This window comes from Alteromonas sp. 14N.309.X.WAT.G.H12 (genome assembly GCF_036697315.1).
GTDB lineage: Bacteria > Pseudomonadota > Gammaproteobacteria > Enterobacterales > Alteromonadaceae > Alteromonas.
Genome location: NZ_JBAHZB010000022.1, coordinates 1,081 through 46,403, shown reverse-complemented (window position 1 = coordinate 46,403; position 45,323 = coordinate 1,081). Strand labels below are relative to the sequence as shown.

Below are 45,323 nucleotides of genomic sequence, written 5' to 3'. Positions count from 1 at the left end.
AAGTTAGCAGCAATATCCAAATCTTTTACTGGTAACGTAACTTGGTTAAGTTCCATTTAAACTCCTAGCGTATAACGTTCCGTTAACGAGCGAGCGTAGTTTGCGAGTCCGAGCCAGTGCAGTTTACTGGCGTTTTCGTTAAACGGCTTGTTATGTGTCATTATTCTATCAAAACCATAGCCAGCCAAATTAAGAGTATAGCCATTTGAAAAAGCGAGAACTAAAGAAATTGAATACCGTAAAAATGCACCCGAAAAGTAGTGCCTGAAGAAGAAACAAGCCTGTATCCTCGGATAGATTTAATAAGTCTAGAAATTCCATTGTCACACAAGTCAATCCAGTCGCGCAGGCTGCTGCCACAGCTCTCGCCAGAGTGCTTTCATTTTTATTTTCTTCCCTGGTCATTCGTTTCCCGTTGACACATAACAATTTAATGTACGGAAATAATCCTTTATGCAACACGGAATATTTCCATATATCCGTTTAATCATACTCTAACTTTGGCACGTAACTTCACATATATCAACATCCTACACTTTGTATCTGAATATCCTGTATCTAAGTACGGAATGTTTCCTTTTTATTTTACTGCGTTAAAAATCTGCGTAAGACTGAATGTATTTACAGTAAGAGATGTAAGCAATATGAGGTCTATGTTTATGCAGATGGTGGTCCAGCATATGCGAAATCGTCGGTATGCTAAGCGCACTATCGAGCTTTATTGTCGCTGGATCGTCAGCTATATACGCTTTAATAAAAATACCCATCCAGCAGAGATGGGAGACAAAGAAGTCGAGTTGTTCCTCTCTTATTTAGTGAACACAAAGGATGTGGCACCGGCAACCCAAGCCAGCGCACTAAACGCATTGGCGTTTCTCTATCGCGACGTGTTAGAAAGCCCTCTATCTTTAGATTTGAATTTCGTTGCAAGTCGACGTCAGGCCAAACTCCCCGTTGTCTTAACGCAAGACGAGGTTGCGTCACTTTTGACACAGATCCCCGCTCATTTGAAACTCCCTGTTTCTTTGTTGTATGGAAGTGGTTTGCGGCTGATGGAAGCGGTCCGTTTACGTGTTAAGGATATCGATTTTGATTATAACGCCATTCGTATTTGGGACGGCAAAGGGGGTAAGCATCGAGTGGTTACTTTGGCTTGTGAGCTTAAACCTGGGCTAACACGGCAAATAAGCCTAGTTGAAAGTTATCTGGCTGCTGATTTAAACAACCCTAAGTACAGTGGCGTCTATTTACCGCACCGTTTACGCGTGAAATACCCCAATGCGCCCAAAGAACTTGGGTGGCAATACCTTTTTCCTTCTGCGCGTTTATCCGTAGATCCTGAAAATAAACAAATACGTCGGCATCACATCGATGAGTCGAGTATTCAAAAAGCTATAAGAAATACAGCAAAAGCGTGTCATATCAAAAAGAAGGTAACACCCCATACATTACGTCATTCATTTGCCACGCATCTATTACAAGCGGGGGCTGATATTCGAACGGTGCAAACACAGTTAGGTCATGCTGATGTAAAAACCACTCAAATTTATACCCATGTGCTGCAACAAGGAGCCCAAGGCGTTGTAAGTCCACTTTCCCGGGTACTAAAATGAGTAAACAAAAAAGGGCCAAAGGCCCTTTTAAAATTAACACCAAATGAAGCTAGCTAAACCCGTTCAAACACCGTAGCTATGCCTTGGCCAAGACCAATACACATGGTTGCTAAACCAAGGGTCTTGTCTTTGCTTTCCATAAGGTTTAGTAAGGTCGTACTGATACGAGAGCCAGAGCATCCTAAAGGATGGCCAAGTGCAATAGCCCCACCGTTCAGATTTACTTTCTCATCGTATTTATCCAGCCAACCCAATTGCTTAATACAGCTTAATGCTTGTGCGGCAAAAGCTTCGTTGAATTCGGCGATTTCAATGTCATCCATAGTGAGGCCAGCCCGTTTTAGTGCTTTTTGTGTTGCAGGCACTGGGCCATAACCCATAATGGCCGCATCACAACCCGCTACCGCCATACTGCGGATCTTAGCGCGAGGGGTGAGCCCTAACGCCTTGGCTTTGTCGGCAGACATTACCAGCATGGCCGATGCCCCATCAGAAATAGCGGAGGCCGTACCCGCAGTCACCGTGCCGTTAACCGGGTCAAACACGGGGCGCAATCCCGCAAGGGTCTCCACGGTGGTTTCTGGGCGAATTACTTCATCGGCATCAATGCGTTTTAACACACCGTCTGCATCGTGACCCTCCACAGGAACAATTTCATTATTCCAGCGTCCTTCAAGGTGGGCTTTATGTGCCAGTTGGTGTGAACGCGCACCGAAGGCATCCTGCATTTCTCGAGTGATACCATTTTGACGACCCAGCAATTCCGCTGTCATCCCCATATTTCCCGATGCTTTTGCGGTATATTTTGCTAGTTCTGGATGGAAATCCACATTAAAGGTCATGGGAACGTGGCCCATGTGCTCCACACCACCAATCAGGTAAACGTCTCCGCGTCCTGTCATGATGCCGCTAGTTGCATCGTGCAGGGCTTGCATTGACGAGCCGCACAAGCGGTTTACGGTTACCGCTCCCGTAGAGCGGGGAATGTTCGTCAACAATTGGGCATTACGGGCAATATTAAAGCCCTGTTCCTTCGTTTGTTGCACACAGCCCCAGATAATGTCTTCAATTTCTGTAGGATCTAGGTTCGGGTTTCGTTCTAACAACGCATTCATCAAATGTGCGGTAAGGCTTTCAGCACGCACATTGCGAAATATCCCGCCCTTGGAGCGACCCATGGGCGTACGAATTGCGTCAACAATGACTACTTCTTTCATTTTCTTCTCCTTGGGTCGTTATGCGAAATAAGATTTGCCTTCGGCGGCCATTTGGCGAACACCATCGGAAATCTGATAAATGGGGCCTAAATGCGCGTATTTGTCGGCCAGTTCAACAAATGCTGCGAGTCCCATTGTTTCGATATAACGGAAAATTCCACCGCGGAAAGCCGGGAATCCTAGCCCATACAATAAAGCCATATCCGCTTCGGCGGCGCTGGCAACAATCCCTTCTTCTAAGCAACGAATCGCCTCATTGGCCATGGGGATCATCAGCCTTGCAATAACTTCATCTTTGCTAAATGTTTGGCTTTCTGCGCTATGAGGGGTAATTAAGGCGTAAGCTTCTTCGGCAGCGTTTTTGGTGGGGCGACCACGCTTGTCAGTACCAAAATTATAAAAACCTTTGCCGTTTTTCTGTCCTAGTCGAGACGCTTCATATAGCAAGGTTACCGGATCATTACTTACCTTCTGCATACGCTCGGGAATGCCTTCTGCCATAACGCCTGCAGCGTGATCAGCGGTGTCCATGCCTACCACATCAAGCAAATAAGCCGGGCCCATCGGCCAGCCGAAATCTTTTTCCATTACTTTATCAACGTTGACAAAATCGGCACCATCTAGCACCAACTTACTAAAGCCAGCAAAGTAGGGGAACAGCACACGATTTACCAAAAATCCAGGGCAATCGTTTACCACAATGGGGGTTTTCCCCATGGTAAGGGCGGTGGCAACAACGGTATTAATGGTTTCTTCAGAGGTATTTTCGCCTCGAATAATTTCAACCAAGGGCATACGATGCACAGGGTTAAAAAAGTGCATGCCACAGAAGCGCTCAGGTTTGTCGAGGCTCTTAGCCAGTTGATTAATTGAAATGGTCGAAGTATTCGAGCAAATAATCGTGTCATCGCTGACTACTTCCTCGGTTTCCTTAATAACAATTCCCTTCACTTTAGGGTTTTCAACCACCGCTTCAATGACCACATCACAGTCTTTCATGGCGCTGTATTCAAGTGTTGGGGTAATGGCATTTAATGTTGCTGCCATTTTTTTGCCGTCCACCTTGCCTCGTTGCATGCCTTTGTTCAGTATTTTCGCGGCCTCATTCAGGCCTAACTGTAAGGCTTCTTCATTGATGTCTTTCATGACCACGGGAAGGCCTTTCGATGCACTTTGATAGGCGATACCACCGCCCATGATCCCGGCACCCAAAACCGCATTTAATTTCACCGATTTGGTGGCAGCTTTTGCCAGTTTTTTGGCTTTGCTTTTTACCTGTTGGTCGGCTAGGAATATGCCTACTTGCGCTTTTGCAGCATCGCTTTTAGCGAGTTTTACAAAGCCTTCATTTTCTAATTTTAACGCGCCGTCACGATCAAGACGTGACGCATTTTTTACTGTTTCCACCATCATGTGTGGTGCAGGGTAGTGCTTGCCCGCTTTGGCGGCAACCATGGCTTGGGCGGTAGAAAAGCTCATGGTCGCTTCGTTTTTATTCAGCTTCAGAGGCCCTTTTTTACTTTCTCTGCGGCTTTGCCAGTTTAGGTTGCCCGCGATGGCATCTTTCACCATGCTTCTTGCTGCTTCCAACAGTTTTTCAGGGGCAACCACCGCATCAACGGCACCGACACTGAGTGCTTGTGGGCCGGTGTTGTTCTTGCCGGTAGTCATCCATTCCAACGCGTTATCTGCACCAATAAGCCTTGGCAATCGAACTGTGCCACCAAAACCAGGCATAAGACCTAATTTTATTTCAGGCAAACCAATAGAGGCGGTGGTGTCTGCCACCCTAAAATCACAGGCTAGCGCCATTTCGCAACCGCCGCCTAGTGCAAAACCGTTGACTGCGGCAATGGTAGGGAAGGGTAAATCTTCAAATCGGTCAAATACCTTAGAGGTGTTACGTGTCCATTCCAGTATTTGTTCTTCAGGTTCTGCAAACAGGGCTGTGAACTCAGTAATGTCTGCACCCACAATGAATGTCGATTTGCCACTACTTACTATGACAGCAGTGACATCGCCGTGAGCAGATAGGGCGGCCGTGGCTTCATCAAGTTCATTGACGGTTTCACGATCAAATTTGTTAACTGAACCTTTCGCATTAAAAATCAGTTCAGCAACACCATCATCTGACAACGTAACGGTCAGATTTTTGCCTTCGTATATCATTTTCGTCTCCTTCGGCAATGGCGGGGAAGTCAGAAAAAAGTAGCAAAAATTGCACTACGGTATCTTCATCTGACATGTTAGTGTGGCATTGATTCTGACAATGCTACGAAAAATTTCAATAAAAATTCAAACAACCGTTTACATTTTTTTAGTAAATGGCGATGCAATCACGTAATTCAAGGTCGAATTACCACAGTTAGTTTGTATAATGGTAAGAGAAGCAGGTGTTCGCCAGCACAAATCGTTTAGTGGGTTTTACGTTTCCCCCTGTTGGCTTCACCTCTGTCCTTTTTTTTTGGCTGGATGGTTCATATGCATATTTTTGCGGTAACCCGCCTTAAGTGTCTTTTGTTGTTCTTGTGTTCCGGTGCGTTTTTCTGGGGTGTACTGGTTGCGTCTGCAATAGCGCAAAATGAGGAAGACAGCGCGCCGCTACTGGAGTCTCAGCGTGCCCAATTTCTTGAGCTTGAAAAGCAGCTTGGCCGTGCCAGTAGAGAAACGGTGGATAGTCTGGAAGATGATGTTGCCGCCCTGTCTGATTATCCCTTGCATCCCTATCTTGTCCGTCAGCAACTCGACCAGCGGATGGATTTAGCCCATCGCAATGCCATCGAAGAATTTTTGCTTACCTATAACAATCAGCCTTTTACTTATGGTTTACGAGGTCGATGGCTACGCTATTTAGCTAAGCATGATCAGAAAAAAGCATTTTTAGCTAATTATCGCGATGGCATGGGAGCCACCATAACCTGCCAGTATCTTGAATATCAATTGCAAGATGCTAAACGACCTCAATACTGGCTGGAAAAAGTGACGCCAATTTGGTTAAGCGGTCATTCGCAACCGGATGAGTGTGATCCTGTTTTTAAACAGTGGCAAAAGGCCGGTTTAATGACCTCAGATCATATACTGCAACGTATTGAAAAAGCCGCGCTGGCAGGCAATTCTATGCTGGTGTCTTACCTTAAAACCAAATTACCCGAGGCACAGCAATACTTGCCTGCTCTTTGGTTAGGTATCAAGGGCGCGCCACAGTGGGCACTTAAAAAATCCAAATTTCCCTTAACACAGCCGGATATAGAAGCAAAAATTCTGGCTTATGGTGTTGAAAAATTAGCTTGGAAAGATCCAGAATCGGCGATCCGCGCATACCATCTGTGGCAACCTAAGAATATATTTAATCAAGTACAAAGACTCACTATTCACAGAGCCATTGCGCTGAGTCTCGCCATTGATGATAAACCACAGGCCAACGAATGGTTACAGCGTGCTGATGTGGCTGGGGCGAAAAGCGACGTTAAACGCTGGCACATGGCGTATTTGTTAAAACATAGGCAGTGGAAAGCGGTATTGGCATTGATTGCTGATGCACCAGCTTCGGTACAACAACAGGATAGCTTCCGTTACTGGCGGGCCCGTAGTTTAGCGGCGTTAGGGATGGAAGATGAGGCCCAGGCTTTGTACCAAAGCTTATCGCAAGAACGGCATTTTTATGGTTTTATGGCCAGTGCAAAACTGGCGCAGCCTCCCACCATTAAACATCAATCTGCGCCAAGAGATGAGAAGGCGTTAACCATGATAAGTCAACGTCCAGCGGCGCAGCGCGCCAAGGAGTTTCTGGCACTCAATCGATTAGTTGACGCGCGACGGGAGTGGCGTTATTTACTCCGCTCATTGGCACCAACACAAATAAAAGATGCGGCGTTGTTGGCCAGCGAGTGGGGATGGTTTGATCAGGCCATTATCAGCTTTACCCAAAGTGGCTTCATGGACGATATCGAGAAGCGTTTTCCATTAGCCTATGCCGAACAATTTTCTACATTGGGCAGTGTTTATGATATTCAGCCTGCTTTTGCCATGGCCATAGCACGGCGTGAGAGTTCGTTTATGGTTGATGCCGTGTCGCCAAGTGGTGCACGAGGGTTGATGCAACTAATGCCGGGTACGGCCCGTTATATTGCGAAAAAGAAAGTATCAACCAGTGAGTTGTACGATGCCAATCAAAATGTGACTTATGGCGTCCAGTACTTACGCTATTTAATGGATAAGATGGGGGATGATCCTGTGCTTGTGTCTGCGTCGTACAACGCAGGTTGGCAAAGGGTAATGCAATGGTTACCGGAAAATCGTACCATCGATACGGATATCTGGATTGAAACCATCCCTTACAAAGAAACACGAAATTATGTAAAAGCGGTGATGGCCTATCGCTATATTTATGAATATCAGCTGGGTGAATCTCCTTCACTTTTTCAACAGTTAGCGAAATCTGCTATTCCTTCCGTGCCAGGCTTATTACCTGCAAGTGGAGGAAATACGACGACGTACGCACCCAAATAATCACTGCCAGCCGGGTTCTGACTGTGGCCCGCATTTTCGCTTTGTTTTTACCGGCTATCTCTCATGATAAGCTTGATGTATTTGGCACACTGGCGGTGTTCAAAACGACAGTATAAGAGGCTTTATGACAATAATAACAGACAACTATGCATCCCATATTGAAACGATGCAGACGCGTACAAAAGAAGCGCTGCAACGAGAAGGACTTGATGGTTTTGTAATCCATGCAGGTCAAAGTAAGCGTCTATTTTTAGACGATAATGACTACCCCTTTAAGGTTAATCCTCATTTTAAAGCCTGGTTACCGGTTATTGATAACCCCAACTGCTGGTTAGTGGTTAACGGCACCGATAAACCCAAACTCATTTTTTATCGCCCTAAAGATTTTTGGCACAAAGTTCCCCCAGAGCCCAAGGATTTTTGGGTTGAACACTTTGAGATTGTGTTGTTAGCACAAGCTGATGCGGTAGAAAAATACCTTCCCTATGACAAAAAAGGGTTCGCGTATATTGGCGAATATATCGAGGTGGCCAGAGCATTAGGGTTTGATAATGTGAACCCAGATAGAGCACTCCACTACCTTCATTACCAGCGCGCTTACAAAACCGATTATGAGCTTCAATGTATGCGACAGGCCAACATACTAGCGGTTAAGGGGCATAAGGCCGCTCAGGCCGCTTTTAACGCTCAGGCCAGTGAATTTGAGATAAAGCAGGCATACAATAGTGCGGCACTACAGGGTGATAACGACTTACCCTACACCAGTATTATCGCGTTGAACGAGCATGCCTCTATTTTGCATTATATGCATTACGATCTTACCCCGCCGAGTGCGCACCGTTCGTTTCTCATAGATGCAGGGGCTTCTTTCAACGGTTATGCCGCCGATATTACCCGTACTTACAGCCATCAAGATGCGCGTTTTGCAGAGCTTATTGCACGGGTCGATAAGGTAACAACAACGCTGGGAGATGCCCTTAAACCGAATGTGTCTTACTCCGATCTTCATGTATTGGCCCACGATGGTATTGCCCAAATTCTACATGATGCCGGCATCATTAATCTGCAACCTCAGGATATCGTTGAACAGGGTATTTCCCGTACCTTCTTTCCTCATGGCATCGGTCATTTTCTTGGCTTACAGGTACACGATGTGGGCGGGCTGATTAATGATGATCGCGGCACGCCTAAACCACCACCAGAGGAGCATCCGTTCCTGCGTTGTACCAGACTAGTGGAAGCGCGACAGGTATTCACCATAGAGCCAGGGTTGTATTTTATCGATAGCTTATTGCACGAACTTAAATCCAGTCCGGCATCAAAATATGTTAATTGGGATACCATTGCCCAGTATCGTCCGTTCGGAGGAATTCGCATTGAAGATAATATAATCGTTCATCGCGACCGCAATGAAAATATGACCCGGGAACTGGGGTTAGACTAAGGAGTGGGGGATGCCTGATCAGCACGTCTTTGTGGTTGTGGGCGTTGCACTGCTAGCCGGTTTAGCAATGCCCAGCGGTGCCATTTTAGCCTTTAATGACAGAATTCAGCCTCAATGGCTAGAGCAGGAAATTCGCCATAGTGTGATGGCCTTGGGGGCGGGGGCACTTATTTCTGCAGTGGCATTGGTGCTGATCCCCGATGGCATCAGACACCATACAACGGTCTCGGCTTCCCTGTGTTTTGTCGGCGGAGCCTTGGCGTTTATGGCCTTGGATATCTACCTAGCAAAGCATAAAACACCAGCCAGTCAGTTAGCGGCCATGCTTAGTGATTTTATTCCTGAGTCTTTAGCGTTAGGTACCACTGCGGCAATGGGCGGCGGTACCTTACTGCTAGGGGTACTTATTGCAATCCAAAATTTGCCCGAAGGGTTTAATGCATACCGAGAAATGGCGGATGCGTCTAACGTGAAGCCAAAACGCCTGATCATGAAGTTTGCCACCATGTCACTGTTGGGCCCAATAATGGCGGCCGTCGGGTACTACTGGTTGGCGGCCTATCCGATGATCATCGGTGGCATTATGCTGTTTGCTGCCGGAGGCATTTTGTATTCGGTGTTTCAGGATATGGCACCGCAAATCCACATGAAAAACAGATGGATGCCGCCAATGGGGGCGATTTTGGGTTTTCTTATCGGGTTAGTGGGATTTATGTTGGAATCAGCTCCCACCTAAACAGGGCCACCCCGTCCGTGGAGTGTTAATTAGCGCTATAGGGGGCTTAACTGGTACGAGCTACGGCAAGATGGGCCAGACCTTCTAGCGCATCTTTGTATGGCGAGTCTTCAATGGCGGTAAGGGCAGCAATTGCCTTCGCTTTTTCGTCTTCCGCACAACGACGGGTATACGCCAATGCGCCGGTTTGATGCATGATCTGCTGAATTCGGGCTAAATGAGGCAGCCCATTGGCTTTCTCTATGGCTTCTCGAATTAGTGCTTTATCATCGGCATCTTCAGCATGCCACATGGCATACAGCAAGGGCAGAGTCGGCTTACCTTCCGCCAAATCATCACCGGTATTTTTACCCATATCTTTGGCTTCTGACGCATAGTCGAGAATGTCATCGGCTAACTGAAAGGCCGTGCCTAAATGCTTACCGTAATTTTGCATGGCCAATTCAACCGCGTCAGATTGATTTGTTAATACCGCTGAAAGCTGGGTTGCGGCTTCAAACAGGCGAGCAGTTTTGCCGTAAATCACATCAAAGTAGCGTTGCTCGGTGGTATCAGGATCGTTGCAATTCATCAATTGCAGTACTTCTCCTTCAGCAATACGGTTGGTCGCGTCTGACAGGATTTCCATCACCCGCATACTGTTTAAACTCACCATCATTTGAAATGATCGTGAATACAAAAAGTCACCGACTAACACACTGGCTTGATTCCCAAAAATTGCATTGGCGGTTTCTTGTCCACGCCGTAGGGTTGATTCATCCACCACATCATCATGAAGAAGTGTGGAAGTATGAATAAATTCAATAATGGCAGCAAGTGTATGATGTTGCTCGTTTTCAATACCCATGGCGCGCGCAGAAAGTACTGCAAGCAGCGGGCGTAGTCGTTTTCCGCCGCTATTGACGATATAAAAGCCCAGTTGATTAATAAGCGAAACTTCAGAATCTACCTGTCGTTGAATGAGGGCATTCACGGCTTTCATATCCGCAGCAGCAAGCTCGCGAATCTTATCTATATCCATTAACATTACGTGCGTGTTGATTCATTATGATTAATCTGGAGCGGTGATTGTACCTGAAACTCTATAGGTATCCACCCAGATAACTGAAAAACTCGAGCTTCAAGGGAAATATTCGTCAAAAATACGGTATATGGGGGTAATTAATCCTTTAAATGCGGATAACATCGGAATGAGTCGGCTGAAAAAAGGCCTTTTGGTTGAGCAACACAATTGTTTAGTATTAAACCGAATGAGTTTAAAAAACGGCTTGTTTATTAGTGCACTAGAAAAATAATTTCGGTGGTTTTTGGGCGATAAAACCGGAAGGAATGGTATGTTAAGCCCGTGTTTCCTGCGAAGCGCGAAAAATAATCAAATTTTGTGATTTTCGGGGTTGTGATTTAAGGATGTTTCACGTACAATTCGCGCCCTGTTTTTTGAATTGAAGCGTCAAGTGACGCAGAGCGGAGTAGAATATGTACGCGGTTTTCCAAAGTGGCGGTAAACAGCACCGTGTGGCTGAAGGCCAGACCGTTCGTCTAGAGAAGATCGAAGTCGCGCCAGGCGAGACTGTTGAATTCGATAACGTATTAATGGTTAGCAACGGTGACGATGTTAAGATCGGCACACCTTTAGTGGCAGGTAGCAAGATTACTGCTGAAGTTGTACAACACGGTCGAGGCGATAAAGTAACTATCGTTAAGTTCCGTCGTCGTAAGCATTCTCGCAAACAAGCGGGTCACCGTCAGTGGTTCACAGAAGTGAAAATCACTGGTATTAACGCATAATAGGAGCACGAACACATGGCACACAAAAAAGCTGGTGGTAGTACCAAAAACGGTCGTGATTCAGAAAGTAAACGTCTTGGTGTTAAACGCTTTGGCGGTGAATCTGTTCTTGCTGGTAACATCATCGTAAGACAACGTGGTACGCGTTTCCACGCTGGCGACAACGTCGGTATCGGTAAAGATCACACGTTATTTGCTTTGAAAGACGGTAAAGTTCAGTTCGATGTTAAGGGCAAGAACAACCGTAAATTCGTAAGCATCGTTGGCGAATAATCGCAAACAGGCTTAGCGCCGAACAGGCTTAATAAACCCCGCTTAGGCGGGGTTTTTTGTTTCTTAATAGTGTTGCTGGCGGCGTCGCCGGCAAAGATGAAGCAAGAACCCAAATGGATTTGACACTGTAGTGATTGCCACTATGGTGTAAACTTAGCGTTCAGATAGAGCAGTCGAAAACGACTCGGAGTGATAAATGAAATTTGTTGATGAAGCTGAAATTCGTGTTGAAGCCGGCGACGGTGGGAACGGCGTAGTTGGCTTTAGACGAGAAAAATACATCCCGAAAGGTGGCCCTGACGGCGGTGATGGTGGTGATGGTGGTTCTGTTTACTTGCAGGCCGATGAAAACCTCAACACCCTCATTGATTATCGCTTTGAGCGCTTCCATCGTGCTGAACGTGGTAAAAATGGCCAAGGAAGCAACTGTACGGGGCGTGGAGGCGAAGATCTCACTTTGCATGTCCCTGTGGGTACCCGAGCTACCGATGTGGAAACAGGTGAGGTTCTCGGCGATCTCACTAAACACGGTCAACGGATGAAAGTGGCACAAGGTGGCTTTCACGGCTTGGGGAATGCTCGATTTAAAAGTAGTACAAACCGCGCTCCACGGCAAAAAACCAATGGTACGCCGGGAGAAATCCGCAACCTTAAACTCGAATTGATGCTGTTGGCTGATGTCGGCTTATTGGGTATGCCCAATGCCGGTAAATCCACCTTCATTCGTTCTGTTTCTGCGGCTAAGCCAAAAGTGGCGGATTATCCTTTCACTACGTTGGTACCTAACCTAGGGGTCGTGAGACAAGATGCCCAGCGCAGCTTTGTTATTGCGGATATTCCGGGTCTTATCGAAGGAGCGGCAGAAGGCGCAGGCTTGGGGATCCGATTCTTAAAGCATCTGGAACGTTGTCGCATATTGCTTCATCTTGTGGATCTTCTGCCTGCGGATCAAAGTGATCCTGCTGAAAACGCGCAAAAAATTATTTCCGAGCTAGAAAAATATAGCCCGAAACTGGCGGCCAAACCCCGTTGGTTGGTGTTCAACAAGGTAGATTTACTACTTGAAGATGAAGTGGATGCCCTGTGTAAGGAAATCACTGAAAAGTTAAACTGGGAAGGCCCCGTTTATCAGATCTCCGCATTCCAGCGGTTGAATACCAATCCACTATGTCATGACATCATGAACTTTATTGAAACCCTGCCTGCGGTAGAAGAGGTAGATGACGATGAAGGGGAAGAAGTCGAATTCAAGTGGGATACGTACCATAAAGAAGCATTGGAAGCCGACGTTATTTACGAAGATGACGATGACGACGATGATGACGACGAATGGGATGATCATCCAAACGTGGTTTATACCAAAGAGTAAACAGCCCTTTTTTGTTTCACCTGTCGTTTTACCAAACGGCAGGTGAGCCTTCAACATCCATCCTTTCCCCTTTTTATCACCTCCCGCTTATCCAACCCCTTATTTTACTTACCTAAAACTGGTCCGTTTGTTCAGTAGTCGGCTGTCGATATCGCTGTCAATATAGTGCTGTAGCTCATGATATTGATAAATAAGATTAAGGAATCATGCCATGACAATAAGGGAATACTTCAATCATTATTATCACATTATTTGCCACGGTGATTTGGCCCAGCTCGATACACTGTTTCACGCCGATTCCCCGTTTTTAACCGGTATAAAAAGCCAGTACGAAATGCTTCGTCAGCAACTACAAATGCATGTCGATATCGAGTTGCTTGAACTGGTGGCAAAGCAAGATGATCTCATCGTGATCCGAGACAAAATCTTGTTTGAAGGCTGTAATGGGGGCAATTGCCATCGTAATCGTTCGGGTAATCTTCATGTATTGACAAAGCGCGAAGACGGTGAGTGGAAGTTTCTTTCTACCTTGTGTATTGGTGTGGCTGCGGCGTAAGCGATCAGGTGGCAACATGTCTTCATTTTTTCGAAAGGAAGTCCTCGCGCATCAGCGTCACAAATTAGACGGCGACGTCATCATCGCTACCCCGATGTCCTTTAACGTCATACTTGTCATAATCGTGGTTATCGTCGTTACCGGTTTGCTCTATCTTTTTTGGGGAGAATATCACCGCAAAGAAGTCGTTGCCGGGTATTTACGTCCCGCTAGTGGATTAAGCAAGGTGTACGCAGCGGCCACGGGGATCGTCGATGAGGTATATGTACAACAAGGGGAAACGGTGAAAAAAGGCGAGCCGTTGGCGCGCATCCGTTTAGATAGACAATTGCGATCGGGTAGTGGGCTCAATGAAGCGATTGTTGACGAATTACTCGTTCAAAAGCGCCTGATTGAAGCCAATTTGCATAATCAACAAGCGCTATATGAAGTGAATAAAAGTAACTTAGCGGCGCAGATCCTCAATACCAGCGCCCAACTTAAACAGGCAGAAGAACAGCAACGGCTGTTGCAGGAGCGTTTAGTCCTCAGTGAGAAAAAACGGGACGATATCCAGCAACTTATTCAGCGGGGGTTTGCAAGCAAACACGACCTTGATAGCCAGCAAGATTCAGTATTAACCCTGCGTCAACAATTGCAGGACATCCATACTCAAATATTGACGGTGAGGGATGCGCTGAGTCAATTGGATTACCAGCATCGTCAGTTACCCATAGAATACCAACAATCTGTTTCCGATCTTCGCTCTCAATTAGCCGGCATCAAACAACAAATCTCACAGGCTGACGCCAAGCGCAGTTTCGAGGTGGTGAGTAATCGCAACGGCGCGGTAACCAATCTCTTGGTTAAAACTGGCATGATGACCCAGGCGAATCAACCCTTGATGACAATATTGCCTGTGGATGCGCCCTTAGAAGCGGTGTTATTTGTTCCTACCCGAGCCTACGGGTTTATCGAAAAAGGTCAGCATACCCGCATTCGCTATCAAGCATTTCCCTATCAGCGTTTTGGTATTTATAACGGTACCATCACTGCAATATCCAAATCGGTGCTGTTGCCAAGTGAAAGCACGATGCCCGTCACCTTTGATGAACCCGTGTATTTAGTGGTGGTGACACTGACCCAACAACATGCCATGGCTTATGGTGTCTCCGTTCCCCTTCAGTCAGGTATGTTGTTAGAAGCCGATATTATGGTTGATAACCGTACTCTGTTCCAATGGCTGTTTGAACCTTTTTACAGTATCAAAGGAGCCGTGTGAGATGGAAAATCCCCGTCATTTGCTCGCCTTTAACGGCGCGAAAGGGTTACCGCTCATCATGCAAACCGAAGGGGCTGAATGTGGTTTGGCCTGCTTGGCTATGGTGGCGGGCTATTACGGATATAAAACAGACTTAACTTACCTCCGACAGCGCTATGGGATCTCGCTAAAAGGTGCCAACCTGGAGCAACTGATGGAAATTGCGGATTGCATGCAGCTTAGCACTCGGGCGTTACGGTTAGAGTTAGAGCACCTCAATCAACTGAAACTCCCTTGTATTGTGCATTGGGATTTGAACCATTTTGTGGTACTTAAAAGTGTTAAAAAAGGTAATGTGGACGTTCACGATCCCAGTTTAGGAGAGCGTAAATACACCCTTGCTGCATTTTCCAAGCATTTTACTGGTGTGGCCTTAGAGTTAACGCCAACCAAGGAATTTAAGGCTGAAGATACCCGCACGTCCATGGTCTTAAGCGACTTTTGGCACACCATCAGCGGGCTGAAATCGACACTTATCAACCTGTTTATTTTGTCACTGTTGTTGCAATTATTTGCCATAGCGTCTCCCTACTATATGCAGCTTGTCATTGATGAGGTGATCATCAGTTACGACAAACACCTTTTGGTTGTGCTGGCCTTTGGTTTCGGTGCGCTCATGCTTATTGACGCCATAACAAATGCCGTGCGTAGCGTATTGTTATTGCATTTTGGTAACCTGATGAGTATTCAGCTTGGGGCCAATTTGTTTCATCATTTAGTCCGCTTACCCCTCGCATATTTTGAAAAACGGCATATAGGGGATGTGGTTTCCAGGTTCGGCTCCCTGCAACAAATCAAGGAATTGCTGACCCAAGGGCTTATCGAGGCTGTGGTAGATGGCTTGATGGCGCTTATCACACTGGTAATGATTTTTATCTATAGCCCACTATTGAGTCTCTTTGTATTAATTGCTATAGGTGTTTATGGCCTATTTCGGCTTGTGATGTATCGCCCTTTACGACGCATGTCTGAAGAACTGATTATCAACCAGGCTAAAGAGCAATCTAATTTTATGGAGACTGTCAGAGGGATCCAAGCCATTAAGCTATTTGGCCGAGAGGTTCAGCGTCAAGGTCTTTGGCACAATCGTTACGCCGATAGTTTAAATGCCGGTATACGTGTCGGGCGTTTAACCATTACTTATGACACCTTTAACAAGCTTATTTTCGGCATAGAAAATGTGTTGGTGGTGTACTTCTGTGCATTGTTGATCATCGATGGTGAACTGACCGTGGGCATGGTGATTGCGTTTATGTCGTACAAGGGGCAATTCTCAGAGAAAATGGCGGGCTTAATTGAAAAGTGGATTGAATTTAGAATGATCAGTTTGCATTTTAACCGCCTGGCAGATATTGCGCTGACAGAAAAAGAAAGCCACTTGCAGGGCGTACGGCCTTTAGATTCCTTGTCCGGTGAACTGTCTTTACGTAACGTAAGTTATCGCTACAGTGAGAAAGGACCTGAGGTATTATCATCGATAAACCTCACCATACATTCTGGTGAGTCCGTTGCCATTGTGGGGCCATCAGGTTGTGGTAAAACCACCTTAGTGAAAATCATGTTGGGACTCTTTGCGCCACAAAGCGGGAATGTTGTTGTTGATGGTGTGGATATTTGTCAAGTAGGGCTAGGGGAATATCGAAATCAGATTGGGGCGGTTATGCAGGATGATCACTTGTTGTCCGGCTCTATTGCTGAAAACATCAGTTTTTTCGATCCGTCCTGTGATATGAAAAGGGTGGAATGGGCGGCGTCAATTGCCGCCATTCATCAAGATATTTTGGCCATGACCATGAGTTACAATACCTTGGTTGGCGATATGGGGGCAGCGTTTTCTGGCGGACAAATTCAGCGTCTTTTGTTGGCAAGGGCACTGTATAAAAAACCGAAAATTCTGTTTATGGATGAGGCAACCAGTCATCTTGATACCCTGCTGGAGTCGGCGGTGAATCAAAGCATAAAAGCGCTGAAGATAACCCGTATTATCATTGCGCACCGACCACAAACGATTGCCAGCGCCGATCGTGTTATTGAAATTAAACAGGGCAGGGCCATAGAACGAGCGTCACCGCTACCATTTCAGCAATCGCCGTCCACTAAAAAGATCTTTTTGGATGTGACCAATATTACGCCATTAACTCCGTGTGAACCAAAGGGGTGTGATTTGGATTTAAGCCAGTGCTAATCAGCGTGTAAAAAAGCATGGCAAGCCATCGCTAGGCTTCCTGGGCAAGTTCTATTACACTCTGGGTCCACATTTATATAAATATTGCAACGGTAGTAAGCGAAGATGAAAATAGCAATGATCGCGGCCATGGCCGAAAACAGGGTAATTGGCGCAGATAATGACATGCCATGGCATTTACCCGCCGATCTTAAGCATTTTAAATCGGTCACCTTGGGTAAACCTGTGATCATGGGGAGAAAGACCTATACATCTATTGGTAAGCCCCTGCCTGGTCGACCTAACATTGTTATTACTTCACAGCCGTCCACCGAGTTTCCGGCAAGTGTGACTGTGGTTAGTACGCCTCAAGAAGCCCTTAGTCACGCCGTAATGCTGGTGGACGAAGATGAGGAAGTTATGATTATTGGCGGTGGCAGTATTTACAACACCTTCCTACCGTTGGCTGAGGTCTTATACCTTACCCACATTAAACTGCAAACCGAAGGTGATACGGTATTTCCTGATTATGCGAAGGAAAGTTCGTGGCAAGTTTTGTCCCGTGAATCCCATGGCGCGGACGACAAAAACCCTTATGATTACGAATTTGTGAAATTACAGCGAAGTGAATAATAAGATCAGGCAGAGCCTGATCTTATTTTGTCTTATAGGTTTTCGCTAAACAGAGAGAAAGGTTATTCACCCATTTGGTCGAACATGCTTTCTAACGTTAAGCCCTGATGACCCAACGTATCTCGTAGTCGGCGTAAAGCTTCTACCTGAATTTGTCTAACCCGTTCTCGGGTTAATCCGATTTCAGTGCCGACATCTTCCAGTGTAGATGGTTCATAACCGAGCAGACCGAAGCGACGGGCAAGTACTTCTCGTTGTTTCGGATTAAGATCTTCAAGCCATTTTACAATGTTCGCTCGCATATCGTTATCCTGAAGGTTCTCTTCAGGACCACATTCGTTATTATCGGCGAGAATGTCTAGCAACGCTTTGTCATTCTCACCGCCGATAGGAATGTCTACCGAGGTAATACGTTCATTAAGTCGAAGCATTCGACTGACTTCTTCTACCGGCTTGTCTAATGCTTTGGCGATTTCATCGGCAGTGGGTTCATGATCGAACTTTTGTGACAATTCCCGTGCGCAACGCAGATAGACATTTAATTCTTTAACTACGTGAATAGGTAAGCGAATAGTACGGGTTTGATTCATGATGGCCCGTTCGATGGTTTGTCGAATCCACCATGTTGCATAAGTTGAAAAACGAAATCCCCGTTCGGGATCAAATTTTTCTACGGCACGGATTAATCCAAGATTGCCTTCTTCAATTAAATCGAGCAATGCCAGCCCACGGTTGTTGTAGCGACGAGCAATTTTTACGACCAGACGAAGATTAGAAACGATCATTCGTTTACGAGAAGCGTCACATCCCTTTAAGGCACGGCGAGCAAAATAAACCTCTTCCTCAGCGGTAAGCAACGGTGAAAAACCAATTTCACCTAAATATAACTGAGTAGCATCTAGGTTTTTGGGTGGTTCCTCCTGAGAAAACGCATTGTCATCAACGGCGTTGCCTCTGTTAGATTTTAGTTTAGTGCCAGTTTTAGTTTCTGGCGTATTTTGCTCAAACTCTTCCTGAGCCTTTGGTGCGATTACAGCGGTTTTTTGTTGACCCACGACAGCATCTCCTGCGTTGTTGGTTACCCTGCGATGTTCTCCTTTACTTTCTTATTATTTTTTATTTTATTTTTTTACTTTTGGCAGGTAGCGAAGAGGATCTAATGATTTTCCCCGATACCTCACTTCAAAATGAAGTTTTACCGAATCTGTACCCGTGTTACCCATGGTAGCAATTTGCTGCCCTGCGGCGACCCATTGCTGTTCTTTCACGACGATTTTGTCATTGTGTGCATAGGCACTTAGCATGGCATCGGTATGTTTTATAATAACCAGATTGCCATACCCTCGTAATGCGTTGCCGGCATAAACCACTTTTCCCATGGCGGCAGCGACAATAGGGGTGCCTTTTTTAGCCTGGATATTAATACCCTTATTGCCCGGTGCTTGCGGGTCAAATGCACTACTAACGTTTCCATTCGTCGGCCAAACCCATTTTTCTACTGTTGTGGGAAAGTCCCGTCGAAACGTTTCTTTTTGCTTTTCCGTCAAAGGTTTGACAGTAATAACGTCTTGCTTGTTAACACGAATTTCACTTTCACTGTACGCTTGCGATTTAGGGGGGTCAACACTCCTTTTGTCGTAATTTTTGCTGGTCGTACCAGATTTGACTTGAACTTTTTTATGGGAACTGGTTTGTGTCACCGCTGTCATTTTTTTCGGTTGTAAGCGCAGAGTTTGACCGGGGTAAATTGGATAAGGTGCTGAAAGATTGTTGTATTTTGCGAGATCCCGATAGTCATTTCCGGTGTACCAAGCGATGGCAAACAAGGTATCGCCCTTTTGTACTACATAAGTGTTACTTTTAAACCCCTGGTCATCTTCTTGGGGTTGACTATCGAGTAAAGTGACCGGCGCGGGTGTCGTTCTGTTGGAACAGGCCGTCAAAAATATGACGCAAAGAAGAGAGAGAAACGATAACTTAGCCCACTTTTTATCCATTCTCACTCCTTTAATGCAACAACAAGTAGGCAATCACGGCAATGCCTACCGTAGCCCAGCCTAAATACTCAATATATTCCCTTAATTTTGTTTCCATGGCCGCGCCACCCCAGCGCATAAGACCGGCGACAAGAAAAAAACGTGCGCCTCTACCGATGGCTGAAGCAATGAGAAACGGAGCAAATGCCATACTCAGGATGCCGGCACTAATGGTGAATATTTTATAGGGTATGGGAGAAAACCCAGCTAAAAACACCACCCAAATACCGTATGCTTCAAACCACTGAATGGTTGTTTCTAATTTTTCCTGATACCCCGCTGAAAGAATGAGAGGCTCTAGCCAGGCATCGAAGGCAAAATAGCCTAAGGCATAGCCACCAATTCCACCTAATACCGAGGCGAGGGTGGTAAGGGCGGCATATCGCCACGCCCGATGGGGCTGAGACAAGGACATGGGGGCCAACATCACATCAGGAGGAATGGGAAAAAACATGGATTCAGCAAAGCTTAGACCTGCCAGGTATTTACCCGCATGGCGGTGCTTGGCCCAGCGTATCGCTAGGTCATAACACGATTGAAATAGCTTCACTGCAAGTCTCCTGCAATCAGCGGTACGAAACGCACGGATTCAATGGTGTTGGTTTGTAATTCGCCATCGATTCGATCGACGCATAATAGGTTTTGTTGTGCACTTCCCACAGGGATAATCAGCCGTCCGCCTTCTTTTAACTGGTCACAAAGATCCTTGGGCAACTGACTGGCAGCGGCCGTAACTAATATGGCATCGTATGGGCCTTTACTTAGCCATCCTTTCCAACCATCGCCATGTTTCATGGAAATATTATGCAAATTTAGCTGATTCATGCGGCGTTTAGCCTGAAACTGCAAGGTTTTGATCCTTTCTACGCTGTACACATGATCAAATAGCTTGGCTAAAACGGCGGTCTGATAGCCAGAGCCGGTGCCAATCTCTAAGATTTTTTGTGGTTTATTGTCTGCTTTTAGTAGCAGTTCGGTCATTTTAGCCACAATATATGGTTGTGATATCGTCTGTCCCTGACCAATAGGAAGGGCTGTGTTTTGATAAGCTTTATGCTTAAGTGCATCAGGGAGAAACAAATCCCGGGGAGTGGCGGCAATTGCCATCAATACTTTTTGATCCCTAATCCCTTCACTGAAAAGCAGTTCGGCGAGCTTTTCGCCCTTTCTTGTTGTTTTCATCGCAGTGAGTCTGTTCCTATCTAATAATTATGAAATACTTTTATTTAACCAGTCTTCCATACCGGCAAGGCTTTCCTGCGCGGTCATATCCACGCTAAGTGGTGTCACAGAGCAGTAACCATGAGCAATAGCGTGAAAGTCGGTGCCTGGTCCCGCTTCCTGTTCTGCGCCCGATGGGCCGTACCAGTATATTTCCCGGCCAAAAGCGTCGGTATCCTTTACCATGCCTTCAGCCCGGTGTCGTTTTCCTTGCCGTGTTACTTTTATTCCCGTTAATTGTTCGTAGGGAACATCGGGAACATTAATATTTAATATTTGATTAGACGGTAATGGGTGAACCTGAAGTTTACGAATAATCTCCAGTACCACTTTGGCGGCGGTCTCAAAATGCTTGCCTTCATGACTGGTTAGAGACACCGCTATGGCGGGCAACCCCATGTAGCGCCCTTCTGTTGCGGCGGCCACCGTACCGGAGTAAATCACATCATCACCAAGATTGGCGCCATGATTGATGCCTGAAACCACCAGTTCGGGATCTTCATCTAAAAAACAATTGACCCCTAGGTGCACGCAGTCAGAGGGGGTACCGTTTACCGAGTAGAATCCGTTGTCAAGTTGTTGGATCCGTAATGGGTTGTGCAAAGACAGGGCATTACTGGCGCCACTGCAATTTCTGTCTGGGGCAATAACGGTCACATCGTGGGCTTGCGCCAGCGTTTTGTACAGGACGGTAATGCCTTTGGCGAATACGCTGTCGTCGTTACTCAACAAAATTCGCATGTCAGGTTCCTTATTGGCTAAGTAGTCGGTTGCGTTTGGGCGGGACCCGCTGGCGATATCAGCGTCACACACTCACGTAATACGGTGGTGGCGTAGCAGCCAGCCGGTAAACTGAATGAAAGGATCACTGTATCACCCTTATGTTGCCATTCAAGTTGTTGTGGCCAGATTTTTATCGGCCGTCTTTCCTGCTTCATCCCAGTTTGTTCAAGAAAGCCTGCCAGTGGCCCGTGATTGCTCGCCACCGCTTGCTCAAGTGCAAGGGCTTCCTGATCCGTAGGCGGTGCGCCGGCACCCCAAAGTGGTGCTGTGGGCGACAGATCGCGCTCGGCGTATCTGTCACTAAAAGCGGGATCGTTATCGGTATTAATAAAAAAGCTATGAGAGCCCGACAGCATCAAGGCATCGCCGGGGATCACGCTATCTAACAAGCCCTGCTCGATGCGTTGACTTAACACTTCATTGAATAACCAGCTGCGCAAAGCCGATAGCGCCATATTGCGTTTGTTTCGGTTACGAATGACTTCGTTGGCAATCATGCGCGCGCCAAGTTGAAGGTTGCCCCCTTCCATTCGTTGGCCTTGTTCGTCTATGCGCACCTGTCCAAAACGTTGCTCGCCAAAATAATTGGGTGCACCGTGTTTGTTGACGTAATTTAGCGCTTTGATAAACCCATCGCTTTCGGTTAAGTTGCGCAAGGTAATACTAAAGCGATTACCTTTAAGCTGGCCGGTTCTTAATTTTTTATTGTGACGGTGTGCCGACAACACCTTTACCCCAGGTACCGCAAAAGAGGTGAAATCGAAATCGGCTTTACCCGGTGCATGCAGCCCAAACCACTGACGGGTAACGGCGTATTTATCCTTTCTCCCGGCGTAGGAAACATTCCGTAACGGCAGGCCGGTAAACTTAGCCAATTGTTCGGCTACCCACGCCGTATTTGCCTGGGTCTTTTCCACCCAAATAAACTGATGTTCACCTTCTTCGGTAAGGGCGTAGCCTAAATCCTCGGTTACTACGAAGTCTTCAGGATCCCGTTTAAATACGGCGGTAGAGGTAGGCGGTGTCGTGGCAAAACGCCAGTGTTCCGTACTTAGCATGACGAGCTCGCCTGTTGCAGTAGCACCACAGCGTGGGCAGCAATACCTTCTTTTCTGCCGGTATAGCCCAGCTTTTCCGTGGTGGTGGCCTTTACATTAACCGCGCTGATATCACAATCACAATCTTCGGCAATGATGGTGCGCATCTTTTGAATATGAGGCGCCATCTTTGGGGCTTGGGCGACGATGGTAACGTCGGCATTGCCTAATGTATAACCTTGTTGATTAATTAACTTCATAACATGACGTAATAATTGGCGACTGTCAGCGCCGGAAAAGGCCGCGTCGGTATCCGGGAAATGTTGTCCGATATCACCCAGTGCAGCCGCGCCGAGAAGGGCGTCACATAGGGCGTGTAAAAGCACATCGCCGTCAGAGTGGGCAAGCAGCCCTTGAGGGTAAGGGATGTGTACGCCACCTACAATGATAGGTCCGTCACCACCAAATTTATGTACATCAAAACCATGTCCTATTCGCATGCAGCGCCTCTCAGGAAGTGGGGAAAGTGAGTTGTCTAAGATAAAATTCAGCCAGTGAGAGATCCATTGGCTGGGTAATTTTGATATTACCCGGGTGGCTGTCGATGAGTGCCACTGTGTACCCTTGGGCTTCCATTGCCGATGCTTCATCAGTAATGGTTAAGCCATTGTTTAAGCCACTTATCAGGGCTTGTTTTAGTAACACCGCTGGGAATAATTGCGGCGTTAATGCATGCCAAAGGTGTTCCCTACTTTCGGTATGGGCAATACATGGACGATTACCCTTTGCCCGTTTCATGGTATCTCTTACTGGCGTTGCGAGTATGCCGCCAGTCACGTCATCACGACTGCGTACCGCGAGCAGCTGGTCAAGATCGGTATGATGCAAGCACGGCCGCGCGGCATCATGTACCAACGCCCAATCGCCAGGGTTCAATACGGATAAACCGGCAAGCACAGAATCGGCCCGTTCTTTTCCGCCGTCTACCACGGTAAGCCAGGGGGCATTGGCCACAGGCAATGTGGGAAACCAACCATCGTCTTTGTTTATTGCCACCACAATGTGGTCAATGGCGGGGTGGCTGTGTAAGTTTTCTAAAGTGTGTTCGAGAATCGTTTTACCCGCTAGAGTAAGGTACTGTTTGGGTTTGTCGGCCCGCATTCGACTGCCAACACCCGCCGCCGGTACCACGGCCACTACTGAAGGTTCTGTCATGACTTTAATCGTTGTTCGCAGGAATAATACGGTAAAAGGTTTCGCCCCGTTTTATCAGTCCCAATTCGTGTCGCGCCCGCTCTTCAATTGACTCAAGACCTATTTTGAGATCGTTGATATCGGCTTTTAGCAGGCTATTTCGTTGCGCAAGGTTCTGATTTTGCGCCGATTGTGCTTTTACTTCCTCTTTTAATTTGAGGTAGTCGGGGATCGCATTTTTACCAAACCACAGACGGTATTGCAGCATGCACAGTAGTGCAATCAATATGATGGTTATCCATTTATCCTGCCGCACAATCGGTACCTTGTCGTTAATCATCAACCTATTATGCCCACTCCGTTGCGGCGGGTCTACTGGCTGCAAGGTTTTTGCGCCATTGTCAGGCAATTTTAATCATTTTATTGTGTTTAATAACAGGGTTTCCACCCACCACGCTTTGTGTTGTTATGGGATAAGGGAACACAAAAAGATCCATCATGTTTAATTGTACACAAAACGATACAGGGCAAGTGAATAATGCAGCAGGCAAAACGGTGTGCTATCTCGCTTGCTCGACTAAATTTCGGTAGCATCCGGCGAAAATAAGGTTGTGCGCTGATCTTTACTGCGCCTAACCGTTATAAAAACCATTACTGGGGCGAAAAAGCACGCCATCTGTATCGACAGTTGGTATTGCCCATAAACTTTTAACGATAGAAGGATTTCAATGCTCAGTCACGACGATCTCAATACACTATCTTCCATTCGTCAGCGGATTCGTGATCACTACCGTATCGATGAATCCACCGCTATTGATCAGATCTTACCTATTGCGGAAGTCAACCCGCGGGCACGCAGTCGGGCGTGGGAAAGGGCGCGCAAAATGGTTTTGCAAATACGCCGCGAGCAAGAAGGTCATGGCGGTGTGGATGCGCTGCTCAATGAATATTCACTGTCTACCGCCGAAGGCGTAGTATTGATGTGTTTGGCGGAAGCCTTGTTGCGTGTGCCAGATAAAGCCACGCAGGACGAATTAATTCGGGATAAATTATCCAAAGGGCAATGGACACCCCATTTGGGTAATTCCGACTCCTTGTTCGTCAATGCCTCGGCCTGGGGATTGCTTCTCACCGGTAATATGGTGAACTATGCTGACAAACGTCGACAAGAACAGTTTGGCTTGTTGAAGAAAACCTTGGGACGGATGGGAGAGCCGGTTATCCGTCGTGCCATGAATATTGCCATGCGAGTGATGGGCAGACAGTTTGTTATGGGTGAAACCATTAGCGATGCGGTGGAACGGGCCAAGGAAAAAGAAACCAAAGGTTATGTGTACTCCTATGACATGCTTGGCGAAGGTGCGCGCACCATGGCGGATGCTGAGCGTTACTATGAGGCTTACGTCGAGGCGATAAAGGTTATCGGTAAAGCCGCAGCGAACCGTGGGCCAAAGCGCTCGCCGGGTATTTCCGTCAAGTTATCAGCCATCCATCCCCGTTATGAATTTTTGCAATATGAACGTGTGCTGGCTGAAATTCCACCCAAACTCAAAGCCCTTTGTTTGATGGCGAAAGAATATGATATCGGGCTGACGGTGGATGCTGAAGAAGCGGACCGATTGGATATTTCTTTAGATATTATTGAGCGGGTATTTCGGGATCCGGATCTCAATGGTTGGACCGGTTTTGGGTTAGCCGTTCAGGCCTACCAGAAACGGGCATTGGATGTGATTGAATGGTTGCGTACCCTTACCCTTGAAGTGGGTCGCAGTCTGATGGTGAGATTGGTAAAAGGGGCTTATTGGGATACGGAAATTAAGCTTACCCAACAATTGGGCGTGGATGGCTTCCCGGTGTTCACCCGAAAATCATCCACCGATGTGTCCTATCATGCTTGTGCCAACCGGTTATTGGATTACCGTGACACGATTTACCCCCAATTTGCTACCCATAACGCCTACTCGGCGTCGGTGATAATCGAGTTGGCCGGTGACGATAAAGAGGGCTTTGAGTTTCAATGTCTGCACGGCATGGGCGATACCTTATATGATCAGGTGGTCACCGAAGAGAAAATTCAATGCCGGGTGTATGCGCCCGTTGGCGAACACGAAGATCTCCTGGCATATCTGGTAAGACGGTTACTGGAAAACGGGGCCAATTCTTCGTTTGTTAATGCCATTGTCGATGATGAGCAGCCGGTAGAAGCCTTGCTAGAAGATCCGGTGGAAAAAACACAACGCCTTAAAGTGCGCTATAACAAGCAAATTCGTACGCCACGGGATTTGTATGCCCCAGAGCGGGAGAATTCACGGGGCTTGGATCTCACCGACGTGAACGCCGCAAATGCGTTACAGCACGAATTATCTCGCTGGAAAAATTACTACACCAAAGACAAACAACAAATACCCGACAATGCCACAATGGTGGTGAACCCTGCCCATCATCAGGATATCGTTGGCTATCATCATTATGCCGAGCAAGACGGGATGCGTCAGGCGTTGGATATCGCCCATACGGGGTTTGCATCCTGGTCAAAACGATCCGTGGAAGAACGGGTCAGCATTTTAGAGCGTACCGCCCATGCCCTTGAGCGCCACATGGGCGAACTCATTGCGATCTGTATTCGTGAAGCCGGTAAAGTGACCCAAGATAGCATCGATGAAGTGCGCGAAGCGGTGGATTTTTGTCGTTATTATGCGGTCCGTGCCCGCGAGCTCGATGAAGATCAGCGCTTCGTTCCCCGGGGGGTGGTGTTGTGTATCAGTCCGTGGAATTTTCCCTTGGCAATTTTCTTAGGACAAGTGGCCGCCGCACTGGCCACCGGAAACACGGTGGTAGCCAAACCGGCAGAGCAAACAAGCTTAATAGCCAAACGTGCTGTTGAGATCATGCATACCGTGGGATTACCCGAAGATGCGTTACAACTCATCATTGCGCCGGGTAAGTATGTGGGCAGCACCTTGCTGCCGGATGAGCGAATCAAAGCGGTTATGTTTACCGGCTCAACCCAAACCGGTACGTTAATTTCCCAGTTGTTAGCTGAGCGGGGCGGCGAGCAAGTCCCCCTTATCGCCGAAACCGGCGGACAAAACTGTATGATCGTCGATTCCACCGCCTTACCGGAACAAGTGGTGGATGATGTGATCCATTCGGGTTTTCAAAGTGCGGGGCAACGTTGTTCGGCGTTGCGTGTTTTGTATGTGCAAGAAGACATTGCCGACGATTTAATCACCATGCTCATTGGCGCTATGAAAGAGTTGGCCATTGGCGATCCGGCTTCTCTTCGCACCGATGTGGGCCCCGTAATCGATGAAAAAGCCTTAAACAGCTTAAAAGAACACCAAGATTTCATGAAGGACAATGGCACCTTGTTGTATCAGTGTGAGGTGCCGACGGGCCATGACGATGGTTATTTCTTCCCGCCTACCTTATATGAAATTAGTGAAATCAATGTGTTACAACGTGAAGTCTTCGGTCCTGTGGTGCATGTTGTGCGCTTTAAAGGAAGCGAAATCAGTGAAGTGGTGGATCGGATCAACAGTACCGGTTTCGGCTTAACCATGGGTGTACATTCGCGCATTGAAGAGCGGGCCAATGAACTTGCGGCCAGAAGTCGCGCCGGTAATGTGTATATTAACCGTGACATGATTGGCGCCATTGTTGGTGTTCAACCCTTTGGTGGTCGCGGTTTGTCGGGTACGGGCCCGAAAGCCGGCGGGCCAAATTACCTTCGTCGTTTGATGCAGGAGCGGGCAACGCCTAAGCCTTCCTATGTTGAAGATGTGGAAAACCCGGATGCGGCGTTGGTGGGTGAGCAGCAAGATGCAGAAGCCGCAAATCGTCTTATGAACAAAGGCGTAGCGGTAGAAAGCCTATGGCGTCATACGCCACTTAACGACCGTATTTCCATGGTAAGGCAGTTGCTCGCCAAACTGGCAAAAGTGGATATTGTGGATGAATTGGCCGATGATCTGAATAGAACATTGGCTACCGCGCGCCAACAGTTAACCAGCATTGAACGCAAACTGGCAAAGCCCAAGCAGTTGCCCGGGCCAACCGGGGAGTCCAACAAACTGTATCTTGAACCTCGAGGGGTGATGGTGTGCTTTGCGGATAAAGGGGTGACGTTTGAATATTGGACGCTGTCTATCGTAACGGCATTGGCCACCGGAAACGTAGTCGTATCGGTGGTTTCCGATCTGTTTTACGAAGAAGCGTTGGCGTTCCAGAAAAACTTCAATAAAACCGGTGCCAAAGAAGGGGTGTTTCAGGTCGCCAGACTCAGTCACTTGAATGATTTGTTGATGCACGAGCACCTTGCTGGGGTGGTAGTGGATTCGAATACTGAGCGTACGGCGCAGATCACCGCCATGCTATCTTCTCGGGAAGGGGCTATATTGCCGGTGATCACCGCAGAATATAACGATAACCTGATTCAGCGAATGGTGACGGAAAAAACCATCAGCATCGATACCACCGCATCGGGGGGAAATACCTCACTGATGACGTTAGTCGAGGATGATGAGTAGTGTCTAATCCCTAACGGGGTTATGAAAATAAAAAGCGTGTCTTTAGACACGCTTTTTTGTTTTTACTATACCCATTCACTGGAACGACGACGTTTTCTCGGTAAGAAAGTCAAAATCACACCAAGTAAAACCCCGCTTCCTGCGACAATGCCGCCCCAGGTAAACCACTTGATCATTTCGTCCTTGCTTTGAGCTTCAAGTTGCAAGGTCAGCTTTTGTATCTGCCGAGTTTGGCTGTCGGTTTCCTTTGACAGGCGAGTGACATCCTGCTGTGCTGTGTTCAACTGCTGTTTAAGGCGGCTGTTTTCAGATTTCAGTCCTTGCAGGCTGGCTTGATTGTCTGCCAAGCGCTTGGTCAAAATAGGCAGTTGCTCTGCCCGAGACATGGTGTTGCTGACAAATTTAGACTCGACCCAGCCGGTTCTGTCCTGATTGTCTTTAACCTGTGTAAATTCAGTCTCGCTGTTTCTGTCTAACACCGTTATTGGTGTTCCCGCTTCAATAGAACCGAGAATACGATAATTTCTGCTTGGCCCCGTATGGAGAAAGACAAACAGATCATCACGAATGTAATGTGAAGAAGATGCCTCCATTTGCAGAGACTCATCGATGGGCTCCTGTTGCCCGAAAACTTGAAAAGAGAGACCGATCATGGTGATCGTAAGCCACTTTCGTAACATAATGCGTCCGTCGTTATATTGAAAAACTCTGTGATGGTATTGGCTGTAACTCCGAAAGGCAAGCTTACAACCAAGGTTAGGACAGATAACTTTCCGTTCCGTTCATCCTAAAGAGGAAATTTCATTTTTCAAAAACGAACTAACATTGCGAAAAAACAAAGACAAAGGTATGGTGTTAGCCATATTAGCCCACCGCCCTTTTCGCATCATGTCGGAAATTGAAATAAAATTTGTTTCACGGGAAAGCACGCTTTCGCCTTTTTTGGAAAACGTGGTGCCCGCACTGGAAAGTGTGGGTTTTACTGTGCAAAGCGAACCTGAAATCAGGTTACAGAACGACTACTTTGATACACCAGAACACCATTTCCAACAACGCAAAATGGGGTTTCGGGTTCGAGGATGTAATGAACAATACGAACAGACGGTAAAAACCCGCGGTAAAGTCAGTGGCGGTTTACATCAGCGCGCAGAATACAATGTGGATCTACAAAGTGCAGAACCGGATTTACGTTTGTTTCCCTCGGATATCTGGCCGGATAACTGGCAGGTAGAGCAAGTTAATACGGCATTGCAGCGTCAGTTTAGTACCCATTTCTCCCGCGTGGCATTCAATGTGACACGAGGCGAAGCACAGGTGGAAGTGGTGCTTGATGAAGGCGAGGCCACCACGGGGAAAAACAGCTCACCCATTCGGGAAATTGAACTGGAGTTAAAGCAGGGCGATATCACCGAACTGTTTGCCATTGCCAACGTGCTTATCGAACATATGACGGTGCGCTTGAGCGATGTATCAAAGGCGGCCCAAGGCTACCAACTGATAAATGGTTTATCGCCCGTGGTTGTTCCCATGGAGGCGTATCTTCCATTAACCGAAGACATGACCACGGAACAGGCCTTTTGCAGTGCGGTACAATATGCCCTTAGCCACTGGCAAAAGCATGAGCACCAGTTTTATGAAACCGGCTCTATCAAGGTGTTGCCAGAAATCGTAAACAGTGCCCGTCTGTTGATGCAAACGGTTTCTTTGTATCTGCCGGTGTTACAGTGTCCGCAAATGCTCAAGGTGCATCAGGTGTTGATGCAATATATGCAGCGTTGGCTGTGGCAGGACGACTTACAATGTTTACGTTACCTGTTATCGAAAAAGAGCGTATTTTATAAATGCTTAAGCCGTTACCCTGCGTTAGCCAGTTATCTTCAGGGGCGAAAAGCCGGGCTTATTCATGCCCATGCTCCCGATGACCTGCTCTGTAGTGCACAAACCAACAAGCTGAAGATCCTGTTAACCGAGGTAGTGACCACAAAGCCTTGGCGGGAACACTCTAAGGCTTATGATATTCCTGTGATGGAGCATGCTAAAGGCTGGCTGTCCCAAGGGTGGCAAACGGTTCAACAGACTATGCCGTCCGCCCGTGGGATGGCACCTGAAAATTACATTGCGATTGAAGTCTTATTGCGTCAAACCTTGTGGAATGGTTTCTTATTGGCAAAGTTGTTTGATGATGAGCGTCTCCATTTTAGAGCACCGTGGTTAGATCTTTTAACCGGCATCGAAGAATTAAAAGCACTTATGATGCTACGGGGTGTCGCGCAAGAAGCTGAACTTGACGATATTAGTGATATTTTTGCCTGGATAGATGAAAAAATATCACGGTTAATGCGAGTAATGGAACTTACTCGTAATGCCGGTATGCAGGGCGATGTGTACTGGTAATGTCACACTACTATCGACAAGAAGGATAAGGTAGGTACACGTATGTTGCATCATTATGCGCTGGGTATTCTGTGTCTTTGTTATGGTGTTTTGGTTATCCAGTTTTTTCGTGAGCGACCGCATATTATCGCTGCAAACTGGGTTCTCGCTGCGTTGTTGTGTTGGCCTTTCATTCTAACCGATGAATTTATTCGCATGTCTGGCGAAACCTCAAGTCTTATGGGGCTAACGGCCTTTGTGCCGGTGTTAATCATAAGCTGTTTGTACCGTGCGGTGAAATCACTGGTGATTGATAACCCGCCACCTTCTAAACCCATGTTATGGTTACCGCTGGGCCTGACCTTGATAGGACAGCTTGCTGTCGCCTTTGAGCCGGTTTCTGAACGCATTTTTTGGATCACGGCTTCTCCTGTTGGCCAACCATTGACTCATGGCCCCGTCTATCTTACCTACATGTTATCCGGGTTCAGTGTGCTGATTTTAGGCATATTGATATCTGAAATGGTGCAAAACTATCATCGTCACTTATCTTCTCAGGTTGCCGAGCTTGCGCACTTTAAAGTGCGTTGGGTAGGAGGTGCCTCGGGAATTTGTGTGGGCTGTGCATTTTGTTGCATCTTGTTGGTGACCGCAGCCACATTTGGCTTTTTTAACGTGGATTTTTGGCAGTCGTTGATCAATCTTTTATTGGCCATTGCCATGTTGTTGGTGTTATTGGCGCTGATCCGACCCCAACATACTTCACCTTCGCCGTTAGATTATTACCGTCTTGACGAGCTAAACGCGGAACACTGCGTCATGCGAGAGGCGCTAACGCGGGCTGAAGCGTCTATGGTAGATTCAGAAGCATTTAAAACGCCACGACTGACCCTTAAAGCGTTTGCGAAAGAGTGTAAGGTGGAACCAACCACGTTAATCATTGCCTTGCGCTTGCTGGAAAAACGGGATTTTCGCCGTTTTGTTCATCAGTATCGGTTGGAATATGCGCAAACAGTGCTGTTGCCCAATAACGAACATCTTGCGCATGAGGCGAAGCGCTTTGGCGTGCAGTCGGACAAGTTCTTAGACGATGTCTTATCGCGCTATTTTAGCAAGACGCGGTAGTTTTCGTTTACATCAGTAGTGCATTTGCGCGTACTTATCAGCCAGTTCAGCAAGGCTTTCACGGTGAGCTGGATCTGGTGAGATACAATCCACCGGACAGACCTGTACACAGCTTGGTTCATCATAATGGCCAACACACTCGGTGCAGCGTTTATGATTTATCTGATAAATCTCTTTCCCTTGGGAAATGGCCTCGTTGGGGCATTCCGCAACACACATATCGCAATTAATACATTCATCGGTAATAAGTAATGCCATTGGGACAACCTATTTGTAGGCGAATTTTACACCGAGTATAACCAAAGGGCGCTGAACGGCTCTTGACGCAAGTCAATACATCATGGCGAGAGTAGATGATTAGTTAAATTGTCGATGGAGGATTTGTTCGGTAAAGCTTTTACGCAGGTAAAAGCCCCGGGGGCGCGTGCGGATCTTTTCACCATCATCACCGATGGCATCGGTTAGGATCTGCCCACTGGCGGCTTTAGGCCGAATGTGCAGGGCTTGGCCTAAACGTGCGGTGATTTGCGCTACCTTTCCTAGAGCGATCATTTCTGTCAATTCTTCCCAATCACCTTGTAACACGGCGTCTTCTTCGTTGTTGGGTTGCCAGAAAAAGGCCGTTGCCACACGGCGTTCTGCTAGCGGAATTTCCCGATCCCCTTCCACCGGTACCCACAATACGCGCTGTAATTTATTTTTCACATTGGATGTTTGCCAGGTAACACCGGATTGATTGGTGAGCGGTGCATAACACACATAGGTCGTTTCCAGTGGTCGGTAAAACCCGTTAATAGGGATGGTTTTTAGCTCAATCCCCAGTTCTGGAAAATCCTGTTGGGGTTTGGAGCCTGCGGTGGCGCCGAGCCATTTTTCAATGAGCATACCGGGCCAGCCCTTGTGGCGCTGGAGATTCGCCGGAATGGCAAGCTGCGCCATCTGGGCCAAATCACCCAAACTCAGACCGGCAATGCGTTGACTACGGGCTAATAATTCAGCCTGATTTTTCGGAGCCGTTTGGGGTGGTTGCAAGATGATCTCCATACAATATGCGTTGAATTCGTATTAATGCTTTGAAAGGGATATAGTTTATGGAAGAATGCATCAATAGAAAAGTTTATCGTGCCCGGGAGTCTATGTGATAGATGCCGACGGATTCCGTGCGAATGTGGGCATAGTGATTTGCAACAAAATGGGTCAAGTATTTTGGGCAAGACGTTATGGCCAACATTCATGGCAGTTTCCACAAGGCGGAATTGATGAAGGGGAAACTGCAGAAGAAGCTATGTACAGGGAGTTACACGAAGAAGTAGGGTTAACACGAAAGGATGTCACCATTCTCGGTGTTACCCGCAACTGGATGCGATATAAATTACCTAAGCGACTTATACGTCAGGGTAGTTCACCCGTGTGCATAGGTCAGAAGCAAAAATGGTTTTTACTCCAGCTGGATTGCCAGGATAAAGACGTGGATGTGTTAAAAAGCGGACATCCGGAGTTTGATGACTGGCGGTGGGTGAGCTATTGGTATCCCATTCGTAACGTCGTGTCTTTTAAACGTGATGTTTACCGTAAGGTGATGAAAGAGTTTGCTGGCGTCGCCATGCCGGTGGGTCAACGTGTGCACAATACGTCGTCCAACAAGCGTTATCGTAAACGCCGTCGAAATGGATAAATAGGAGAGCATCCAGGTGGCCGAGATTGGGAATATTCTCACCACATTAAAACGTATCGTTCAAGAGATGATCCAAATTCCTGAATTGGATCAAGCTCTTTTTCGGCTTGCCTCCAGGGTCAAGCAAACCATGCGCGTGGATTCTTGTTCTATTTATCTTGCTGATGAGGACAATCAAGTCTTTGTTCTCAAAGCCACCGACGGGTTACATCCCGATGCGGTGGAACTGGTCCGTATTGGTTTTTCTGAAGGCCTCATTGGCCTTGTGGGGCAACGGGAAGAACCATTAAACATAGTCAATGCCCACCATCACCCCCGATTCAAACACTATCCTGAAGTGAAAGAAGAAAACTACAACGCCTTTTTAGGCACACCTATCATTCATCAACGTCGCGTGCTTGGTGTGATCACCATGCAGCAACGGGCGATGCGCAGATTCAGCGAAAATGAAGAAGCGTTTTTGGTCACGCTGGCTGCGCAACTCGCCTCGGAAATCACTAATGCGGATATCCGGGGGGCGTTAAGTCACGAATCTGCGGTTGGGGTGTTGCCGCCACAAAAAAATGTCAGAGGCATCGCGGGATCTCAAGGGCTCGCAGTGGGAATTGGCTGTTCCACAGACAGCTCCATTTCATTACGAAATTACGTTGCCAAGCGATGTGTCGATAAAGATATGGAAATCCATCGTTATCGACGTGGTGTGGAGCTTACCCGTAAGCATGTGGATCATTTATCAAGCCGTTTAGATAGCGCCATTCCCGATGATGTGAAATCCATTTTTCAGCTTTATCACCAATTGCTCGATGCCAATAGTTTAGGGCGAGAGGTGGAAGCAAAAATTCGTGAAGGTTGGGATGCCGGTTCCTCATTAAAAATGGTGGTGGAAGATTACGCCACCCGTTTCCAAAATATGGAAGATCCTTATATGCAGGAGCGGGCCATTGATATTGTGGATCTCTCAAACCGTATCCTGATAAATATACTGTCTGATGAAGACGGCAAGGTTCCCGCTGCCAAAGAAGTTAAACAACCCAGTATTTTAGTGGCCGAAGAAGTCAGCGCCTCCATGTTAGCGGAGTTTCCCCGGGAATATTTGATGGGGATTATTTCTATTCGTGGGTCGAATAACTCCCATGCGGCCATTTTAGCCAGAGCCATGGGGATACCGGCGGTCATGGGGTGTCAGAATATCTCTCCGGCACTGGTGGATGGAAAAGAGCTTTTGCTTGATGGTTATTCCGGCGAAGTGATTATTTCCCCTGATAGCTCTATTCGTGCTGAGTTCATTCAGCTTATTGAAGAAGAAGAAACCCTGGCCGAGCGCATTGACGCAGAAGCGAGTCTGGCCTGTGAAACTCAAGATGGGTGTGGGATTTCCTTATATGTAAATGCCGGCCTGTCGGCGGATATTGAAACGACCCAATATGCCAATGCTCAGGGGATTGGTCTTTATCGAACAGAAATTCCCTTTATGTTACGGGAACGGTTTCCGTCGGAACAAGAGCAGGTGGAATTATACCGAGAAATCCTGATGGCCTCGCCGGAACAAAGCATTACCATGCGAACGTTAGATGTGGGCGGGGATAAACCACTACCGTATTTTCCAATTAACGAAGAAAATCCTTTTCTCGGGTGGCGTGGTATACGTTTGACTTTAGATCACCCTGATATTTTTCTTGTTCAAATCCGGGCCATGTTGCGAGCCAGTATTGGTTTAACGAACCTGAAAATTATGCTGCCGATGATTTCATCTGTGGGTGAAGTGGAAGATGCAGTGCGTCTATTGGAACAGGCATACCTTGAAATCAGTGATGAAATTGCGGATTCTGACGTGATTTTGCAAAAACCCAAACTGGGGATCATGTTGGAAGTACCCTCGGTACTTTATCAGTTACCCCAACTGGCGAAGCTGGTGGATTTTTTCTCTGTAGGCAGCAACGATTTAACCCAGTATCTGCTGGCGGTGGATCGAAACAACGCCCGGGTGGCCAGTTTATATAACAGTTATCATCCTGCGGTACTCAGTGCCTTATATGATATTGTGCGCCAGTCAAATGCGAACCAGATCCCCGTTACCGTATGTGGCGAAATTGCCGGTGAACCCGGTGGTGCTGTTTTGCTAATGGGCATGGGATATCGAAAGCTGAGTATGAATGCCCACAATTTACGTAAAATAAACTGGGTAATACGTAATGTCAGTCTGGATGAATCGAAAACATTGCTGGCAAAAACACTCACGGCGTCAAGTCATGAGGAAGTCTTTAATCATATCAATCATTATTTGGAACATCGCGGACTAGGTGGGCTGGTGCGCGCCGGCTCCTAGTCTCTTTCGTCATTCGTTGCACGGCTTCTTCGATTTGTCGGTTATCCCTGCCTCGGCTCTTTATGCCTGTTCATTCTGTGGTAGGCTACGTCCTCATTTTCGAGAGATAGAATACATGGAACCATATTCTCTGATTTTTTTATGGTGTCTGGGTATCGGCTTAGTGGTTGGGCTATTGGCCGGTATGCTAGGTATAGGTGGTGGACTGATTATCGTTCCGGCTTTGTCCTATTTAATGGTTCATTTTCTCGGTATGAATACCGATACCGTTATGCCCATGGCCGTAGCAACGTCGTTATCTACCATTATCTTTACCGGTTTTTCTTCTGCTTTGGCGCATCATCGTTTGGGCAATTTAAGCCGATTCGTTGTTACATGGAGTGGATTAGGTATTGCGGCGGGGTCTGTTGCCGGTGCGTATACGGCCAGCGCCATTTCTGGGCATACCTTAAAAAACATTTTTGCCGTTTTGGTGATCCTGGTGGCAACACAAATGGTGTTTCAGAAAAGCCGTCCGTCAGGCCATAAGGCTAATAAACCCATTTTGCTGTCTGTGGGAGGCGGTACCGGGTTCATCAGCGCGTTGATGGGCATAGGCGGTGGTGCATTGTTGGTGCCGGCGTTAATCTGGTTTCAGGTGAATGTTCGTCAGGCTATCGGCTGTGCCGCATTTAGTGGGCTGGTTGTGGCCTTATTTGGTACGGCTAGTTTTATTAGTGCAGGTTTTTCCGCAACGGGGTTGCCAGATAATTCCATCGGTTATGTTTATTATCCGGCCACACTTGGTATTGTAACTACATCGGTGTTTACTGCGAACCTAGGGGCGAAACTAGGACAGAAAATGAATACCGATATATTAAAAAAATTATTGGCCGGCCTGTTAGTGCTGGTCAGTATACGAATGATAGTAGGAATTGAATAAATCATGGCAGAAAGCAGTTTCCTGGTTTTTCCAAATATAGATCCCGTCATCTTTAGTGTCGGGCCGTTAAGTGTACGATGGTACGGCATGATGTATCTGGTGGGATTCATTGCCGCTTACATGCTGGCACAGAAACGTCTATCACAAACCAACTGGACACGAGAACAGCTCAGTGACTTATTATTTTGGAGCTTTGTGGGGGTCATTTTAGGCGGACGTATTGGTTATGTCTTGTTCTATCAGTTCGGTATGTTCTTGGACGATCCTTTGTATTTATTCCGTATCTGGACTGGCGGCATGTCTTTCCACGGCGGATTATTAGGCGTCATTGTGGCGTTGATTTGGCAAGCCAAAAGAATGCAGACCACCTTTTTGCAGATCGGTGATTTTGTTGCCCCCCTGGTGCCTATTGGTTTAGGTGCAGGGCGTATTGGTAACTTTCTCAATGCTGAGCTGTGGGGCAGAACCACCGATGTACCATGGGCGATTATTTTCCCCAACGCGGGCAGTGAGCCTCGCCACCCTTCTCAATTGTACGAGTTTACCTTGGAAGGCGTGTTACTCTTTGCTATTTTGTGGTTGTACTCTGCACGTCCTCGTCCTGTTGGCGCGGTGGGTGGACTGTTTTTACTCGGCTACGGTTGCTTTAGGTTTACGGTGGAATATTTCCGTGAGCCCGATAGGCAAATTGGCCTGTATCCCATGGGACTAAGTCAGGGCCAGCTTTTATGTATACCTATGGTACTGGCAGGTGCCGGTCTTATGATTTGGGCTTATAAACATCATTCTTCGGCAAAAAATAAGAACGACCAAAAGAAATAAATCATGAAAGAATATTTACAGTTAATGCAACATGTCAAAGAGCAGGGTGTACGCAAGGATGACCGCACAGGCACAGGTACATTGAGTGTCTTTGGCTATCAAATGCGCTTTGATTTGGCCGAAGGCTTTCCCCTTGTGACCACGAAAAAGTGTCATTTAAAGTCCATTATTCATGAACTGCTGTGGTTTCTCAAAGGGGAGACCAATATTCGGTACCTGAAGGACAAGGGCGTGTCTATTTGGGATGAATGGGCAACCGAAGAAGGAGAGCTTGGCCCGGTCTATGGTAAGCAGTGGCGCAGTTGGGATGCCGGTGATGGCACCACCATTGATCAGATCCAACAAGTGGTTGAACAGATAAAGAACAATCCCGATTCCCGTCGTCTTATTGTCAGTGCGTGGAATCCCGCGGTATTGCCCGATGCGTCCTTAAGTCCTAGAGAAAATGCCGCGGCGGGCAAACAGGCTTTGCCGCCCTGTCATACCATGTTCCAGTTTTATGTGCTTAACAATAAACTGTCGTGTCAGTTGTATCAGCGCAGTGGCGATATTTTTTTGGGCGTGCCATTCAATATTGCCAGTTATGCACTTTTAACACTCATGATGGCGCAGGTGTGCAACCTGGAGCCCGGCGAGTTTATCCATACTCTTGGCGATGCCCATTTATATACCAATCATTTGGAACAAGCCGAATTACAACTTTCTCGGCAACCATTTCCTCGCCCTACCATGAATATAAACCCCGATATTAAAGATTTATTGGCTTTTTCGTTTGCAGACTTTGAACTTAGCGGTTATCAGTGTCATCCTCATATTAAGGCACCTGTGGCAATCTAATTAGGGAATAAATCAAGATGACAACGCCGGTACTTATTTGTGACGATTCGTCTTTTGCCAGAAAACAAATGGCACGATCAATACCGGATGGTTGGGATGTTACCCTGTCTTATGCAGGGAATGGTCAGGAAGCGTTAGACGCCATTCGGGCCGGAAAGGGTGACGTCATGTTTCTGGATCTGAATATGCCGGTGATGGATGGTTATCAAACCATGGAGGCTATTCGAGAACAGGATTTGCCTTGCTTGGTTATTGTTGTCTCCGGTGATGTACAGCCTGAAGCCCGTAGTCGGATGTTGTCCTTAGGGGCGCTGGATTTTATTCGTAAACCGGTAGACAACATCTCCTTGTCGGAGTTGCTCAATCAATATGGTATTTATCGCGGCGAGGCGACGGCGAGCAAGCGGGTTGTTGATACTCTCCAAGATGGCGGCGAGCAAACCGATGATCGCTTAGACGCTTACCGTGAATTGGTGAATGTTGCCATGGGGCGCGCCGGTGAAAGCTTGGCACGTCTGTTGGGGGCGTTTATCGATTTACCTATCCCCAATGTAAACGTTATCGAAACCACCGAAATTCACATGGCAATTGCCGAAATCAATAAAAATGAACGGGTATCTGCAGTATCTAAAGGGTTTACCAGTGCCGGTATTCATGGTGAAGCCCTGGTTATTTTTAACGATATGAAGTTTGATAATGTTATCAAGCTGTTGAATTACGGTACCTCTTCAGACAGTGAACAATATCAGTTAGAAGCTTTGATGGATGTGTCTAACATTCTCATTGGTGCTTGTTTAAATGCCTTATCGGCCCAACTGAATGTGAATTTTAGTCATAGCCACCCCATTTTATTAGGGCAACACAGTGGCTTAGGCACTATGCTCAGTAGCAATGGTATGCGCTGGGGAAAAATCATGGCTGTGGAAATTGGCTACGCTGTCAAGGAGCGTGATATCTCTTTTGATTTATTGCTTTTGTTTCCTGAACACGCAATGAAAAAAATATATTCCCGTTTAGTGGATGAGGATAATGTGGCGTGAGTAATGATGAAATAGGGCGAATGCACTGGCAAAACGATTTACTGAGCTCCATTGAAGTGGGTATTGTGGTGCTCGACAGGGAATTTCGTATTGAAGTATGGAACCAGTTTATGGAAAATCATGCTGACAAATTGCCCAGTGAAGTGATAGGGAAGTCTTTATTCTCCCTATTTCCTGAAATAGAAGAACAGTGGCTGAAAAGTAAGGCAGAACCTGTATTTAACTTAAATACCCCAGTTTTTATTATTTGGGAACAACGGCCTTATTTGTTTAAATTTGCCTCTTCACGTCCTATTACTTCGGACGCTTCACACATGTTTCAAAATGTGACCATGTTTCCCCTGTTGTCTCCCGACGGTACAATACAGCGCTTATGTTTACTGGTGTACGATGTTACCGATGAAGCCCTGCGTAAACTGCGGATAGAGCGACTCAATGACGAACTGAAACACATGAGTCGTATCGATGGGTTAACGGGTTTATATAATCGTCGATACTGGCAGGAACAATTTGATCGTGAATACAAACTGGCGTGCCGCAAACAGGGGCGCAAGTCTGTCATGATGTTAGATATCGATCATTTTAAGAAAGTGAATGATACCTATGGCCACCAAGCTGGTGATGAAGTGATTCGCGTACTGGCCAGAGTCATACAAAAAAGCATCCGGGAAACCGATTTAGCAGGGCGCTATGGGGGCGAGGAATTTTCCATTGTCCTGGAAGACTCCGATGTGGACAATGCGCAAAAGGTGGGCGAACGAATTCGGCGTCTTGCCGAGGCCATGAGTGTTGAACATGAAGGCCATCAAATCAAATTTACAGTAAGTATTGGTGTGTGTGAATATACACCGGAAATCGCGTCATCAATAGCCTGGCTGGACTATGCTGATAAAGCCTTGTACTTATCGAAGAAGAGCGGCCGCAATCGGGTCACCACCTTTGAGCCCGAGACGGCTTAATCGGGCAACGTCTGGAGTAATTTTAGCGTGTTTTTTAACTCTTGATAGGCCACTGGTTTAACAAGGTGGTACCGAATACCAATATCAAACGAACGTTTTTTGTCGCTTTCATACGCACTGGCGGTGACGGCTATGATGTGGGCTTGACACTTTTGTTCTTTGAGGATGGTGGCCACTTCAAAGCCAGACATATCCGGTAAATGCAAATCAAGTAGTATAACGTCGTAGTCGGTGGTATTTACCTTTAACAGTGCGGTTTCTCCGTCAGGAACCACCGTGGCTTCATAGCCTAAGTTTTCCACCATATCCTGCATAATTTCTGCGTTAATGGGCTCATCTTCAATGATCAATACGGAAAACTCTTTTTGTTCACTTACCGGTTCTTTCTTCGTCACAGTCAAGTGATGGATGGCATCAATAAAACGGTTTTTATCTAAAGGTTTGACAAAAATTTGCCAAGCGGGAATATTTTCACTGCTAATAAGATTGGCAATTTGGGGCGCTGCCGACACCAATATGATAGGTGGAACATGCTCTGCGAGCATTGCATGTAAATAGCTCACTAATTCGGCACCATTAAGTCCGGGCATGTAATAGTCGGTGATAATGCCATTGTAGTCTTTTATTTTCTCCTGATTTGCCAGTAGTTCGGTGCCAGATTTGTAGGTATCGACATGAAAACCTTCATGTTCGATGAGATAGGATAAATGAATACGGGTAATTTCCTGATCTTCCACCACGGCGAAACGGATCGCCGGATTCACTTCAGGACGTGTATTTTCTAGCTCTGAAGCCATCAGTGGTACGCTAAGTACAAATTCCGAGCCACTGCTAAGCACACTGGTAACCGTAATGTCACCACCTATCTCTCTGAGTTGACGGCGGGCGGCATACAGTCCCACTCCGGCCCCCGTGTATTGCCGCGGGTTGTGGTGCGCTTTATAAAATCGTTCGAAAATGAGCTCACAATCTTGAGGGCTAATGCCAATACCTGTGTCCACCACCCGAATTGTCAGTAGCAGTTTTCCTTTTTCCATCGTTACGGCATTGTGTATGGATATGACGCCTTCATGGGTAAATTTAACGGCATTGTCGAGGACGTTTTTCAACGCCTTGATAATAGGCGTAGGCGTGCCTTTGACATGATGCGGTAGCACGGTTTCATTGACGACCTGATAATTTAGTTTTTTTTGGTGACAATTAAAGAAAAAATGGCTTAAGCCATCATCAAGTAGTCGGATAAGATCAAAGTCTTCCGGTTCTAAGGCCTCATCAATTTGTTTGCTTTGCATGCTATCCACAAGGTTGCTGGACAGCATAAGCAACCGATAACAGGATTCTTCCGCCCGTTGGATGAGTGGCTCTTGCTGGTTTTTCATATTGGGAAGCAGTTCTAGCGCGCCTATGATAGAGGCGATGGGCGAACGGAATTCGTAGCTCATACTGGCGAGAAACTCTTCTTTTGTCGCCATTAATAGATGGGCTTGTTCCCGTTCATGTTGGGCATCTTTGCGGGCATCTTGAACCAGATTGAATTGATCGAGTACCAGAGCGCGTATGGGTTTAAATAAGTAGTAAACAATGGTGAGGGAAAGCAACAATGTGAGTGTCCAAATTGCCAAGAGCCACCTTTGATTTAACGCGATTTGTTGTGATAGTTGCTCTTCAAATAACGTTACAGCGAAATTAAGTTGCTTGAGCATGGCAGATGCATCATTCAAGGTTGTGGGTTTTATCGCCACATAGTTTTCAGGTTGTGAGCTAACAAGACGTAAGGCACTTTCGGTGTATTCCGCCACATGCTTGTCTAAGGCAGCAGGCTCTTTAAAGTAGAGCGCTTCAAGTTCATCGGTAAGTAGATTGAAGGTGCCATCCAGTGATTGGCGGCCTACCAATACTTCATGATTTTTTGTAAACGCCCGCACCAGTACAATTAATTCCCTTTCAAGGGCAATGCGCTGTGCAATACTTTTTTCTTGCACCAGAAGGTTTTCAAGAAACGCAATACGTTGGGAAAGCATGCGCTGGTAACCCGCGATATTAATGATTTGGGGTTGGATTACTGTGGCGTTTAAATAGTGCTGGGTCCAGCCATAAAAGAGAGTGAGTAACAATGTCAATGTGACTAAGGCAATGCTATAGGTGTGCCTTATTTTTTGTTTCAAACTGTTGAGGCTGGTGTTTGGCATTCACGAATTTCCATTGCTTTTGTTGATTTGCGTCCGTGTCAAATAGCCTAGTCTCACATGCACCATGTAGTGAGGATCTGAAAAATGACAAACGGCGTACAGAGACTATAGCTGCAGAATGAGTAGTACGCACAGTTTTATTTGCGGGCAATGATGCCGTGATCTTAGGGGGTTAAGGGCGTATGCCAACACAATCTGAGGGGTAGACGCCACCGCCTTCTAGAAACGTCAGACAAGTGGTCAATTCTGTAATCAGGGATGGGTCGTGTTTAAGTTTCCCTTCAGACCAGTAATGCAGCTGATGTAAAACATGCCAGAAAACCCGTTCTTTCGAGGTATAGGGCTGGTCAAAGGTATAATTGATTTGGCTCCACTCTTCCAACGTGTCCCAAAAGAAAATATCCAGTTCCGAATAAGGTACACTTTCCTGCCAAAAACCGCGCAGGAAAAAACACAGCTGTGCAGCTTTGGTATCGACAAAGGATATAAGCATAATAAGGGCTGCCAGAATCTTGAAATGATTACTAGTATAGCTAGTGGGAAAATTTTTTCTGTCAATTGTATTTAAAAGTAACTATGTCTTTGATTTCACATCGAATATATTTAAATGCATAAAAATGAGTTTTACCAACCTAAATATCGTGTCCAGCCGTAAATTTCCTTATCTAAGTTGGACGCCAGCGCCGATGTACTGTTGGATAAGGTGATGGGGTTCACACCGGATAGGGTTTTTTGGCGGTAATATAATTTAAGGGTCTTATTTACCGCTCGTTGGCGTGATGACAGCAAAGATATGGCCTGGTAGACATGGGCAGTATGTAAATCAATGATGGGAATATCAATCTGTGCAATCTTCTCGGTCAGTTGTGCGTTTATGTCCTTGTCCGGCCAGAAGGCATCGAGCAAAACTAAACTGTCTGCATTGGGTATGCTGCCTTTGGCTGTGAGTGACACCAGCTGAGCCCCCGTCATGCCCTGGGCAATGACCAGCCGAAACCCTGGGATGTTCGCCGAACTATCAAAAGCGGCGTTAATCCATAACGAGAGACTGGATTCCGATGACGAGAAATCTACTTTAAATGCGGTATTAGATGCCCGGCTATGGAGCGCATCGGTCATGTCTGAGGGGGCAAGGGGGTTTATGTTCCATTGCACGGTATCGGAGGGCAAAATACGGGTATGCCAACCCCGCTGATTTAATTGCATCGCCAGCATTTGGGCATTGTGCAGGGTTAACCCCTGATGTCCGTTATCTAAGAAAATAAGCGCCACACCGCGACTTAAAGGCGTTGTGGGTTCTGCCGCAAAAACGGGCATATCTTCATCGCCTACGAGTAGGGTGTCATACTCTGAAGGGAGATAGTGCTGACGAATATTCTCCACTAATGAGCTGGCCTTTGCCTGAATAGCAAACAGCAATAAAACAACGAAACACAGGTGACGTTTCACAGTAATCTCACGGCGTTTACACTTAGTTAAGTATATCGGCCGTGAGAAAGATAACTTAATGACGGTACACAACACCGGCTAAATAAGCGGCTGGGGCTGATGTGTCATAAAGGGAATGTCGGCACGAAATTGACGCCACTGGCCACTGGTGGGATGTTGCAATACGAGTGTTTCTGCATGGAGTTGTAAGCGCGGTGCGCGGGCAATAACGGCATCGGGTGCGTACAGTCTGTCGCCGATAATGGGGTGACCAAGGGATAGCATATGCACCCGCAACTGATGAGAGCGCCCGGTGACCGGTGACAGTTCTACCCAGGTTTCGTCATCAAAGCGTTCAATTACCCGGTAGTAGGTGAGTGATGCTTTGCCGTTTTCCATGTCCACTTTTTGTTTTGGACGATTCGGCCAATCCACGATTAACGGGAGTGTAATGCTGCCGGAATCTTGTTCCACCACACCATCTACCCTGGCAAAGTAGCGTTTTTTGGTTTGCCGTTCCTGAAACTGACGGGACAAATGACGATGGGCAGCTTTATTCAACGCCATGACCATAATGCCTGAGGTAGCCATATCCAAGCGATGCACCACGGTAGCGGAAGGCAGTACCTTCTGAACGCGAGATATTAAGGCATCTTTATGAGCAGGCTGAATGCCCGTTACACTTAGTAAGCCGCTTTGCTTGTTGGCGATAACAATATCATCGTCGTAATACACCAATGACAGGTAAGGGGCCATGGGAGGCCGGTAAACGAAGTTTTTTTTCATGCTGCCAGTCATTACGGGTTATTCACGACAATACGTAAGCCGTCTAGCTGCACTGATGCCCCGCGCAGGGCCTCGGTGAGCCCACTGCGTTGCTTGTCGATAAAATCAATTTCGCTGTCTCGGATGGCCGGATTTTGCTGTTGTAAATCCCGCAATCGTTGGGCTTCGTCATTCAGTGTTTGCTGCATAGTGGCAATGGCGTCACTTAGGATCTCATCAGCCTGATGCTGAGCGGCGGCGGTGGCTTTTTCAATGTACAGCGTTAGTGGTTGCTGCAATGCCTTAATGAGTTGCTGTGAAAGCTTTCTGCCTGCGGGACGGCCCACTTCAAAGTGCAGATCCACAGGATTACCCTGTGCATCCATGAAAATACGAATAGGAGTTGCAGGTAAGAAACGACCGGGCTGCAAAACACGCTCGGCATTGGCTTGTAATACAT

The 45,323-nt window shown here is 46.9% G+C and carries 40 protein-coding genes and 1 pseudogene; 21 read left to right on the top strand and 20 right to left on the bottom strand.

What is annotated here, in order from left to right:
• Window positions 1-644: 644 nt before the first annotated feature.
• On the top strand, window positions 645-1,613 hold the full coding sequence (locus V5298_RS08785) for an integron integrase (protein WP_332931085.1): 969 nt from the start codon (window positions 645-647) through the stop codon (window positions 1,611-1,613).
• Between the two features lie 53 nt (window positions 1,614-1,666).
• On the opposite strand, the gene fadA is transcribed toward V5298_RS08785, so the two are convergent.
• Entirely contained in the window at window positions 1,667-2,830 is a 1,164-nt protein-coding gene (gene fadA / locus V5298_RS08780; RefSeq protein WP_332931084.1) for an acetyl-CoA C-acyltransferase FadA, read from the bottom strand.
• An 18-nt stretch (window positions 2,831-2,848) separates the two neighbouring features.
• A complete protein-coding gene (gene fadB / locus V5298_RS08775; RefSeq protein WP_332931083.1) occupies window positions 2,849-4,999 on the bottom strand; it encodes a fatty acid oxidation complex subunit alpha FadB in 2,151 nt (716 codons plus the stop codon).
• 312 nt (window positions 5,000-5,311) lie between these two features.
• Between fadB and V5298_RS08770 the strand changes: the two genes are divergently transcribed.
• The 3 genes from V5298_RS08770 to V5298_RS08760 all read left to right on the top strand — a co-directional run bounded on the left by V5298_RS08770 (window position 5,312) and on the right by V5298_RS08760 (window position 9,519).
• Entirely contained in the window at window positions 5,312-7,339 is a 2,028-nt protein-coding gene (locus V5298_RS08770; protein WP_332931082.1) for a transglycosylase SLT domain-containing protein, read from the top strand.
• A 124-nt stretch (window positions 7,340-7,463) separates the two neighbouring features.
• On the top strand, window positions 7,464-8,783 hold the full coding sequence (gene pepQ / locus V5298_RS08765) for a Xaa-Pro dipeptidase (protein WP_332931081.1): 1,320 nt from the start codon (window positions 7,464-7,466) through the stop codon (window positions 8,781-8,783).
• Window positions 8,784-8,793: 10 nt separating this feature from the next.
• A complete protein-coding gene (locus V5298_RS08760) occupies window positions 8,794-9,519 on the top strand; it encodes a divalent cation transporter (RefSeq protein ID WP_332931080.1) in 726 nt (241 codons plus the stop codon).
• 46 nt (window positions 9,520-9,565) lie between these two features.
• Here the strand turns inward: V5298_RS08760 and ispB are convergent, their stop codons facing one another.
• Entirely contained in the window at window positions 9,566-10,540 is a 975-nt protein-coding gene (gene ispB / locus V5298_RS08755; protein ID WP_332931079.1) for an octaprenyl diphosphate synthase, read from the bottom strand.
• A 455-nt stretch (window positions 10,541-10,995) separates the two neighbouring features.
• On the opposite strand from ispB, the gene rplU reads away from it, so the two are divergent.
• The 7 genes from rplU to folA all read left to right on the top strand — a co-directional run bounded on the left by rplU (window position 10,996) and on the right by folA (window position 17,602).
• Window positions 10,996-11,307 carry a 50S ribosomal protein L21 gene (gene rplU / locus V5298_RS08750; protein ID WP_216028500.1) on the top strand — a complete coding sequence of 104 codons (312 nt, stop codon included), beginning with the start codon at window positions 10,996-10,998 and terminating at the stop codon, window positions 11,305-11,307.
• 15 nt (window positions 11,308-11,322) lie between these two features.
• Window positions 11,323-11,580 carry a 50S ribosomal protein L27 gene (gene rpmA / locus V5298_RS08745; RefSeq protein ID WP_332931078.1) on the top strand — a complete coding sequence of 86 codons (258 nt, stop codon included), beginning with the start codon at window positions 11,323-11,325 and terminating at the stop codon, window positions 11,578-11,580.
• Between the two features lie 196 nt (window positions 11,581-11,776).
• Window positions 11,777-12,949 carry an Obg family GTPase CgtA gene (gene cgtA, locus V5298_RS08740; protein WP_332931077.1) on the top strand — a complete coding sequence of 391 codons (1,173 nt, stop codon included), beginning with the start codon at window positions 11,777-11,779 and terminating at the stop codon, window positions 12,947-12,949.
• 211 nt (window positions 12,950-13,160) lie between these two features.
• Window positions 13,161-13,505: a hypothetical protein gene (locus V5298_RS08735; RefSeq protein WP_332931076.1), complete on the top strand. Its 345-nt coding sequence runs from the start codon at window positions 13,161-13,163 to the stop codon at window positions 13,503-13,505.
• Between the two features lie 16 nt (window positions 13,506-13,521).
• Entirely contained in the window at window positions 13,522-14,766 is a 1,245-nt protein-coding gene (locus V5298_RS08730) for an HlyD family secretion protein (protein WP_332931075.1), read from the top strand.
• Window position 14,767: 1 nt separating this feature from the next.
• Entirely contained in the window at window positions 14,768-16,990 is a 2,223-nt protein-coding gene (locus V5298_RS08725) for a peptidase domain-containing ABC transporter (protein WP_332931074.1), read from the top strand.
• Between the two features lie 105 nt (window positions 16,991-17,095).
• The gene (folA, locus tag V5298_RS08720) at window positions 17,096-17,602 is read left to right on the top strand and encodes a type 3 dihydrofolate reductase (protein WP_332931073.1); all 507 of its coding nucleotides are present in this window, start codon (window positions 17,096-17,098) and stop codon (window positions 17,600-17,602) included.
• A gap of 62 nt (window positions 17,603-17,664) precedes the next feature.
• On the opposite strand, the gene rpoS is transcribed toward folA, so the two are convergent.
• The 9 genes from rpoS to ftsB form a co-directional block, all read right to left on the bottom strand.
• The gene (gene rpoS, locus V5298_RS08715) at window positions 17,665-18,657 is read right to left on the bottom strand and encodes an RNA polymerase sigma factor RpoS (RefSeq protein WP_332931072.1); all 993 of its coding nucleotides are present in this window, start codon (window positions 18,655-18,657) and stop codon (window positions 17,665-17,667) included.
• Between the two features lie 66 nt (window positions 18,658-18,723).
• Window positions 18,724-19,599 carry a peptidoglycan DD-metalloendopeptidase family protein gene (locus V5298_RS08710; protein WP_332931071.1) on the bottom strand — a complete coding sequence of 292 codons (876 nt, stop codon included), beginning with the start codon at window positions 19,597-19,599 and terminating at the stop codon, window positions 18,724-18,726.
• A gap of 10 nt (window positions 19,600-19,609) precedes the next feature.
• Window positions 19,610-20,188, bottom strand: a complete 579-nt coding sequence (locus V5298_RS08705) for a YqaA family protein (RefSeq protein WP_332931069.1) — start codon at window positions 20,186-20,188, stop codon at window positions 19,610-19,612.
• A complete protein-coding gene (locus V5298_RS08700; protein WP_332931068.1) occupies window positions 20,185-20,820 on the bottom strand; it encodes a protein-L-isoaspartate(D-aspartate) O-methyltransferase in 636 nt (211 codons plus the stop codon). The genes V5298_RS08705 and V5298_RS08700 overlap by 4 nt, the downstream gene beginning before the upstream one ends.
• Before the next feature lie 27 nt (window positions 20,821-20,847).
• The gene (gene surE / locus V5298_RS08695) at window positions 20,848-21,600 is read right to left on the bottom strand and encodes a 5'/3'-nucleotidase SurE (protein WP_332931067.1); all 753 of its coding nucleotides are present in this window, start codon (window positions 21,598-21,600) and stop codon (window positions 20,848-20,850) included.
• A gap of 17 nt (window positions 21,601-21,617) precedes the next feature.
• Window positions 21,618-22,700, bottom strand: a complete 1,083-nt coding sequence (gene truD, locus V5298_RS08690; protein WP_332931066.1) for a tRNA pseudouridine(13) synthase TruD — start codon at window positions 22,698-22,700, stop codon at window positions 21,618-21,620.
• On the bottom strand, window positions 22,694-23,179 hold the full coding sequence (gene ispF / locus V5298_RS08685) for a 2-C-methyl-D-erythritol 2,4-cyclodiphosphate synthase (RefSeq protein ID WP_332931065.1): 486 nt from the start codon (window positions 23,177-23,179) through the stop codon (window positions 22,694-22,696). The genes truD and ispF overlap by 7 nt, the downstream gene beginning before the upstream one ends.
• A 10-nt stretch (window positions 23,180-23,189) precedes the next feature.
• Window positions 23,190-23,894: a 2-C-methyl-D-erythritol 4-phosphate cytidylyltransferase gene (ispD, locus tag V5298_RS08680; RefSeq protein WP_332931064.1), complete on the bottom strand. Its 705-nt coding sequence runs from the start codon at window positions 23,892-23,894 to the stop codon at window positions 23,190-23,192.
• Between the two features lie 4 nt (window positions 23,895-23,898).
• On the bottom strand, window positions 23,899-24,189 hold the full coding sequence (gene ftsB / locus V5298_RS08675) for a cell division protein FtsB (protein WP_332931063.1): 291 nt from the start codon (window positions 24,187-24,189) through the stop codon (window positions 23,899-23,901).
• 412 nt (window positions 24,190-24,601) lie between these two features.
• Here ftsB and putA point away from each other — a divergent pair, with 412 nt between their 5' ends.
• Complete coding sequence (gene putA, locus V5298_RS08670; protein ID WP_332931062.1) at window positions 24,602-28,402, top strand: bifunctional proline dehydrogenase/L-glutamate gamma-semialdehyde dehydrogenase PutA; 3,801 nt, start codon at window positions 24,602-24,604, stop codon at window positions 28,400-28,402.
• 65 nt (window positions 28,403-28,467) lie between these two features.
• Here the strand turns inward: putA and V5298_RS08665 are convergent, their stop codons facing one another.
• On the bottom strand, window positions 28,468-29,082 hold the full coding sequence (locus V5298_RS08665) for a TIGR04211 family SH3 domain-containing protein (RefSeq protein WP_332931061.1): 615 nt from the start codon (window positions 29,080-29,082) through the stop codon (window positions 28,468-28,470).
• A gap of 145 nt (window positions 29,083-29,227) precedes the next feature.
• Between V5298_RS08665 and V5298_RS08660 the strand changes: the two genes are divergently transcribed.
• On the top strand, window positions 29,228-30,796 hold the full coding sequence (locus tag V5298_RS08660; RefSeq protein WP_332931060.1) for a CYTH domain-containing protein: 1,569 nt from the start codon (window positions 29,228-29,230) through the stop codon (window positions 30,794-30,796).
• 42 nt (window positions 30,797-30,838) lie between these two features.
• Entirely contained in the window at window positions 30,839-31,900 is a 1,062-nt protein-coding gene (locus tag V5298_RS08655; protein ID WP_332931059.1) for a DNA mismatch repair protein, read from the top strand.
• 12 nt (window positions 31,901-31,912) lie between these two features.
• Here the strand turns inward: V5298_RS08655 and V5298_RS08650 are convergent, their stop codons facing one another.
• Together V5298_RS08650 and mutH are read right to left on the bottom strand one after the other, a co-directional pair.
• Window positions 31,913-32,158: a YfhL family 4Fe-4S dicluster ferredoxin gene (locus tag V5298_RS08650; protein WP_332931058.1), complete on the bottom strand. Its 246-nt coding sequence runs from the start codon at window positions 32,156-32,158 to the stop codon at window positions 31,913-31,915.
• Between the two features lie 99 nt (window positions 32,159-32,257).
• Window positions 32,258-32,932: a DNA mismatch repair endonuclease MutH gene (mutH, locus tag V5298_RS08645; protein ID WP_332931057.1), complete on the bottom strand. Its 675-nt coding sequence runs from the start codon at window positions 32,930-32,932 to the stop codon at window positions 32,258-32,260.
• Between the two features lie 106 nt (window positions 32,933-33,038).
• Between mutH and rppH the strand changes: the two genes are divergently transcribed.
• The 7 genes from rppH to V5298_RS08610 all read left to right on the top strand — a co-directional run bounded on the left by rppH (window position 33,039) and on the right by V5298_RS08610 (window position 40,481).
• The gene (gene rppH, locus V5298_RS08640; RefSeq protein WP_332931056.1) at window positions 33,039-33,575 is read left to right on the top strand and encodes an RNA pyrophosphohydrolase; all 537 of its coding nucleotides are present in this window, start codon (window positions 33,039-33,041) and stop codon (window positions 33,573-33,575) included.
• A 34-nt stretch (window positions 33,576-33,609) separates the two neighbouring features.
• Window positions 33,610-35,901 (top strand): phosphoenolpyruvate--protein phosphotransferase, encoded by a 2,292-nt coding sequence (gene ptsP / locus V5298_RS08635; protein WP_332931088.1) that lies wholly within the window; start codon window positions 33,610-33,612, stop codon window positions 35,899-35,901.
• Window positions 35,902-36,016: 115 nt separating this feature from the next.
• Entirely contained in the window at window positions 36,017-36,823 is an 807-nt protein-coding gene (locus V5298_RS08630) for a sulfite exporter TauE/SafE family protein (protein WP_332931055.1), read from the top strand.
• Window positions 36,824-36,826: 3 nt separating this feature from the next.
• A complete protein-coding gene (gene lgt, locus V5298_RS08625) occupies window positions 36,827-37,645 on the top strand; it encodes a prolipoprotein diacylglyceryl transferase (protein ID WP_332931054.1) in 819 nt (272 codons plus the stop codon).
• Between the two features lie 3 nt (window positions 37,646-37,648).
• On the top strand, window positions 37,649-38,482 hold the full coding sequence (locus V5298_RS08620) for a thymidylate synthase (protein ID WP_332931053.1): 834 nt from the start codon (window positions 37,649-37,651) through the stop codon (window positions 38,480-38,482).
• Window positions 38,483-38,499: 17 nt separating this feature from the next.
• A complete protein-coding gene (locus V5298_RS08615) occupies window positions 38,500-39,522 on the top strand; it encodes a response regulator (protein WP_332931052.1) in 1,023 nt (340 codons plus the stop codon).
• A 20-nt stretch (window positions 39,523-39,542) separates the two neighbouring features.
• Window positions 39,543-40,481 carry a diguanylate cyclase gene (locus V5298_RS08610; RefSeq protein ID WP_332931087.1) on the top strand — a complete coding sequence of 313 codons (939 nt, stop codon included), beginning with the start codon at window positions 39,543-39,545 and terminating at the stop codon, window positions 40,479-40,481.
• Here V5298_RS08610 and V5298_RS08605 read toward each other — a convergent pair.
• The 5 genes and pseudogenes from V5298_RS08605 to V5298_RS08585 all read right to left on the bottom strand — a co-directional run.
• Window positions 40,478-42,670: a response regulator gene (locus V5298_RS08605; RefSeq protein ID WP_332931051.1), complete on the bottom strand. Its 2,193-nt coding sequence runs from the start codon at window positions 42,668-42,670 to the stop codon at window positions 40,478-40,480. The genes V5298_RS08610 and V5298_RS08605 overlap by 4 nt on opposite strands.
• 172 nt (window positions 42,671-42,842) lie before the next feature.
• Window positions 42,843-43,163: a hypothetical protein gene (locus V5298_RS08600; RefSeq protein ID WP_416351162.1), complete on the bottom strand. Its 321-nt coding sequence runs from the start codon at window positions 43,161-43,163 to the stop codon at window positions 42,843-42,845.
• A gap of 131 nt (window positions 43,164-43,294) precedes the next feature.
• Window positions 43,295-44,119, bottom strand: coding sequence for a DUF3530 family protein (locus V5298_RS08595; RefSeq protein WP_332931050.1), 825 nt, complete (start codon window positions 44,117-44,119; stop codon window positions 43,295-43,297).
• 78 nt (window positions 44,120-44,197) lie between these two features.
• Window positions 44,198-44,884, bottom strand: coding sequence for a pseudouridine synthase (locus tag V5298_RS08590; protein WP_332931049.1), 687 nt, complete (start codon window positions 44,882-44,884; stop codon window positions 44,198-44,200).
• An 11-nt stretch (window positions 44,885-44,895) separates the two neighbouring features.
• Window positions 44,896-45,323, bottom strand: a pseudogene (locus V5298_RS08585) (RNA polymerase-associated protein RapA); the annotation flags it as partial.

What these genes read in the sequence shown, in the direction of transcription:
- V5298_RS08785 (WP_332931085.1), top strand. Translation starts at nt 645, where the DNA reads ATGAGGTCTATGTTTATGCAGATGGTGGTCCAGCATATGCGAAATCGT.
- fadA (WP_332931084.1), bottom strand. Translation starts at nt 2,830, where the DNA reads ATGAAAGAAGTAGTCATTGTTGACGCAATTCGTACGCCCATGGGTCGC.
- fadB (WP_332931083.1), bottom strand. Translation starts at nt 4,999, where the DNA reads ATGATATACGAAGGCAAAAATCTGACCGTTACGTTGTCAGATGATGGT.
- V5298_RS08770 (WP_332931082.1), top strand. Translation starts at nt 5,312, where the DNA reads ATGCATATTTTTGCGGTAACCCGCCTTAAGTGTCTTTTGTTGTTCTTG.
- pepQ (WP_332931081.1), top strand. Translation starts at nt 7,464, where the DNA reads ATGACAATAATAACAGACAACTATGCATCCCATATTGAAACGATGCAG.
- V5298_RS08760 (WP_332931080.1), top strand. Translation starts at nt 8,794, where the DNA reads ATGCCTGATCAGCACGTCTTTGTGGTTGTGGGCGTTGCACTGCTAGCC.
- ispB (WP_332931079.1), bottom strand. Translation starts at nt 10,540, where the DNA reads ATGGATATAGATAAGATTCGCGAGCTTGCTGCTGCGGATATGAAAGCC.
- rplU (WP_216028500.1), top strand. Translation starts at nt 10,996, where the DNA reads ATGTACGCGGTTTTCCAAAGTGGCGGTAAACAGCACCGTGTGGCTGAA.
- rpmA (WP_332931078.1), top strand. Translation starts at nt 11,323, where the DNA reads ATGGCACACAAAAAAGCTGGTGGTAGTACCAAAAACGGTCGTGATTCA.
- cgtA (WP_332931077.1), top strand. Translation starts at nt 11,777, where the DNA reads ATGAAATTTGTTGATGAAGCTGAAATTCGTGTTGAAGCCGGCGACGGT.
- V5298_RS08735 (WP_332931076.1), top strand. Translation starts at nt 13,161, where the DNA reads ATGACAATAAGGGAATACTTCAATCATTATTATCACATTATTTGCCAC.
- V5298_RS08730 (WP_332931075.1), top strand. Translation starts at nt 13,522, where the DNA reads ATGTCTTCATTTTTTCGAAAGGAAGTCCTCGCGCATCAGCGTCACAAA.
- V5298_RS08725 (WP_332931074.1), top strand. Translation starts at nt 14,768, where the DNA reads ATGGAAAATCCCCGTCATTTGCTCGCCTTTAACGGCGCGAAAGGGTTA.
- folA (WP_332931073.1), top strand. Translation starts at nt 17,096, where the DNA reads ATGAAAATAGCAATGATCGCGGCCATGGCCGAAAACAGGGTAATTGGC.
- V5298_RS08710 (WP_332931071.1), bottom strand. Translation starts at nt 19,599, where the DNA reads ATGGATAAAAAGTGGGCTAAGTTATCGTTTCTCTCTCTTCTTTGCGTC.
- V5298_RS08700 (WP_332931068.1), bottom strand. Translation starts at nt 20,820, where the DNA reads ATGAAAACAACAAGAAAGGGCGAAAAGCTCGCCGAACTGCTTTTCAGT.
- surE (WP_332931067.1), bottom strand. Translation starts at nt 21,600, where the DNA reads ATGCGAATTTTGTTGAGTAACGACGACAGCGTATTCGCCAAAGGCATT.
- truD (WP_332931066.1), bottom strand. Translation starts at nt 22,700, where the DNA reads ATGCTAAGTACGGAACACTGGCGTTTTGCCACGACACCGCCTACCTCT.
- ispF (WP_332931065.1), bottom strand. Translation starts at nt 23,179, where the DNA reads ATGCGAATAGGACATGGTTTTGATGTACATAAATTTGGTGGTGACGGA.
- ispD (WP_332931064.1), bottom strand. Translation starts at nt 23,894, where the DNA reads ATGACAGAACCTTCAGTAGTGGCCGTGGTACCGGCGGCGGGTGTTGGC.
- putA (WP_332931062.1), top strand. Translation starts at nt 24,602, where the DNA reads ATGCTCAGTCACGACGATCTCAATACACTATCTTCCATTCGTCAGCGG.
- V5298_RS08665 (WP_332931061.1), bottom strand. Translation starts at nt 29,082, where the DNA reads ATGTTACGAAAGTGGCTTACGATCACCATGATCGGTCTCTCTTTTCAA.
- V5298_RS08655 (WP_332931059.1), top strand. Translation starts at nt 30,839, where the DNA reads ATGTTGCATCATTATGCGCTGGGTATTCTGTGTCTTTGTTATGGTGTT.
- V5298_RS08650 (WP_332931058.1), bottom strand. Translation starts at nt 32,158, where the DNA reads ATGGCATTACTTATTACCGATGAATGTATTAATTGCGATATGTGTGTT.
- V5298_RS08630 (WP_332931055.1), top strand. Translation starts at nt 36,017, where the DNA reads ATGGAACCATATTCTCTGATTTTTTTATGGTGTCTGGGTATCGGCTTA.
- lgt (WP_332931054.1), top strand. Translation starts at nt 36,827, where the DNA reads ATGGCAGAAAGCAGTTTCCTGGTTTTTCCAAATATAGATCCCGTCATC.
- V5298_RS08620 (WP_332931053.1), top strand. Translation starts at nt 37,649, where the DNA reads ATGAAAGAATATTTACAGTTAATGCAACATGTCAAAGAGCAGGGTGTA.
- V5298_RS08615 (WP_332931052.1), top strand. Translation starts at nt 38,500, where the DNA reads ATGACAACGCCGGTACTTATTTGTGACGATTCGTCTTTTGCCAGAAAA.
- V5298_RS08610 (WP_332931087.1), top strand. Translation starts at nt 39,543, where the DNA reads ATGCACTGGCAAAACGATTTACTGAGCTCCATTGAAGTGGGTATTGTG.
- V5298_RS08605 (WP_332931051.1), bottom strand. Translation starts at nt 42,670, where the DNA reads ATGCCAAACACCAGCCTCAACAGTTTGAAACAAAAAATAAGGCACACC.
- V5298_RS08600 (WP_416351162.1), bottom strand. Translation starts at nt 43,163, where the DNA reads ATGCTTATATCCTTTGTCGATACCAAAGCTGCACAGCTGTGTTTTTTC.
- V5298_RS08590 (WP_332931049.1), bottom strand. Translation starts at nt 44,884, where the DNA reads ATGAAAAAAAACTTCGTTTACCGGCCTCCCATGGCCCCTTACCTGTCA.